Annotated in this window: 44 protein-coding genes and 2 tRNA genes; 26 read left to right on the forward strand and 20 right to left on the reverse strand. The window is 61.2% G+C overall.

The annotated features are described in order from the left end of the window. A partial coding sequence (locus tag ACP5E6_RS04525) for a hypothetical protein (protein WP_427952246.1) occupies positions 1-234 on the forward strand: 234 nt, incomplete at its 5' end. 437 nt (positions 235-671) lie between these two features. Here ACP5E6_RS04525 and ACP5E6_RS04530 read toward each other — a convergent pair. Together ACP5E6_RS04530 and ACP5E6_RS04535 are read right to left on the reverse strand one after the other, a co-directional pair. Then, positions 672-1,397 carry an energy transducer TonB gene (locus tag ACP5E6_RS04530; protein ID WP_427952248.1) on the reverse strand — a complete coding sequence of 242 codons (726 nt, stop codon included), beginning with the start codon at positions 1,395-1,397 and terminating at the stop codon, positions 672-674. A 222-nt stretch (positions 1,398-1,619) separates the two neighbouring features. Continuing rightward, complete coding sequence (locus ACP5E6_RS04535; RefSeq protein ID WP_427952250.1) at positions 1,620-2,486, reverse strand: ATP-binding protein; 867 nt, start codon at positions 2,484-2,486, stop codon at positions 1,620-1,622. Positions 2,487-2,576: 90 nt separating this feature from the next. Between ACP5E6_RS04535 and yajC the strand changes: the two genes are divergently transcribed. After that, a complete protein-coding gene (gene yajC, locus ACP5E6_RS04540; protein ID WP_427952252.1) occupies positions 2,577-2,939 on the forward strand; it encodes a preprotein translocase subunit YajC in 363 nt (120 codons plus the stop codon). Between the two features lie 40 nt (positions 2,940-2,979). Here the strand turns inward: yajC and ACP5E6_RS04545 are convergent, their stop codons facing one another. Then, entirely contained in the window at positions 2,980-3,585 is a 606-nt protein-coding gene (locus ACP5E6_RS04545) for a superoxide dismutase (RefSeq protein ID WP_427952254.1), read from the reverse strand. Positions 3,586-3,721: 136 nt separating this feature from the next. On the opposite strand from ACP5E6_RS04545, the gene ACP5E6_RS04550 reads away from it, so the two are divergent. The 5 genes from ACP5E6_RS04550 (at position 3,722) to ACP5E6_RS04570 (ending at position 8,486) form a co-directional block, all read left to right on the forward strand. Beyond that, positions 3,722-4,471 carry a phytoene/squalene synthase family protein gene (locus ACP5E6_RS04550; protein ID WP_427952256.1) on the forward strand — a complete coding sequence of 250 codons (750 nt, stop codon included), beginning with the start codon at positions 3,722-3,724 and terminating at the stop codon, positions 4,469-4,471. A gap of 7 nt (positions 4,472-4,478) precedes the next feature. Beyond that, the gene (gene gyrA, locus ACP5E6_RS04555) at positions 4,479-7,211 is read left to right on the forward strand and encodes a DNA gyrase subunit A (protein ID WP_427952258.1); all 2,733 of its coding nucleotides are present in this window, start codon (positions 4,479-4,481) and stop codon (positions 7,209-7,211) included. After that, positions 7,204-7,716: a pantetheine-phosphate adenylyltransferase gene (gene coaD / locus ACP5E6_RS04560; protein ID WP_427952260.1), complete on the forward strand. Its 513-nt coding sequence runs from the start codon at positions 7,204-7,206 to the stop codon at positions 7,714-7,716. Before gyrA ends, coaD begins: the two co-directional genes overlap by 8 nt. A 56-nt stretch (positions 7,717-7,772) precedes the next feature. Then, on the forward strand, positions 7,773-8,270 hold the full coding sequence (locus tag ACP5E6_RS04565) for a peptidylprolyl isomerase (protein ID WP_427952332.1): 498 nt from the start codon (positions 7,773-7,775) through the stop codon (positions 8,268-8,270). Between the two features lie 140 nt (positions 8,271-8,410). Then, positions 8,411-8,486 (forward strand) — tRNA-Lys (locus ACP5E6_RS04570). A gap of 387 nt (positions 8,487-8,873) precedes the next feature. Here ACP5E6_RS04570 and ACP5E6_RS04575 read toward each other — a convergent pair. Further along, a complete protein-coding gene (locus ACP5E6_RS04575) occupies positions 8,874-9,401 on the reverse strand; it encodes a DUF1045 domain-containing protein (RefSeq protein WP_427952262.1) in 528 nt (175 codons plus the stop codon). 351 nt (positions 9,402-9,752) lie between these two features. Between ACP5E6_RS04575 and ACP5E6_RS04580 the strand changes: the two genes are divergently transcribed. The 3 genes from ACP5E6_RS04580 to ACP5E6_RS04590 all read left to right on the forward strand — a co-directional run bounded on the left by ACP5E6_RS04580 (position 9,753) and on the right by ACP5E6_RS04590 (position 12,403). Continuing rightward, positions 9,753-9,950, forward strand: coding sequence for a hypothetical protein (locus tag ACP5E6_RS04580; protein ID WP_427952264.1), 198 nt, complete (start codon positions 9,753-9,755; stop codon positions 9,948-9,950). 143 nt (positions 9,951-10,093) lie between these two features. Continuing rightward, positions 10,094-11,599 (forward strand): glycosyltransferase family 39 protein, encoded by a 1,506-nt coding sequence (locus ACP5E6_RS04585; protein ID WP_427952266.1) that lies wholly within the window; start codon positions 10,094-10,096, stop codon positions 11,597-11,599. A gap of 120 nt (positions 11,600-11,719) precedes the next feature. Then, a complete protein-coding gene (locus ACP5E6_RS04590; protein WP_427952268.1) occupies positions 11,720-12,403 on the forward strand; it encodes a Crp/Fnr family transcriptional regulator in 684 nt (227 codons plus the stop codon). Between the two features lie 92 nt (positions 12,404-12,495). On the opposite strand, the gene ACP5E6_RS04595 is transcribed toward ACP5E6_RS04590, so the two are convergent. Both ACP5E6_RS04595 and ACP5E6_RS04600 read right to left on the reverse strand, forming a co-directional pair. Beyond that, the gene (locus ACP5E6_RS04595) at positions 12,496-12,786 is read right to left on the reverse strand and encodes a hypothetical protein (RefSeq protein ID WP_427952270.1); all 291 of its coding nucleotides are present in this window, start codon (positions 12,784-12,786) and stop codon (positions 12,496-12,498) included. 128 nt (positions 12,787-12,914) lie between these two features. After that, entirely contained in the window at positions 12,915-13,328 is a 414-nt protein-coding gene (locus ACP5E6_RS04600; protein ID WP_427952272.1) for a ferritin-like domain-containing protein, read from the reverse strand. A gap of 422 nt (positions 13,329-13,750) precedes the next feature. On the opposite strand from ACP5E6_RS04600, the gene ACP5E6_RS04605 reads away from it, so the two are divergent. The 14 genes from ACP5E6_RS04605 to ACP5E6_RS04670 all read left to right on the forward strand — a co-directional run bounded on the left by ACP5E6_RS04605 (position 13,751) and on the right by ACP5E6_RS04670 (position 25,201). After that, positions 13,751-13,918 (forward strand): hypothetical protein, encoded by a 168-nt coding sequence (locus ACP5E6_RS04605; protein WP_427952274.1) that lies wholly within the window; start codon positions 13,751-13,753, stop codon positions 13,916-13,918. Continuing rightward, the gene (gene dcd, locus ACP5E6_RS04610; RefSeq protein ID WP_427952276.1) at positions 13,909-14,463 is read left to right on the forward strand and encodes a dCTP deaminase; all 555 of its coding nucleotides are present in this window, start codon (positions 13,909-13,911) and stop codon (positions 14,461-14,463) included. Before ACP5E6_RS04605 ends, dcd begins: the two co-directional genes overlap by 10 nt. 14 nt (positions 14,464-14,477) lie before the next feature. Then, the gene (gene murA, locus ACP5E6_RS04615; RefSeq protein ID WP_427952278.1) at positions 14,478-15,734 is read left to right on the forward strand and encodes a UDP-N-acetylglucosamine 1-carboxyvinyltransferase; all 1,257 of its coding nucleotides are present in this window, start codon (positions 14,478-14,480) and stop codon (positions 15,732-15,734) included. Positions 15,735-16,047: 313 nt separating this feature from the next. After that, a complete protein-coding gene (shc, locus tag ACP5E6_RS04620; protein WP_427952280.1) occupies positions 16,048-17,991 on the forward strand; it encodes a squalene--hopene cyclase in 1,944 nt (647 codons plus the stop codon). 46 nt (positions 17,992-18,037) lie between these two features. Then, positions 18,038-18,123, forward strand: a tRNA-Leu gene (locus ACP5E6_RS04625). A gap of 221 nt (positions 18,124-18,344) precedes the next feature. Then, a complete protein-coding gene (gene soxC / locus ACP5E6_RS04630) occupies positions 18,345-19,598 on the forward strand; it encodes a sulfite dehydrogenase (RefSeq protein WP_427952282.1) in 1,254 nt (417 codons plus the stop codon). After that, a complete protein-coding gene (locus tag ACP5E6_RS04635; protein WP_427952284.1) occupies positions 19,582-20,400 on the forward strand; it encodes a c-type cytochrome in 819 nt (272 codons plus the stop codon). The genes soxC and ACP5E6_RS04635 overlap by 17 nt, the downstream gene beginning before the upstream one ends. Before the next feature lie 10 nt (positions 20,401-20,410). Then, the gene (gene soxX, locus ACP5E6_RS04640; RefSeq protein WP_427952286.1) at positions 20,411-20,764 is read left to right on the forward strand and encodes a sulfur oxidation c-type cytochrome SoxX; all 354 of its coding nucleotides are present in this window, start codon (positions 20,411-20,413) and stop codon (positions 20,762-20,764) included. A 10-nt stretch (positions 20,765-20,774) separates the two neighbouring features. Continuing rightward, a complete protein-coding gene (gene soxY, locus ACP5E6_RS04645) occupies positions 20,775-21,281 on the forward strand; it encodes a thiosulfate oxidation carrier protein SoxY (RefSeq protein ID WP_427952288.1) in 507 nt (168 codons plus the stop codon). A 12-nt stretch (positions 21,282-21,293) separates the two neighbouring features. Further along, complete coding sequence (gene soxZ / locus ACP5E6_RS04650) at positions 21,294-21,605, forward strand: thiosulfate oxidation carrier complex protein SoxZ (protein WP_427952290.1); 312 nt, start codon at positions 21,294-21,296, stop codon at positions 21,603-21,605. 168 nt (positions 21,606-21,773) lie between these two features. Further along, a complete protein-coding gene (gene soxA / locus ACP5E6_RS04655) occupies positions 21,774-22,622 on the forward strand; it encodes a sulfur oxidation c-type cytochrome SoxA (protein ID WP_427952292.1) in 849 nt (282 codons plus the stop codon). An 11-nt stretch (positions 22,623-22,633) separates the two neighbouring features. Then, positions 22,634-22,948, forward strand: a complete 315-nt coding sequence (locus ACP5E6_RS04660) for a hypothetical protein (RefSeq protein WP_427952294.1) — start codon at positions 22,634-22,636, stop codon at positions 22,946-22,948. Between the two features lie 67 nt (positions 22,949-23,015). Continuing rightward, positions 23,016-24,752: a thiosulfohydrolase SoxB gene (gene soxB, locus ACP5E6_RS04665; protein ID WP_427952296.1), complete on the forward strand. Its 1,737-nt coding sequence runs from the start codon at positions 23,016-23,018 to the stop codon at positions 24,750-24,752. 32 nt (positions 24,753-24,784) lie between these two features. Continuing rightward, positions 24,785-25,201 (forward strand): hypothetical protein, encoded by a 417-nt coding sequence (locus ACP5E6_RS04670; protein ID WP_427952298.1) that lies wholly within the window; start codon positions 24,785-24,787, stop codon positions 25,199-25,201. Between the two features lie 42 nt (positions 25,202-25,243). On the opposite strand, the gene ACP5E6_RS04675 is transcribed toward ACP5E6_RS04670, so the two are convergent. From ACP5E6_RS04675 to ACP5E6_RS04695, 5 genes are all read right to left on the reverse strand, one after another. Further along, positions 25,244-26,593: a PQQ-binding-like beta-propeller repeat protein gene (locus tag ACP5E6_RS04675; protein WP_427952300.1), complete on the reverse strand. Its 1,350-nt coding sequence runs from the start codon at positions 26,591-26,593 to the stop codon at positions 25,244-25,246. A gap of 73 nt (positions 26,594-26,666) precedes the next feature. Beyond that, a complete protein-coding gene (locus ACP5E6_RS04680) occupies positions 26,667-27,497 on the reverse strand; it encodes a transcriptional initiation protein Tat (RefSeq protein WP_427952302.1) in 831 nt (276 codons plus the stop codon). A 67-nt stretch (positions 27,498-27,564) separates the two neighbouring features. Beyond that, positions 27,565-28,434, reverse strand: coding sequence for a c-type cytochrome (locus ACP5E6_RS04685; protein WP_427952304.1), 870 nt, complete (start codon positions 28,432-28,434; stop codon positions 27,565-27,567). After that, positions 28,434-29,090, reverse strand: a complete 657-nt coding sequence (locus ACP5E6_RS04690; RefSeq protein WP_427952306.1) for a c-type cytochrome — start codon at positions 29,088-29,090, stop codon at positions 28,434-28,436. The genes ACP5E6_RS04685 and ACP5E6_RS04690 overlap by 1 nt, the downstream gene beginning before the upstream one ends. 130 nt (positions 29,091-29,220) lie before the next feature. Beyond that, on the reverse strand, positions 29,221-30,501 hold the full coding sequence (locus tag ACP5E6_RS04695) for an NAD(P)/FAD-dependent oxidoreductase (protein ID WP_427952308.1): 1,281 nt from the start codon (positions 30,499-30,501) through the stop codon (positions 29,221-29,223). Between the two features lie 328 nt (positions 30,502-30,829). Between ACP5E6_RS04695 and ACP5E6_RS04700 the strand changes: the two genes are divergently transcribed. Together ACP5E6_RS04700 and ACP5E6_RS04705 are read left to right on the forward strand one after the other, a co-directional pair. Beyond that, entirely contained in the window at positions 30,830-32,062 is a 1,233-nt protein-coding gene (locus ACP5E6_RS04700) for an OmpP1/FadL family transporter (RefSeq protein WP_427952310.1), read from the forward strand. 190 nt (positions 32,063-32,252) lie between these two features. After that, the gene (locus ACP5E6_RS04705; protein ID WP_427952312.1) at positions 32,253-33,050 is read left to right on the forward strand and encodes a sulfite exporter TauE/SafE family protein; all 798 of its coding nucleotides are present in this window, start codon (positions 32,253-32,255) and stop codon (positions 33,048-33,050) included. A 117-nt stretch (positions 33,051-33,167) separates the two neighbouring features. On the opposite strand, the gene atpC is transcribed toward ACP5E6_RS04705, so the two are convergent. From atpC to ACP5E6_RS04750, 9 genes are all read right to left on the reverse strand, one after another. Next, a complete protein-coding gene (atpC, locus tag ACP5E6_RS04710) occupies positions 33,168-33,581 on the reverse strand; it encodes an ATP synthase F1 subunit epsilon (RefSeq protein ID WP_427952314.1) in 414 nt (137 codons plus the stop codon). Between the two features lie 4 nt (positions 33,582-33,585). Beyond that, a complete protein-coding gene (gene atpD / locus ACP5E6_RS04715) occupies positions 33,586-35,016 on the reverse strand; it encodes a F0F1 ATP synthase subunit beta (RefSeq protein WP_427952316.1) in 1,431 nt (476 codons plus the stop codon). A gap of 23 nt (positions 35,017-35,039) precedes the next feature. Further along, positions 35,040-35,948 carry a F0F1 ATP synthase subunit gamma gene (locus ACP5E6_RS04720; RefSeq protein WP_427952318.1) on the reverse strand — a complete coding sequence of 303 codons (909 nt, stop codon included), beginning with the start codon at positions 35,946-35,948 and terminating at the stop codon, positions 35,040-35,042. A 16-nt stretch (positions 35,949-35,964) separates the two neighbouring features. Next, the gene (gene atpA / locus ACP5E6_RS04725) at positions 35,965-37,497 is read right to left on the reverse strand and encodes a F0F1 ATP synthase subunit alpha (protein WP_427952320.1); all 1,533 of its coding nucleotides are present in this window, start codon (positions 37,495-37,497) and stop codon (positions 35,965-35,967) included. A gap of 1 nt (position 37,498) precedes the next feature. Continuing rightward, on the reverse strand, positions 37,499-38,077 hold the full coding sequence (locus ACP5E6_RS04730) for a F0F1 ATP synthase subunit delta (RefSeq protein ID WP_427952322.1): 579 nt from the start codon (positions 38,075-38,077) through the stop codon (positions 37,499-37,501). Positions 38,078-38,253: 176 nt separating this feature from the next. After that, positions 38,254-40,401: a primosomal protein N' gene (locus tag ACP5E6_RS04735; protein ID WP_427952324.1), complete on the reverse strand. Its 2,148-nt coding sequence runs from the start codon at positions 40,399-40,401 to the stop codon at positions 38,254-38,256. A 9-nt stretch (positions 40,402-40,410) separates the two neighbouring features. Next, positions 40,411-41,505, reverse strand: a complete 1,095-nt coding sequence (ychF, locus tag ACP5E6_RS04740; RefSeq protein ID WP_427952326.1) for a redox-regulated ATPase YchF — start codon at positions 41,503-41,505, stop codon at positions 40,411-40,413. A gap of 153 nt (positions 41,506-41,658) precedes the next feature. After that, entirely contained in the window at positions 41,659-42,237 is a 579-nt protein-coding gene (gene pth, locus ACP5E6_RS04745) for an aminoacyl-tRNA hydrolase (RefSeq protein ID WP_427952328.1), read from the reverse strand. A 6-nt stretch (positions 42,238-42,243) separates the two neighbouring features. After that, on the reverse strand, positions 42,244-42,966 hold the full coding sequence (locus ACP5E6_RS04750) for a 50S ribosomal protein L25/general stress protein Ctc (protein WP_427952330.1): 723 nt from the start codon (positions 42,964-42,966) through the stop codon (positions 42,244-42,246). Positions 42,967-43,143: the final 177 nt, after the last annotated feature.

The following is a 43,143-nucleotide window of genomic DNA, read 5'->3' on the forward strand; positions in this document are numbered from 1 at the left end:
CCCGGAATGATCGGTCCGCCGCCGGTGGCGGGCATGACGGGCACGATCACCGGTGCCGGAGCGCTTTGCGCCCATACTCGCGCTGAAAACACCATGCCACTCGCCACCGAGCAGGCAGTGAGGAGCAAAATTCGCTTACGCGTCGATCCGATTTGCATAGACAACTCCCAAGGCTCCTCAGAGCAAATGAAACCGATCCCTGTGCGGCATCATGCCGCGATGCACAAAATGTGACCGCCACCCGTTAGGTGAACGGTGTATTACAGACCTGTGTATGTCGCATATCGGCGTTTTCGCTGCCAAGGGTGTTTTTGCCACAGTGGTTAAATTTCAGTGTTTCAAAATAGGAGGCGCGTTCGACATTGCCGGATTTTCTAATGAAACCGCCGCTTTCTGTCGTATGGATCGGAATCTTGCTAACATTAATGCGGTCAAGGGCAACAACGTGATTTATTGTTACTAAACTGTTAAATCACGAAAATTATCACGAAAGCGTGATAACGGCAGCGGGTTTTGTCCCATCGCGCGGCCCTGCCAGATACTGAATTAAATTGCCCGATACGGCAAGGTTTCATGACGCAAAAAGCATCAGATGCTCACATTATAAGCGGGTGTCGAATCGGCAAAAAAAACCCCGCCGGATGGCGGGGCGTTTCGGCGTGGCAGGTCGATTACTCCGCGCCATACGGCAGAATTTCGATCGGCAGGGCGAACACCTTGTTCACGGCGCCGGGAAATCCTGGAAAATGCATGCGCTGCACCGCTTGCAGCGCCGCTTTGTCGATCAGCGGGTTGCCGCTGCTCTTGTAGATACTGGCTGAGACAAGCGTACCCGCCGGAGTCAGGGTGAATTCGATATAGGCGGTGCCCTGCAACTTCAGCATCCGCATCGCCCGGCTGACATGGACGAGCCGTTCGATCGGCGCGCGTAACCCGGCGGCGTAATTTTGGAAATTATACGCCGGCGCCGGCGGCGGGGCCGGCGGCGGCGGTGGTTTTTTCAGCGGCGGTGGCGGCTTCACATGATGGATCACGACATGCTTGACCGGCACCGGGATTTTGGTGGGCCGCGGCGAGACGTGCTGAATGATCGGGTGAACGATCGGTTTCGGCACCGGCACCGGAACCGGAGGTGGTGGAATAGGCAGTGGCGGTGGCGGTTTCGGCCGCGGCAAGGTGACCATGTGAACATAGGTGGTCGGCACCACCGGCTTCTTGACGTGCGGCATATGCAGAGCCGCATAGAAAATGCCGCCGAACACCACCGCCATGACCGCGATGCTGATCAGGCCCGCACGGGGCAGGCCGAGTTCATCGGGTTCCCAGGGCGGCAGGCCGCCATTAACGGTTGCACCATCCAGCATCAGCAGACACTCCAGCCACGTTGTCGGTTGCACAGGGGCCGCATTATGCGTGCCGTAACCTACTCATCGAACGTCTGTAATCCGTTTGCCACAGGGCCTGTCAAGCAATGCTTGTGCCGCAGCCGCGCCGATCTCCCGCGTCAAACGCAGGCTTGCCGTGTTCGCAGCGGGTGGATTGCGCGCATCGCGGTTCCATCATGTCGAGACTTGCTTTGCACGGCATGGATGCGCAATTTTTGCAAAAGATAATTTTTTTTATGATTCAGTGTTGGTGATCATCCGGCCCAGTCGCCCGGCGAGATCGTTGATGAACTGCCAGGCCACCCGCCCCGATCGCGCGCCGCGCGTGACCGACCATTCGATGGCTTGCGCATGGAGTGTCGTCTGGTCGATGTTCAGGCCGAAATGCGCGGCATACGCCTCGATCATCGTGAAAAAAACGGTCTGGTCGCAATTATGAAACCCAATCCAGATGCCGAACCGATCCGAGAGCGAGACTTTTTCCTCGGTCGCCTCGGAGGGGTTGATGGCGGTGCTACGCTCGTTCTCGATCATGTCGCGCGGCATCAGGTGCCGCCGGTTCGACGTGGCATAGAACAACACATTATCAGGCCGCCCCTTGATCCCGCCGTCGAGCACCGATTTCAGCGCCTTATAATCCGCATCCTCGCGTTCGAAGGACAGATCGTCGCACAACACGAGGCTTCGGCGCGATTGGGGCCGAACCAAATCGAGCAGGTCGGGTAAGGTGGCAATGTCTTCGCGGTGAATTTCGATCAGCGCCAGACTGTGCGGCAATGCCGCGTTGGCCGCCGCGTGCGCCGCCTTGACCAGGGAGGATTTGCCCATGCCGCGCGCCCCCCAGAGCATGGCGTTGTTCGCCGGCAGTCCGCGCGCGAAGCGCAGCGTGTTGTCCAGCAGGATCTGCTTCTGCCGCTCGACGCCCTGAAGCAGATCGATCCCGACGCGAGAAACGCGCCCGACCGGTTCAAGCGCCCGGCGTGCCGGTTGCCAGACGAACGCATCATGCCCCTCGAGCGACGCCGGCTCAGGCGGTTCGGGGGCGATCCGCTCAAGGGCGGCGGCGATGCGGGCCAGCAGATCGATCGCGGTTTGGTCCATTGCAACTCCTGACTTGACGCGGCGGGTCGGCAAACTATGGTCCCGCGCGACCAACGACAACCACCGCCGCTTCACATCAGGGTATCATTCATGTTCATCGCCACCGCCTACGCCGCCGACGCTCCCGCCGCTTCGAGCAGCATGTCGGCCATTTTCAGCTTCGCGCCGCTGGTACTGATCGTCATCGTTTTCTATTTCATCCTGATCCGCCCGCAGCAGCAGCAGGCGAAGGCGCTGAAGTTGAAGCTGTCCGCAATCCGCCGGGGCGACAAAGTCGTGACCGGCGGCGGGTTCATCGGTCAGGTCGCCAAAGCGGTCGATGGCGCCGAGGAAATCGAGGTCGATATCGCGCCCAACGTGCGGGTGACGGTGTTGCGCAGCACGATCAGCACGGTTTTGAGCGAGACCAAGCCGGATACGAAGATCGCCGAGGTCAAGAAGGCGGCGAAGTAAGGAAGCGCTTCCTTCAAAAGAAACCGCTTCCTTAAGGGTCTTACGCCATGAGATGTTCAGCGTAGGCGTAATGCGCGAGTTTATCGAGCCAGTTGGAGACGTAATCGGGGCGGCGGTTGCGGAAATCGAGGTAGTAGGAATGTTCCCACACATCGATGCCGAGCAGCGCCGTCCCCTCCTTGGTGGCGAGCGGGTTGGAACCGTTCGGCGTTTTCGTGACCGCGAGTTTCCCCGCAGGCGTCAGGATCAGCCACGCCCAGCCCGAGCCGAATTGGGTGGTCGCGGCGGTTTTGAACGCGTCCTTGAACTGGGCGACCGAGCCGAAATCCTCGATCAGCTTGGCTTCGAGCTTCGCGGGGATTTTGCCGCCATCGGTGGGGGACATCGCCGGCCAGAAGAGTGTATGGTTCCAATGCTGGCCAGCATTATTGAACACCGGCGCCATGTCTGCCTTGCCGTGCGTGTGGTGAATGATCTCCTCAAGGGTCTTGCCCTGAAGATCGGCGGATTTCTCGACGAAACCGTTCAACGCCGTCACATAGGCCTGATGATGCTTGTCGTGATGCAGCTCCATGGTTTCCTGGCACATGCCGTGGCCGGCAAGGGCGCTGTAGGGATAGGGTAATGCGGGGAGTTCGAATGCCATTGCGGCACCTCCGATCCTGTTTGGGATTCTGTCAGCGTTCCGGCGCGCGAACCGCTCCGGCCGCATTCACTTTAGCTATGGTTCATGGGGGGCTGCGTCAAGCTTCGATCGGTGCAGACAATGATGGCCTCGCGCAATGAACGACCGCGACCTTGCCGATCTGGTTCGCCGTGCCGACCCCGATCGGTTCATAGGTGCCATTTTTGCCCCAGCCGAAGCGCGACGCCGGTTGCTCGCGCTCTACGCCTTCAATCACGAACTCGCCCGGGCGCGCGAAGTCGCCAGTACGCCGCCGCTGGCGCTGATCCGGCTGCACTGGTGGCGCGAGGTGGTGGAAGGCGCCGCGCGGGATCATCCGGTGGCCAATCTGCTGCCCGAACTGCGGGCGCGTGACGGGATCGTGCAACGTGACCTGGTTGCATTGATCGACGCGCGGGAGGCGGAGTGTGAGCCGATCGCCGATCGGGCTGCGTTTCTTGCCTATGCGCGCGGAACCGCGGGCCGGCTGATGGCTGTGGCCGGACGGATCCTGGGGGTACAGGACCAGATCGCGCTTGCGTCCCTCGAGGATCTCGGGACCGGCTACGCCATTGCCTCGATTTTGCGCGCCTCCGATTCACTGCGGGCCACGGGCCGCGATCTGTTGCCCAGCGATGGCACCCCCAGGCGGGCACTGATCGAACACGCTCAGGATTTGTTGGCGCGCGATCCGCCACGCGCCGCCCTGGCCGCAACATTGCCGTCGGTTCTGGCGCGGCGCGATCTGGCGCGGTTGCGGCGGGGGGAAAGTTATCATCCGCGCGGTTTGGGCGATCGGATCGCGGTGATCGCTGCCGGACTGCGCGCCATGGGTGGCTCTCGCCCGCTCTCACGACAAATGATATGACACGGATATGACCGATCAATCTGAAACCACCGAGGGCCCACGCGGCCTGATGCCCGTAAACATCGAGCAGGAGATGCGCCGCTCCTACCTCGATTATGCCATGTCGGTGATTGTTTCGCGCGCGTTGCCGGACGCACGAGACGGGTTGAAACCCGTCCATCGCCGCATTCTTTATGCCATGGCCGAATCGGGCAACACGCCCGACAAGCCCTATCGCAAATCCGCCCGAATGGTCGGTGAGGTCATGGGCAAATACCATCCTCATGGCGACTCAGCGATCTATGACGCCGCCGTGCGGATGGCGCAGGGGTTTTCGATGCGTGTTCCCCTGATCGACGGTCAGGGCAATTTTGGTTCCGTCGATGGCGATCCGCCGGCGGCGATGCGCTACACTGAGGCTCGTCTGGCCGATGCCGCAATGGCCCTTCTGACCGACATTGATCGTGATACGGTCGATTTCCAGCCAACCTATGACGAATCAGACACCGAACCCCGCGTATTGCCGGCATCCTATCCCAATCTTTTGGTCAATGGCGCCAACGGCATCGCAGTCGGCATGGCCACTAATATTCCGCCGCACAACCCGACCGAGATCATCGATGCCACGCTGCATCTGCTCGAACACCCCGAGGCGACCCTCGATGACCTGATGAAAATTGTTCCCGGGCCGGATTTTCCGACCGGGGCGATGATCCTCGGGCGATCGGGCATTCGCAATGCGTTCGAAACCGGGCGCGGTTCGATCGTGGTGCGGGCGCGGGCCGCGATCGAGGAGATCCGCAAGGACCGTCTCGCTATCGTGGTCAGCGAATTGCCGTATCAGGTGAACAAGGCGACGCTGCTCGAACGCATCGCCGATCTGGTCCGCAACAAGGAAATCGAAGGCATTTCCGACCTGCGCGACGAGAGCGACCGCGATGGCATGCGCATGGTGGTCGAGCTCAAGCGTGACGCCACCCCCGAGGTCGTGCTGAACCAGCTTTACCGCTTCACCCAGTTGCAGACCGGGTTCGCGATCAACATGCTAGCACTGGATTCCGGCAGGCCGCGTCAGCTTGGGCTGCGCGATGCGCTCGACTGCTTCATCGCCTTTCGCGAGGACGTGATTCTCCGCCGCGCGAGGTTCGACTTGAACAAGGCGCGCGACCGGGCGCATCTTTTGGTCGGTCTCGGCATCGCTGTTGCCAATATCGATGCGGTGATCGCCCTGATCCGTGCTGCCCCCGACGCCGCGGCGGCGCGCGTGGGCCTGATGGCGCGGGACTGGCCAGCCGGGGACGTGCTGCCGCTGCTTGCGCTGATCGACGATCACGGCAATCAGGTGACCGATTCCGGGACCGTGCGTCTCACCGAGGCGCAGGCCCGCGGCATTCTGGAGTTGCGGCTGCAACGCCTGACCGGGCTGGAACGTGACAAGATCCAGGCCGAATTGCGCGAGGTCGGCGAAAAGATCGGCGAATTGCTCGCGATCATCGGCTCTCGGCCGCGCCGGCTTGAGGTGATGCGCGAGGAATTGGTTGCGGTGCGGGCGCGGATCGGGTCGCCCCGGCGAACCAGCATCGAGGACAGTGTTGCCGATCAGGACGATGAGAGCCTGATCGAGCCCGGCCAGATGGTCGTGACCATGACACGCGACGGGTTCATCAAGCGCACGCCGCTTGAATCATTTCGGGCGCAGAATCGCGGCGGGCGGGGCAGGGCGGCGGCTTCGATGCGCGGGGATGATGTGATCACCCGCAGTTTTAATGCCCATACCCATCAGTTCGTGCTGTTCTTCAGCCAGGGCGGCAAGGTGTTCCGCGAGAAGGTCTGGCGTCTGCCGGAATCCGCCCCTGCGGCCAAGGGCCGCGCGATCGTCAATATCCTGCCCGAACTCAACGGCGATGCCGTGACCACAGTGCTGCCGTTGCCGCAGGATGAGAGCTTGTGGAACGATCTTCACCTGGTGTTTGCCACCGCTTCGGGAAATGTGCGGCGTAACCGGCTGGCGGATTTCCGGAACGTTCGCTCGACCGGATTGATTGCGATGAAACTGGATGAAGGCGATCACCTGGTCGGGGTCGCCACCTGCCGCGAGGGTGACGACGTGTTTTTGGCCACCCGTCTCGCGCGCTGCATCAGGTTCCAGATCACCGATGACACGCTACGGGTGTTTGCCGGGCGGGATTCCAACGGTGTGCGCGGCATCCGGCTGGGTAAGGACGACGAGGTCATCTCGCTCTCGGTGCTCCGCCATGTCGAGGCGACGGTGGAAGAACGCGCCGCCTATCTCAAACTGGCCGCCGCCCAGCGCCGGAACGGGGGCGAGGAGGAGATTGAAACGGTCGAGAGTGACGAGGTCGCGGCGGATATCACGCTGAGCGCCGAACGCGCGGGCCAACTCGCTGAGCAGGAGGATATGTTGCTGACGGTTACCACGGGTGGTTTTGGCAAACGCTCATCGGCCTATGAATACCGCGTTACCGGCAGGGGCGGGCAGGGGATCACAAATATCGCGCTCGCCGCCCGCAATGGCCGCGCCGTCGTTGCGAGTTTCCCGGTGCGCGCCGGCGACGACATCATGCTCGTCACCGACCAGGGCAAACTGATCCGGGCGCCAGTCGATCAGGTTCGGATTACCGGGCGCCAGGCCATGGGAGTCACGCTGGTGCGGGTTGAGAAGGATGAACAGGTCACCAGCGTGTTTCCCGTGATCGACAACGGCGAGGACGCCGCCACGGAGATCGAAGCCGGTGTCTGAGCGGGGGCTGACCGGACTGTATCCTGGCACATTCGACCCGATCACCAACGGTCATATTGACATCATAACGCGGGCTGCCGCGCTGTGCGCGCGGCTTGTGGTCGGAGTGGCGCGCAACGCTGGCAAGGGACCGCTATTTCCGAGCGATGAACGGGTAGAGTTGGTCCGTTCGGAGATCGAGCCGATTGCGACGCGCACCGGTACCGTCATCGAGGTCCGGCCATTTGATTCGCTGCTGATCGGGTTTGCTAATGAAATTGGCGCGCATGTGATCGTCCGTGGGTTGCGTGCAGTCTCCGATTTCGACTACGAATTCCAGATGGCCGGTATGAACGCCCGTCTCGACCCGAAAATCGAGACAATCTTCCTGATGGCAGGCGAGCGCCAGCAATTCATCTCCTCGCGATTTGTCAAGGAAATTGCTCAGCTGGGCGGCGACATATCGAGTTTCGTCCCGAAACTGACTTTGGAGAGAACCCTGCGAAGGGTTGGCAGAACACCATGATCACACGACGCACAATCCTCGCCGCCGCGGCGGCTTCCCCCCTCGCTGGAGTTCTCATGTCCGATACCGCAATCGCCGCCACGGCCGATCTGGCCAACACGATCTATCTCACGCTGCCCTTCGGCAAAGTGACCATCATGCTCCGCCCGGATCTTGCACCGAAAACCTGCGCGCAGATCAAAACCCTGACCGGGCGCGGGTTTTACAATGGCTGCGAGTTTTTCCGCGTCATTGCCGGTTTCATGGCGCAGACCGGTGACCCGACCAACACCGGTACCGGCGGAAGCGATCTTCCGAACGTGCCCGCCGAATTCACGACCAAGGCGAGTTTCCTAACGGGCGCGCTCGGCATGGCCCGCGCCAACGACCCCAATAGCGGCAACAGCCAGTTCTTCATCTGCTTCGCCCCCGCAACCTTCCTCGATGACAAATACACTTTGTTCGGCCAGGTGACCGAGGGGATGGAATTCGTTGATCAGATCAAAAAGGGCCAGGGCCAAAGCGGCCGCGTGACCGACCCGACCAAGATCATCAAGATGGAACTCGCGGCTTAATCTGATTTGAAAATCGTAAAGCCCCGCGGGTTTCATGGCCGCCTTGCATGGATAAAGCGTGCAAGGCGGCGGCCGGTGCACAGGCCGGGGTTGACGAACGGCCCGCGATCTAGTCATAGCGGGGCATCCTGTTTTGGTGAGAGCCTGTAGCTCAGCTGGTAGAGCACGAGACTTTTAATCTTGGGGTCGAGGGTTCGATTCCCTCCGGGCTCACCAAAATTTCCCAGGGGTTAGACGGGCTTTGGTCCGGTTCGGTTTTACGTGTTCTGTCCGGTGTTCCATGGGCCTTGTATTGCGGAAAGAGGCTTTTGTAGCACTATAGCTGACTTCGCCCGAAACTTCGTGTTGTTCCCTTGAAGCTTCGGCAGGCTGCAGCACTCATTTGAAGCGCGGTGATCGCCCCGATTTCGTTCGCTGTGACCCCACGTTCGGCCAGCGGTGACGCCTCCGTCTTATCGCTTGCCGAATTAGGCTGAAATTTATGGACAAGCAGACTTCACTAAGACCGTTCAAAGCCCGTGGTGGCGTGGAGCAGCTAAATCCCACCATGTTCAGCCGTTTCCGACCGTTCTCGCTCAGGAAATGTCCTTGAAGCGGTTGCCGTCAGCTGCCGAAATCGAGCCGCGTCACAAGGTCGAACGCAGCCCCCGGCGTAGGTTCGAGGTAGATCGCCACGCCGGTGATCGACCGTGACATTGCCAGAGACGCAGCGAAGTGCGCCCGTGCTGCCGCATCCAGCCGGTCCGGGTCCGCGATTCTCTGGCTCAGCGTCATGTGAAACCGCCAACGGTCGAGCACGTAGGGGTATCCATACTGTGCCAGATAAGCTCGTCCGATCGCGTCGAGTCCCTCTTGCCGTTTCGTCACACGTTCCGCCGATTCCCTGACCCGATGATGATCGAGCCGGACCACGCATTCGTCGGCGAGCCGACGCAGGGCAGGTGATGGTTCGGCCTCGACGATAGCGAGAAATCCATCGATCCTTGAGACCCTGAGAGCAGGAGCGACAAAGCTGCGCATCATCCGCACCAGCGTTCGCGTGTCATCGATCAATCGATCCAGACCATGCGCCAACGCCATCGGTGGTTTTAGAGTGGCATGAAAGCCGTAGCGCCGGGGCGCAGCCGTCATGGCGTCAATATTCGGCTCATTGGGTTGGTCATGAATCACGCCGGTCTCAGGATCGCGCCCCAGCCATGTGTTGCCTGCGTGCCAAAGCGGATCGTCAGACTTCGGAGCATAATAAATGGCGGCGCGCATCGATTGAGGCTTTCAGTGCGTTTTCATCGCCCCGTCTAACTCACATCGGATCCGTCTTACTACACAGCGGTGGTAAGCGCCGTCTCGGATTTTTATGTTACGACAGTTGCGTCGCGCGCAATCCTGATCGGATGTACTGCGGCGGTTGCCACGCCGACTATGCCCGCGTTCCGCCACGATTGCGGCGCTTACGATTGCACGTAACCCAGTGGATACATTGCCATGCATCACCGCTCGCTGTTCGATCTTGCCGTCGCCGCTGTCGGGTTCACCCCTGCAATGTCCCGCGGCGCGATCGCGATCACTCGACAGTCGCCGCTCATGGTCGAACCGGCGCTGTCCGATCGCGATGATGATTGGCTCCATGACCATTGGATTGCGATGCCGGAGGCCCAATTTGGCGATGAGGCGGTCTCCTGAGTTGATTTCAGCCTGTTCGATGTGGCGACGTCGTGATCTGGTTACAATTTGATGGTGAAGCTGCTGCAATGATCAATCCACCCATCGCATCGAGGGCCGCATCGCCACCACACCGCCTGGCGCGGATCGGTGCGACAGTGGGAATGGTATCGATTCTCGTGATCGCTCTGATCGCGCGAGTTTATGCGCTGGGGGCCAAGCCGTTCTGGCTCGATGAGGTATTCACGGTCGATCGCTCGGCGCGACCGATTCCCGGCGTCATCGCCAACGCACTGCGCCACCACCACATACCGAGCTTCTTCCTGCTCGAACACGCCGTAATCGCGCTGGGTGTCGGTGACGGGACATTCGCGCTGCGCCTGGTTCCCGCTGTGGCGGGAGCGCTTTCCGCCGTCCTGGTGTTTGCCATCGCCTGGAGCATGGGTGGCCGCGCCGCCGCCTGGCTGGCTGGATTGCTGATGGCGTTGGCTCCGCTTCAGGTCGGGTTCGGGCAGGAAGCGCGTTCTTATACCATGATGATGGCATTCATTCTGTTGGCGTTATGGGGTTTGATTGGTCTGACCCAGCATCCTGAGACTGCGGCTCGTCGTCTGACCGATCCACGGGCGCCGCGAGCGTCCTGGCTGTTCTATGGCGTTGGTACGCTTGGAGCGCTCTGGACATTGGGCGATGCGATCCCCTGGCTAATCGCTGCGACCGTGGCAATGACGCTGGCAATTCTGCCGCGTGTCGCGGCGAAGGGGCGGCTTCTGGCGAACTGGAGTATTGTTCAACTCGCGATCATCGCGGCGGCCGCGCCCGGTTACATCGCAATGCTACGAGCGGTGCATGATCACGTCATGCGCAGTTTTGGCTGGATACCTCCGTTAACGTTGCGCGCCGGCTGGGCTGATGCAGCGAGCCTGTACGGTTTGCGCGACGCGACCATGGTGACCATGCGCTTGTTGCCGACGCATTTTGCCGCGATCGCTGCGATCGTCGTCGTGCTCGCGGGATTCGGAGCCTGGCATCTGCGTCGCCAGCCGGCGCCACTGATCACTCTGGTGGTGGCCTTTCTCGGCTTGCCGGTCACGCTGGCACTGGTGTCGTTGATCCATCCGGTATTGCTGCCACGCTATCTGTTGTGGAGTGCCGCGCCGTTCTTCATCCTCGCCGGCTTTGGAGTGGAGGCGGTCAATCGGCGGTTCCAGGCACCGGTTCTGGCGCTTGCGGCCCTGCTCCTGATGCTCAACCTGTTGCCCTACTATCGCGCCGAAACCAAGCCCCGCTGGGATGAGGCGGCCGCGATCCTTGATGGCAGGATGGCCCCCGGCGATGTCATTCTGGTAAGCGACGGCGCCGCTCCGGCCATGCTCGCTTTCGAGCGGCAGACCCGCAATCTGGATCGGGTTCCGTGGCAAACCACGACGCATGTGCGGCGTGCTGGCAAGGTTCTGGCGGGTGGCCACAAGGTATTCGCGGTGTATGGACCGGCAGGTCAAGGCAAAGCGCCGAACCAAGCCGATTTCTTCGCCAAAGTCGCCGCGCTGGGCGGCACCTCGGCGCCGATCATGGCCGGTTCAGAAATCATGATCGAACAGATCGATCCTGGTTCCCCAGGCGTTATCGCCTGCTCGGATGACGCGGGTGATCCAGGAGCCTGCCCATAGAGCCAGTGATTTTGCACGCGGTATCGGTTCTCTCATGTCGCCGCCACGGTTGCCTGGCCGCGGTGGCTTCGTTACTGTTCAGCTATGATCGTTTGTGCTCGTTCGATGACGTCCTGACCGATGATTCGCGATGGCCGACAGTTACTGGCGCGGATACCTCTTTTCGCCCCCTTTTCGCCGGCTGATCTGGATGCGTTGTTCAGCTGTGCATATGAGCGGTCGATGCGTGCTGGCGAGACGCTGTTTCAGCGCGGTGATCCTGGCGTATCGATGATGGCAATTCTGGCCGGAGAAGTGCGCATTGTTCTCCCCAACGAGGATGGTCAGGATCAGGTCCTGAATGTACTGACACAGGGCGCTGTGTTCGGCGAGATAGCCTTGTTCGACGGCAAGCCCCGCAGTGCCGACGCCGTGGCAGTCACCAACGGTCGGCTGCTGGTCATCGAGCGGGCGGCCACAATGCGATTGATGGAACGGGATCCAGGATTTGCCCATCGCGTTGTCGAGATCATCTGCGCCCGCCTCCGAGCAACAATCGCGCAACTCGACTCAATGGTATTTCAGGATGTCGCACAGCGGCTGGCAACATTTTTGCTGCAACATTGCGATGATCGCGGCATTAGCCGGATCGATATTACCCAAAGCGCGCTTGGGCGGGTCGTGGGGTCGGCGCGTGAAACGGTCAACCGGCGCCTTCGTGAGTTGGAGACCCAAGGCCTGATCGCATTGTCACCAGGGCGTATCACAATCATTGACAGAGCTCGCCTTGCCGCCTTGGTTCCAATGACGTCGCCGACCGCCTGATGTGGCGGCGGTCGTTTATTCCCGACCGTCAGTCGGTGGCGCGTCAGACAAAATGCCTACCGCCTGTCCATCGTGATGATCGTGGGTTCCGGTCAGGCGACAGTGCCGGTTGCCAGATGCAGGTTCAACGCCAGAGCGCTCTGATGCAGAAACAGCGGCAAGCCATGAACGACCAGAGGATAGATCGCAAGACCGAATCCGCCGATCATCAGCAGCGAGACCATGAACGGCAATGCGGCGAGAAGGCCGGACGCGATGCCGCGCCATCTGACACCGCGCTCCGGTGCGGGGCACTTGGCGCGGCCGACCTCACCGCCCGAAATAGGCGGGACCGGTGTCGCCTGCGGCGTTGGGATGAAAATATGGCGATATTGGCTATACATATCGGATGTCCCTTCATGACCAAAGTGAAAGTGTCGTCGTTATGACATCCATAGCAATTTTATTCCGACAGTGATGTGATCGTTGTCACATCGCGCCCCTCGTTGCGTAAACCCGCTCCACGACCGCTCTATGACGTCAGCAGATCCTGCATATCGGTTGCGTGATCTTCCTCATCCTGCAGAATAGTCTCCAGCATCGCGGTGGTCAGCGGATCGCTCATTCTAAAGTGATTGATCAAATCGTTGTAATATTCCACGACCGATCGCTCCGCCGCGAGATTTTCCGCAATCATATCATCGAAATCAAGGCTGCTGACATGCTCCACCGCCAGAGGCGACATCAGCCCATGCGGCCGAAAATTCGGTGTGCCGCCGAGTTGCTCGATCCGCTCGGCGACCATGCGGGTATGCCGCCGCTCGTCATTAGCCTGTTCCTGGAACTCGAACCCAACCCGCTCATCGCGCAGTCCCCGATCCGAAACGGACATCATGGTATAGCGCCAGACGCAGACGATTTCGATGGTGAGTGCGGTCTGCAGCATTTCAATCGCCGCATCATCCGCACAAACATCTGCCCCTCGGCCCAGGTAAGCCTGCGTACCAGAGCGCAACGAGACGACATCCTGAAGGAAAAAATTATCTGCGGCATGCAACGCTTCAGCCATGACGGGAGACTTTCAAACCAAATCAAACGTGGGATGATGTGAGATATCGAGATATAATCTTTTCGCCGCAATGAGCAACGGGACCTCGCGGTGAACCGTGGGTTTGATCATCCAAGCATGTGGCCGATGGCACGACGGTCTCTCAAGCGAGAGGTCAACGACGCCAAGGGGTTGCAGCGATTGCGCCCGTGTCGAGCTGGCGTCCGCTCACCGCCCAGGCAAATGTCAAATGCGAATCCCTGCCGGTGTCGGCTCGAGGCCTCTTGACGCCAGGGTAGCAAAGACGCTTTGTCCCGGCCATGAACGGACCAGCCGACAAACCAACCACCCATTCCAATACCCTGGCCGACGCGCGCAAACGGCGCGAAGCCGAGGCGTTGCGGGCCAATCTGGCGCGGCGTAAAATGCAGAGCCGCGAACGCGAACAATCAAAGAAAACCGCGTCGGAGCCAATTTCATGCCGGTGATGCCGGATCGGTGGATCCGCGAGCAGGCCCAAGCCCGTGCCATGATCGAACCGTTCGTCGAAACCCAGAAGCGCGATGGGGTGATTTCCTACGGCCTGTCGTCCTATGGCTACGATGCGCGCGTTTCCGATGATTTCAAGATTTTTACGAATGTCGATTCGGCGGTTGTCGATCCGAAAGATTTTGCGCCCTCCAGCTTTGTCGATCGAAAAGGGCCGGTCTGCATCATCCCGCCGAATTCTTTCGCGTTGGCGCATACCGTGGAATATTTTCGGATCCCCCGCGATATCCTTGTGATTTGTCTTGGGAAATCGACTTACGCACGCTGCGGTATCATCGTGAATGTCACGCCGCTGGAACCTGAATGGGAGGGGCAGGTAACGATCGAGATTTCCAACACCACGCCGCTGCCGGCCAAAATTTATGCCAACGAAGGCATCTGCCAGTTCCTATTTTTGCAGGGGGCCGGCCCATGCGATGTGAGTTACGCCGATAAATCCGGCAAATACATGCGTCAGACCGGCGTATCACTGCCGAAATTGTAAGGTTCTGAGGCGTCATGGATAGAATACGAATACGCGGCGGTAAGCCGCTCGAAGGCACGATCGAGATTTCGGGGGCCAAGAATGCGGCGCTGATCCTGATGACGGCTGGATTGCTGACCGATGAGCGCCTGGTATTGCGGAATGTCCCCGATCTCGCTGACGTCGGCACCATGAGCCAGTTGCTGGCGCAGCATGGCATCGCCGTGGAACCAACCGCCGCGCGCACGCTTTCGCTCGGCGGCGCCATTACCAACACCGAGGCACCCTACGACATCGTGCGCAAGATGCGTGCGTCCATTCTCGTGCTCGGGCCATTGCTTACCCGCACACGCGAGGCACGGGTTTCACTCCCCGGTGGCTGCGCAATCGGCACACGACCGGTCGACCTGCATCTCAAGGGGTTGGAGGCGATGGGGGCCGAAATCCGGCTCGATGGCGGCTATATCGACGCGACGGCGCCGCACGGGCTGCATGGTGCGACCATCACTTTCCCGTTCATCTCGGTCGGAGCGACGGAAAATCTGATGCTCGCGGCCAGTCTCGCCGATGGCGAGACCGTTTTGATCAACGCGGCGCGAGAACCCGAAATCAGCGATCTCGCGACGTGCCTGATCGCAATGGGGGCCTCGATTACCGGCATCGGCACGGATCGGCTGACGATCCTCGGCGTGAAATCACTGCACGGCGCCGAACACAGTATCATTCCCGACCGGATCGAAGCCGGAACCTATGCCTGCGCGGCGGCGATCACCGGCGGGGCGGTGCTGCTGCGGGGGGCGCGACCGGACGACCTGGGCGCCGTGCTCGCAACGCTGGGTCAAGCAGGGGTCGATATCACCACCACGTCCGAGGGTTTGCACGTCAGCCGACGCAACGGGTTGCACGGTACCGACGCAATGACTGAGCCTTTTCCTGGCTTTGCGACCGATATGCAGGCGCAATTCATGACGCTGATGGCGGTGGCCGAAGGGGCGTCGATGATCACTGAATCGATTTTCGAGAACCGGTTCATGCATGTGCCGGAGCTGAACCGGATGGGCGCGAGGATCAATGTCCACGGTTCATCGGCGATCGTCCGCGGCGTGCCTAGCCTGTCCGGCGCTCCGGTCATGGCCACTGATTTGCGCGCGTCCTTCTCGCTCGTTCTCGCCGGGCTTGCCGCGCGCGGCGAGACCATTGTCAACCGGGTCTATCACCTCGATCGCGGCTATGAGGCGGTCGAGCGCAAGCTTGCGGCGTGCGGCGCGGATATTGAGCGGCTGGCCGCCTAGAGCGATAAGCGATTAAGTTGACGCGGCAGCGGCAACATAATCGCATGAAATCGCTCGAAAAAACACTGAGCTAGAGCGTTACGCCGAAAGCATGACGCCCTAGCGCAACCGTCGATCTGGCTAAACCGCCCCGGTTCAGTCAGATCGACCATAAATTACGCCCGTTGCCTTAATCTCAGGGTATGGTTGCGCCGTACGCGGGGTTGCCGATCGCAATCATTGCGGATCGGACTGTTGTCAACATGCAACATGGGTGACAGGTTCAATCGCGACGCTATAGGCGAGATGTAACAAATCCGCCTATATGATTCCTATGCTGAGCAGTCTGCCATTCGATCTTCACGACCTCGATGAGTCTATCGCCCGCGCGCACGCCACGCTTGCGGCAGAACAGCGCGACGACGGACATTACGTCTTCGAACTTGAAGCCGACGCGACGATTCCGGCCGAGTATGTGTTGCTGGAACATTTTCTGGATCGGATCGATGCCGACCTGCAGGCGCGGATTGGCGTGTTCCTGCGCGCGATCCAGGGTAACTCACCGCAGAATCCCGGCGGTTGGCCGTTATTTCACGATGGGGCAATGGATCTGTCGGCCAGCGTCAAGGCCTATTTCGCCCTTAAAGCCATCGGCGATGATCCTGAGGCGCCACATATGCGCCGGGCGCGCGCGGCAATTCTGGCGCGCGGCGGGGCGGCGCGGACCAATGTGTTCACCCGGATTCAATTGGCGTTGTTCGGAGCCCTGCCATGGCATGCCTGTCCGGTCATGCCGGTCGAGATCATGCTGCTGCCAGACTGGTTCCCGATCACGATCTGGAAGATCAGCTACTGGTCGCGTACCGTGATTGCACCGCTTCTGGTGCTGATGACCGAACGGCCGGTAGCGCGCAATCCGCATAATGTCCGGATCGATGAATTGTTCGTCATACCCGCTGACCAGGTGCGCGATTATATCCGGGGACCTTATCGATCGCTCTGGGGTCACGCGTTCAAGGCGCTCGACAGCATGTTACGACCGCTGGAACGGTTTCTGCCCGGCCGACAGCGCGCGATTCAAGCCGCAATCGATTTCATCACACCGCGACTGAACGGTGAGGATGGATTGGGGGCGATTTACCCCGCGATGGCCAATACCGTGATGATGTATCACACCCTTGGCTACGCGCCCGATCACCCCGACTATGCAACCGCGTGGCGTGCGGTACGCAAACTGGTCACTGACGCCTCGGATCGATTCGCCGGAGCAAGCTACGTGCAGCCGTGCCTATCGCCGATCTGGGATACGTCGCTGGCGGCGCATGCGCTCGCTGAAGCGTCCGGCGCCGGTGATCCGGCGGTCGCCGCGGCGTGCGATTGGCTGATCCCGCGTCAGATCCTGGATGTGAAAGGTGACTGGGCACACCGCCAACCCGATGCCCCGCCGGGCGGCTGGGCATTCCAGTATAACAACGCGCATTATCCCGACGTCGATGACACCGCCGTGGTCGGGATGATTCTCGATCGCAATGGCGATCCCGCCCACCGTGCCGCCGTCGAGCGGGCGCGAATGTGGGTCCTTGGCATGCAGAGCAAGTCGGGCGGGTGGGGCGCGTTCGATTCGGATAACGAGTTTACCTATCTCAACCATATCCCGTTTGCCGATCACGGCGCTCTCCTCGATCCACCGACCGCCGATGTAACGGCACGCTGCGTGTCGTTCCTCGGTCAGTTGAACAACCCGGCCGATCGGGCGGCGATTGCGCGGGGCGTCGATTATCTGCGGCGCGACCAGGAGGCGGATGGTTCCTGGTTCGGCCGCTGGGGAACCAATTATATCTATGGCACTTGGTCGGTACTGTGTGCGCTGAACGCAGCCGGACTTGCGCATGACGATCCAACAATCAGCCGCGCGGCCGATTGGCTGATCGCAAAGCAGCGGGCTGACGGGGGCTGGGGCGAGGATTGCGAGAGCTATGCCGACGCGCCGCATGGCGAATATCACCAGAGCCTGCCATCGCAGACCGCCTGGGCGCTTCTCGGCCTGATGGCGGCAGGGCGGGCGGATCATCCGGCGGTGTTGCGGGGAATCGCCTGGTTACAATCGGTGCAGGAGGCGGATGGATCGTGGACCGAAGCGCCCTATAATGCGGTTGGATTTCCGCGGGTGTTCTATCTGCGCTACCACGGCTACCCGCGGTTTTTCCCCCTGCTCGCCATGGCACGGTTCCGCAATATCACGCTCGGCAATTCCGGCCGGGTCAGCTATGGCTTCTAACCACGGCTTGCCCTGTACGATGATGCCGTGGCAGTGACGTTCGGGAGTGGATGTGGCGGAATGGTAGACGCTGCAGACTTAAAATCTGTTGCCCGTCAGGGCGTGCGGGTTCGAGTCCCGCCATCCGCACCAGAGCCTCGACACTTCATATTTAAGTGATATTTCATGAATTTGGCGGCTTCATTTCATTATCCGGCCCCAAATGACCAAACTGGCTGTTTGTTTCCCGCTTCCGGCTTGACATATATCATAAAAACAATACAACGAAACACATAAGTGTTGCTATCGATCACATGATAGACGATCGAGCGGTAACGGTGTCCGAGTGAAACAGCAAAATCCGCCGAGGGGAAATGACCAAACCAAATCGCCGTGATATGTTCAAAATGGGTGCCGCCGCTGGCGCGACCATGATCGCAGCCTCGGCGCGCGCCGCGGGCACCGCCCCGACCGCGCCGCCAGCCGATAATTCCTGGTCCAATTCGCTGGGTCGCCCGGTCGATGCTCGGCCGTATGGCCGGCCGTCAAAATACGAAAGCAGTGTTGTTCGGCGCTATATCCCGTGGTTGTCGCCGACGCGTCTTGCGGATGCGAGCTTCACGCCGCTGCAGGATCAACCGGGGATCATCACCTCGAACGGTTTGTTCTTCGAGCGTTATCACGCAGGTGTGCCGTCGGTCGACCCGAAGGAATTCCGTCTGATGATCAGCGGCCGGGTCAAGAAACCGCTGCTGCTCACGCTCGATCAAATCATGCGCTACCCTTCAGTGTCGCGTATCCATTTCATCGAATGTCCGGCGAACGGCGCCACCGAATGGCCGGCGGCACAGCTCAACTCATTGCAGTTGACGCATGGCATGATCGGGTGTGCCGAATGGACCGGCGTGCTCCTGAAAACCATTCTCGACGAGGCCGGGATTTATCCCGATAGTCGCTGGGTTCTGCCAACCGGCTCAGACGGTGCCCACATGGACCGCAGCCTGCCGATGGTGAAATGTCTCGACGATTGCATTCTCGCCTGGGGCCAGAACGGCGAGGCCATCAGGCCGGAGCAAGGTTATCCGCTGCGCTTGGTCGTGCCGGGGTGGCAGGGCAATGTGAACGTGAAGTGGCTGCGCCAGTTGCAGGTCGGTCGCGAACCATGGATCACCCGCGAAGAAACCAGCGAATACAGCGAATTGCTGGGTGACGGTAAGTCGCTCGGCTTCACCTGGGTGATGGATGCGAAATCGGTTATCACATTTCCATGCCCGGAAAAGCCGCTAACGCAGGGGCCTGGTTTTTATGAAATTCGTGGTCTGGCCTGGAGTGGTCGCGGCAAGGTCAAATATGTCGATGTGTCGCTTGACGGCGGCGTGAATTTCGTGCGCGCCAAGCTCGACAATCCCGTGCTGAACAAATGCATGACCCGATTTACCCTGCCATGGTGGTGGGATGGTAAGCCGGCGTTGATCCAGTCGCGGGTGACCGATGAGACCGGCTATGTGCAGCCGACCATCGTGCAGAAGCATAAATTCTGGGGTCATGACCCCGTCTATGAAAACAATTCGATCCAGACATGGCAGATTCTGGCAAATGGGGCGGTGAACAATGTCCAGCTCTCGTAATCTGATCGCCGTCCTGCTGGGCGGCGCGGTCCTGGCGACCGCAACGGCCTGGGCCGGTGATACCACCACGGCGGTGCCGCCGGGTCACAATGGCGATCATAATTCGACCAAATACTACAAGGGGATCGTTTCGGCGAAGGATTTGAAGGTCTGGCGCGAGGAAGGTACCGGCAACGGTAAGCTTGCGCATTACAAGCCTGCGACAAAGATCGATTATTACAAGATCGGCACAACGCCGACGGCGGCACAGATCACCGGCTGGACCATCGCGGTGCCGCCAAGCGGGCAAAATCTGCCGGTTGGCTCAGGGACCGCGGACAAGGGTGCAACGATCTACGCCAGTAATTGCGCGATGTGCCACGGCGGTTTTGGTGAGGGTAAAAACAACTATCCGGCGCTCGTTGGCGGGGTTGGTTCGCTGGGATCGCCAAGTCCCGAAAAAACAGTTGGGAGCTATTGGCCTTACGCAACGACGGTGTGGGATTATATCAATAGGGCGATGCCGTTTTATGCCCCCCACACGCTCAAGCCGGATGAGGTCTATGCGCTCACCGCGTATATCCTCAACATGAACGGCATCACCAAGAGCGCCTGGGTCGCCGATGCCAAATCGGTTCCCCTGGTCAAGATGCCCAACCGCAATGCGTTCAACTGGAAAGACCCGCGTCCGGTTACGCATAATGTCGCTTGCATGAAAAACTGCGTCAGCCCATCCTCGATCAAGATTACATCGAACGCCGTGACGATGAATCTGACTCCGCGGATGACGGGTCCGGTCGATCATATGAAAAACGGCAAATGATGGAGAGGTCATGAAGATTATCGCGACTGCCGTTGCGTTGGGTGTGATCACCAGCATGATATCGCTGGGGATCGCGTCAGCCGCCACCCCGGCCGAGATCGCTGCCGGTGAAAAACTCGCGACGACGACCAATGAAGGCAATTGTGACGCCTGTCACATGTTTAAAGGCGCGGTTGAGGCCGGCAACATTGGCCCTCAACTCAACGACGTGAAATCCATGGTGCCAAACCGTGCCGAGTTCTATAAGATCATCTACGACGAAGAGGCCCGTAATCCGTCGACGATCATGCCGGCTTTCGGCAAGAACCAAATACTGACGCCTAAGCAGATCAACGAAGTCATCGACTTCATGTACACAAAGTAAGCGAGGAAATATGACCGATATCAATGGATTGACCCGGGTCTCGGCCAAGCGCCGGACCATTTTGACTGCGGTTGCCGCCGGTGCGGCTGCCAGCATCGTATTGCCGCGCTTCGCCCGCGCGGCTGACGCTGCCGCTGCGCCGAGTGCCAAGGATTATCCGATGAAGGCCTTCACCCAGAAGACCGAAGCGGCAACCTTGCAGGCAATGTACGGCACCTCGACCGTGACTCACTCGGCCGACGTGTCGATGGACGCACCAGATATCGCTGAAAACGGTGCGGTTGTTCCAATCTCGTTCGATTCCAAGGCGAAGGACGTCACCGGAGCCGCTATTCTCGCGATCGACAATCCTTTCGTGATGGCCTGCGCCTATAAAATCCCGGCCGGCACCGATCCCGCGATTTCAAGTCGCGTCAAGCTCGGTAAAACCACCAAGGTCGTGTCGGTCATCCAGGCCGGCGGCAAGCTGATGAGCACGTCAAAGCAAGTCAAGGTCACCCTTGGCGGTTGCGGTTAAGGGAGAAGCACAATGGCACATCAAATTCTGGTCCACGCAATGACGTCGGGCGACACCACAACGGTCGAAGCCTTGGTCAAGCATCCGATGGATTCCGGCTTCGTCAAGGATGCCGCCGGAAAAATCATCCCGGCACACTACATCGAGGTCATCGAATTTACGCATATGGGTAAAGTCGTGCTCACCGGCTATTGGGGTCCGGCGGTTTCAAAAAACCCGTTCATCAAGTTCTCCTTCAAGGGGGGCAAATCGGGTGATCCGATCGGCGTATCCTGGGTCGATAACAAAGGTGAGACGGCCACGACATCGTCGAATATCATGTAATGCAACCCGGGCGGCGATGTCATCGCCGCCCGGTCTCGTTGTGTCACTATCCAAGCGCCTTCGTCATCAACCAATCAACCGCTTGGTTCGACGGAAACGCTGCGTCACCGTCGTTCCAGCCGCAACGAAACGATCGACGGCGTCTCATTCATCGGGGAGGATGAATTCATGAAATTTCCGCTTCTGGGCTTGGCTATTACAGCGTCGCTGGCGGCCTCGACCGTCATCGCCGCTGCCGCCACGCAGCCCGATCCATCTGCCGATACCAAGGCCTTTCAAGCCTATTATCAGCAGCGTTTTCCGAAGCTGCCGCTGAAGGATTACGTCAACGGATCGTATAATTTCAGTGCCTCGTTGCGCAAACAGTGGAAGCAAATTCTTGAATTTCCGCCGTATTCCTTTGCGGTCGATAACGGCAAGACCTTGTTCAACACCAAATTCCCCGATGGTAAAACCTACGCCTCCTGCTTTCCCAACGGGGGCATCGGCATTGCGCAGAACTATCCGATGTTCGATGAAAAGACCGGCAAGGTCATGACGATCGGCCTCGCGATCAATCAGTGCCGGGTCGAAAACGGCCTCAAGCCGCTGAAGCTGACCAAAGGGCCGCTCGCCGATATTGACGCCTACATGACCTCGACCTCGGATGGCAAACCGATTGATGTCGTCGTGCCGCACACCAAGGCCGCGCTCGCCGCCTATACGGTGGGGAAGGAATATTTCTATTCGCGGCGGGGACAGTTGAATTTCTCCTGTGCCAGCTGCCATCTCCAGGCCGCCGGAATGCATCTGCGCGGTGATCTTCTGGCGCCGGCGTTGGGTATGACCGCCTCGTTCCCGCTCTATCGGTCGAAATGGGGCGATATGGGCACGCTGGTGCGCCGCTTCATTGGCTGCAATGAAAAGGTCAAAGGGGCCCCGTTGAAGCCGAACTCGCCGGTTTACGCCGACCTCGCCTATTTCTTGACCACCATGAGCAACGGCTTGCCGGTCGCCGGCCCTGGATCACGGCCATGAGGATCGTGAAGATGAAAAATCTGGCCCTGTCCCTGTTTATTCCCGCCGTGTTTCTCGCCGGGGCTTCAGCCCAGGCCGCAACGGCATCAAAAGCCGATGCCGCGAAAGCGATTTCCACTGCGGCGGCGACCATGAAGACCGCTGCCTCCTATGACAATCAGTGGCTCGAAACCGTCGCCGATTTCAAAGCCGCCAAAGCCGCCGATGCCAAGGGTGACTACAGCACCGCGGTGAAGAAGGCCGATCGCGCCGACACGCTGGCCAAACTCTCGATCAACCAGTCCAAGGCGCAAAAGAAACTCTGGCAGAACGAAGTGCCGAAATAGCGCTCCATGCCGGGCTGGCTTCTGCCGGTCCGGCGCTGCCGCGCCCCGACTTGAGGAAAGGATTGCCATGAAAGCGACACGACGCGCGGTACTCACCGCGGCGGCAAGCACGGCGTTAATGCCACGCTTCGCCTTTTCCGCCACCGACCCCTACGATGTGCCGATGCAAGGGGACGTTCGGATTATTCACGAAACCGACACCCATGCCAATGCCCTTCCGGTCCAATTTCGCGAACCGAACCAGAATATCGGCGTCGGCTCGATGGATGGCCAACCGCCGCATTTCGTCGGTCATAATTTCCTCAAACATTATGGCATGCACACCGGCACGCGCGATGCCCACGCCTTTACCTTCCTCGATTTCGAGGCGCTCGCGCATCGTTACGGCAAGCTTGGCGGTTTCGCCTACCTGAAACCGGTGATCGACAAATTGCGCGCCGGCGCCGGTAACGGACGCTCCCTCCTTGTCGACGGCGGCGATCTCTGTCAGGGCACCGGTCCGGCCAACATGTCCGGCGGGCTCAACATGGTTGCGCTCGGCAATATGCTCGGCATCGACGCGATGACCGGCCATTGGGAATTCACCTATGGCCAGGACGGCATCGAAAAGATCATCAAGGCGCTGAACGGCAAATTCATCGCCCAGAATGTGTTTCTCTCCGCGGAAGCCGGCATGATGGGCGCGCCCGCGTTCGATCAGAAAACCGGTTCGGTGTTCGAACCCTATATCATTCGTGAACTCGGTGGCTATCAGGTCGCAATCATCGGCCAGGCCTTCCCCTATGTGCCGATCGCCCATCCCCGCCGCTTCGTGCCCGACTGGCGCTTCGGCATCCGACCGGACAACATGCAGAAGGTCGTCGATCATCTGCGTACCGTCAAGAAGGTCGATACCGTGCTGGTGCTCTCGCACAACGGGATGGAGGTCGATCTTAAAATGGCCGCCAACGTCACGGGCATCGACATCATCCTCGGTGGCCACACCCATGACGCCGTACCGGTTCCGGTCATCATCAAGAACGCGAGCGGCAAAACGATCGTGACCAACGCCGGCACCGCCGGCAAGTTTATCGGCGTGCTCGATCTTGAACTCGCCAAGGGCAAGCTCAAGGATCTGCACTACAAATTGCTGCCGATCTACACCGACATGATCAAGCCGGACGCCGCCGTCGCCGCCGAGATCACCAAGGGCTACGCGCCATACCAGAAGATGCTCGACGAAAAAATCGCCGACGTCGATACCCTGCTCTATCGTCGCAATAATTTCTACGGCTCGGTCGATCAGGTGATCATGGATTCCTGCATGGAAGAGATGGACGCCGAAATCGCCTTCTCGCCCGGCTTCCGTTGGGGCAATTCCTTCCTGCCCGGCAGCGAATTCACCATGGGCGACCTGTTGACCGAAACCGCCATCACCTACCCGATGGCCTACACCCAGATGATGACCGGCGCCGCGATCAAGTCGATGATGGAGGATGTCTGCGATAATCTGTTCAACCGCAACCCGTATTACGAACAGGGTGGCGACATGATCAGGGTTGGTGGCATGAACTACGCCTGCGCCCCGCGCAAACTGATCGGCCACCGTATCTCGGAAATGACCCTGCCGAACGGCAAGCCGGTTGAACCCAACAAGACCTATAAGACCGTCAGCTGGGCCTCGGTCTCGCTGCCCCAGACGGGCAAGCCGGTTTGGGAAGTGGTGGCGACCAATCTCAAGCGCAAAAAGACCATCAAGGTCACCAAACCAAACCAGGTGAAATTGATTGGCGTCGAAGGGAATCCTGGTCTAGAACCGGCCTAATGGTCACTCGGCGGTTTCTAACCGGAATAGCATTGGCGGGGCTGCCGTTTGGCGGCCTTGCCAGCACACGTATCGCACGCGCAGCGAGCAACCCGTTCGCGACCCATAAGCTGGTGCTGCAACTCTCGGACGATTCGATGGAGAAGCAGAAGGCAATCATCAGCGGGGCCAACTCCGTCCTCAAAGACTACCCAGACACCGTTTCGATCGTCGTGGTCGCCTTTGGCCCCGGCGTTCAGATCCTCTACGCCAATTCCCCACTGCGTCAGGCGGTGGACAGTCTTGTGGCCCAGGGCGTCGAGTTCGACGTCTGCATGAACACGATCGACACGATCAAACGCCGCACCGGCCATGCGCCGAAGCTCAATCCACACGCGATTCCAGTGGCTTACGGCATTCCGCGCATTATGGAGCTGGTGACAAAGGGTTATATCCTGGTTCGTCCCTGAAGCGGGCGGCCATGATAACGGCCGGCCGCTCCAGGGCGTGGATCAGGGCTTGGCGTCCAGCATCGTCAGCGGTATCGCCTGCATGAACCCGTCATTGGTGCCGATGAAATAGGTGCCACCGACCGCAACACCGTTCTGCGGGCCGTAGCCACCCTGCTTCTGGTTATAGACATGCAGCACCTTGCCGGTCGCCTTGTCGAGCGTGACGATCTCGCCTGAACCGGTCGGCTGGATCACATAATGGCCGACAATGGTCGGCGCCGCCTTCATCCCGACCTTCAACGGTGTCGACCAGATAATTTTGCCTGATTTTGCGTCGATCGCATATTCGTCATGGGTCACCGGACTTCCGGTATAAACGACGTCGCCAGCAATCGCGGGAACGGCATCCTTGTTACGGGGCGGGGTCTTGCCGGTCCCGAGGGTTTTCGACCACAGGATTTTGCCGCTGGCGATATCGATCGCGATTTCCTCAGAGCCGGATGTCGCGGTCTGCGCCTTGGTGCGGGTTTCGATCTGGCCAATCGTTTCATGACCAACCACCGCCCAGGTGCCATCACCGCCGCTGCTCGAAAAAATATTCTTCGGATGCACCGTCCACACCCGTTTCCCGGTCGCGGCATCGAGGGCGTAGATGTTGCTCGGATGCGTGCCGCCCATGATGACGATATTTTGTTTGGGGTCGAAACTGGCCGATGACATGCTGACAAAGGATTTGATCGGCGTCTTCCATTTGAGTGCGCCGGTCGCGGCATCGAGCGCATAAACATGACCATCGCCATTGCCGAACAGCAGCATCCCATGATCGAACACTGCGGTCGGCATGTCCTCGCCCTTGGTCGGGAACGACCATACCAATTGACCGGTCGCGGCATCGACCGCGTCGATTGCCGAAACATCGGTGCCACGGATCACGGCGGCGCCCTTGGTGCCGAATTTCTTGGCGTGGCTGAACGCGAACACCGAATTCCCGGCGCCGATGAACACCAACTGCTTACCACCCGCATCGGCGACGACCGGTGTGGTCATCAACTGGTTATAGGCGTTGAACGACCACTGCAGCTTGCCGGTTTTGGCGTCGAGTTTGTAGAGATAGCCATTGTCGTTCGGCGCATACACCGATCCATCGACCACGGCGACGCCGATCGGGAACCCGACCAGATCGCGGATGATCGTGTTGTTCTTGACCGCTTTGCGTGCGTCAGCCGCACCGGGCACCTGATAAGTCCAGGTGACACCGGGAAAGGCCGAGGCCAGCATCGCGTTATGGCCAGGTTGCAGGGCATACATCGGCCACGAAGACGGCGTGTCGGCGGCATGCGCGGCCATTGTCAGACCGGCGATCGTGGCGATCGCGGCGATGCCGGACCATGCGGATAATGTGCGTTTCATGATGGGTCGATTCCTTGGGCGGTATCAAAAACCCCGGCCACAGGGGCCGGGGAGGATCGGGAACGAAGGTCGCTTACTTGGCGTATTGATAGCCCGCGAGCTGCAATTCCGGCAGGGTGCCGACCACGCCGGGCGTGAGCACCGCTCCGGGGATGAGGTGATTGGTGAATTCCGCCGCCATCGCCGGATGGGAGAGCTTGTCCGGGTTGATGCCTTTTTTCATCATGCCCATCGTGAGCTCCCACACCTCGTTGTGGCAGGCACAGAATACCACGCCGCGGCGCTGCAACACAGCGATGCTGTTGTCGGCCGGCGAGAACACCCCCATCGGATTATTGTAGTCGGCCGGGTTGGCCTTCGCCGCCGGCGGGGTTTCAAGCCAGGTGTTGGATTTGATCTTGCCGCCAGTGAATTTGGTGAAATACTTGTCCCAAATATACGCGTCGTACAACGCCATATGAGCGCTGCCATGGGTGGCCGACACCGCGATGAAATCCGGATGCTTAAACGACCAGATCTGCGCGTTCATCGAATTGCGCATCAGGTTGAGCCAGGGGCTCGCCAGAACCGTGTTGTCCCATACCTGCTTCGGTCCGCCGGAATAGGTGAGCAGCAGGTGCAACGCCTCGCTGTCGTACTCATCGGAATTGGTCAGGATCATCGGCACGGTCTTGAAATTGCGCCGGCGCGGCGCCTTGGCCAGCGCGTCGGCCAGGGCCTTCATCTTGGTCGCATTCGCTGGAATGAACGAACTACCCATCGACATCGCGGCCTCGGCAACGCCGATCGGCGACAGGGCGGCGCCAATCGCGGCGAGGCCGATGCCGGCCGCTGGCATCGCGAGAGTCGTGCGGCGGCTGAAATTACGGTGATCCTGTTCCGGTTGGTCGATACTGTCGGTCATTGTGTCGCTCCTCTATGATGCGCCGCCGGCATGATGCCGGTTTTGCGGTGAACTACAGACGATCCGGCTATTTCGTGGCGCCGAGCACCTGCCCATTGACGGTTTCGCCGTACATCGAAAATTTATTGTTGTGGAACTTCGCGCGCGTCGCCGCGACCGTGCCGAGAAACCGCGGGTCCTGCGGACGGTCCTGGCTGTCGATATAGGTGGCAACATCCCAGGCCTGCTGCACGCTCAGCGTGCCGACAGCGCCATAGGGCATATTGGCATGAACAAATTCGGCGGCGTTCTTGATGCTGCCCATGCCCGCGCCCCAATTGAACGACTGGTTCCCCCAGAGCGCCGGAAACACGGTTTGATCATGGGAGTACTGACCTTGCCCGTCAGCGCCGTGGCAGATCGAGCACTTGGCCTTGTAAACCGCCAGACCGGCGGCGTAGGTCGCCGGCTTGGGCGGGGCGGCGAGCTTGGGGTAGCCGCGCCCCGCGAGGACAGCGCCGGTCGGAGCGCCGGTCGCCAGCCAGTAGGAATAGGCTTCGAGCGCAATGATGGTCTGACTGCCGAGCGCCGGCACCTTGCCATTTTCGCTGAACCGGAAGCAGCCCTGCAGCCGCATGCCGAAATTATTCACCTTCTTGTTCTTCGTTCGATAGGCCGGATACGCGGTATAGGCCGCCCACATCGGCGCCGAACCGGCCAGCCGCCCGGCATCCAGATGGCAATTGCTGCAATTGAGCGCGTTGCCGATGATGCCATGGGCATAGACCGTGGTATGGCGGAAAATATTCTCGCCCAGCTTCACTTCGGCGCCGAATTGCTTGCCCGGCATCGCGGTATCCGGCGGTGGCGTGAAGGCGATCGGTTTGGCAGGGGCCGGCGCGGCCTGTGCCATGGCGATCGTGCCGATGAGGCCGAGGGACATGATGGAATAACGCATCACGGCGCTCCTTTCGCGTCGCCCGGCTTGGGCAGATCGGTCGGGTTGGCCGACAAGGCGGCATAATAGCCGGCGACCGCGTCGATCTGCGCGGCGCTCATCTCGCTGGCGACATTGCGCATCATATGCAGCGGATCATTTTTGCGGCTACCCTTCTGCCAATCGACCAGCTGCGCCGCCAGATACGCTTTCGGCTGCCCCGCCAGGCGCGGAAATGCTGCCCCGACCCCAACACCATAGGGGCCGTGGCACGAGTTGCAGGACGGCACCCCGGTCAATTGATGCCCCCAGTCACCGTTCATCGCCAGAGTGGCGCCCGACCCGCCGGGCAGCGGTGTCGGCTCCTTCTCTGCCGGCACCGGCAGGGCCGCATAATAAGCCGCAATCGCGGCGCGGTCGGCGGCGGTCAGCGGGGCCGCGATCTCGGCCATGATCGCATTGTAGCGTGTGCCGGTTTTGAAACTATGCAGCTGCCGGCTCAGATAGATTGGCGTCAGCCCCGCAAGGGCAGGAATGCCATCGGCCGCGTTGCCGAGTCCGGCGGCGCCGTGACAGGCCGCACAGGAAGCAATCTGCGGCGGCGTTGCGGCATCGGCGCTTGCGATCGCGGCAATGGCCACGGCGGCCAGCACCCACCGCACTGAAACGAAGTTCATTCTTGGAAACTCCTACCACAGGGTTGTTAGGATGCTTTGTCTGTCATGACCAAGCGACCCCCGCCGATCAATCCGATCTCGCGTGGCGATCGATCACGATCAGGCGATATACCATGGGATTCGCCCGGCGTCAGACGACGTCGGCAAAAACCCGCTCCTTATGCGCGATTTTGACGTCGATGCCCCGCAGCATCACCTGCCAGTACAAAAACGGCAGGAAGTCTTTTTTCAGCCGCCACGACGAATAGCGCGGCACCCGCGGGTCGAGCGGAAAACTCGGCGTCACCTTGCCGCCATAGGTGAATTCCGCGAGCACGATCCGGCCGTAATCGGTGGTCAGCGGGCATGATCCGTAGCCGTCATACTGGGCGGTGCCGACCTCGGACTTCATTGCCGCGATGAGGTTCTGCACCACCACCGGCGCCTGGATGCGCAGGGCCGCCAGCGTTTTGCTGTTCGGGCTGTTGGCGGCATCGCCGAGCGAGAAAATATTGGGATAGCGAACATGCTGCATGCTGTGCTTGTCGACATCGACAAACCCGGTCGCATCCGCGATCGGGCTGCCCTTGAGAAAATCCGGCGCGCTTTGCGGCGGCGTCACATGGATCATGTCGTAGTCGCGCACCACCTCGCGCGTCGTCTCATCGGCGGCGGTCACGGTGAAGATCGCCTTCTTGGCCTTGCCGTCGATCGCGGTCAGATTGGTCCGATAATTTTCCTCGATACCATGACGCTTCATCGCCGCCTTCAGCGGCGGCACGAAGGACTGCACGCCGAACAGCCCGGGCAGTGCCGTGCAGAACGCGATATCGGCGCTCCCGCGCGTGCCGGTCCGGCGCAGATGGTCGGCGGCGAGATAGGCGATTTTCTGTGGCGCGCCCGCGCATTTGATCGGGCTCGGCGGCTGGGTGAAGATCATCTTGCCGCCCTTGAACGATTTGATGCACGCCCAGGTGTAGGCAGCGAGATCGCCGCGATAATTGCTGCACACGCCACCGGAGCCGATCGCCTCGGCCAGGCCATCCACCCTGTCCCAGTCGAGTTGCAAGCCGGGACACACGATGAGGAACCGATAGCCGAGCATCGTGCCGTCGGCCAGGCCGACCCGGTCATGCTCCGGATCGAAACGCGCCGCTGCCTGCTTGACCCACTCGACCCCCCGGGGAATGAGCGCCGCTTCCGGCTTGATGGTCTGCTCCAGCGTGAACACCCCGCCCCCCACCAACGTCCAGCCCGGCTGGTAGGCGTTGGTGTCGGTCGGATCGACGATGGCCATTCGTCCCTGGATCTTGCCACGCAGCATCGCCGCGACCGTCAATCCGGCGGAGCCACCGCCGATGATCAGAACCTCGTAGAAAGCCGCCGCCGCGCGTGCGGCATCGTCGGTCCGATTGCTGGTGGAATCGAGCATCCTGGTTTCCTCCTTCATCCTATAATTTCAGGGCGTCCATTGACTCAGGCACGATGGTTATGTGTCGATACATATACACATATTCTAAAAATGTAATAGATACCCCGCTCACGCGCCTGAGAACCCAGCGCCAAGGGTGGCTGACGGGCAACAATGCGATTAATCGTCGGGATTCGATATATTCAACTTGATTTATATAAGCACCATGGGCTAACCCCGGCATCACAAAGAGCGGAGTTTCAAAGTTCCGTATCGAGTTTCGTAAATTAAGAACGGGGAGTTAACGATGCGGACAATCAAGATCACTTGCGTTACAATTGCGACTCTGTTGGCCACTCCGTCGGCCGGTTGGGCGACGGCGGGATATTTCCAGACCGGCTATGGCCAGAAGGTCATCGCCATGGGCGGCGCGTCGGATGGCGAAGCTACGGGTGCCATGGGCGGGGCCAACAACCCGGCGAGCATTTCGTTCTCCGGTGAAAGTTTCTCGATCGGCGGCACCTATTTCGATCCGAGCCGCAGCGCCAGCCGCACGGGCAATCTCTACGGGTTGAACGGGTCATCCACCAGCAAGGATGACAACTTCCTGATCCCCGAAATGGGCTTCAACGCCCCGATCAACCAGCGTCTGGCCTTCGGGATCACGATTTATGGCAACGGCGGGTTGAACACCGATTATCCCGGCTCCGCCATCTCCTGCCCGAATCCGCAAACCGGTAAGCTCGCGCCGGGCAATATGCTGTGCGGACCCGGACATCTCGGCGTCAATCTCGAACAGCTCATCGTCGCGCCCTCGCTGTCCTACAAGCTGACGCCGAATTTCGCGGTCGCGGTATCACCACAACTGGTCTATCAGGTCTTCTCGGCTGAAGGGATTCAGCCCTTCGAGCAGGTTTCAAGCAATCCGGGCGCCGTGACCAACCGTGGCGGCGATGGCTCATTCGGCATCGGCGTCAAGATCGGCTTCTTCTGGCAACTCTCACCGCAGGTCTCGCTCGGCGGCACCTATTCGCCACAGGCGGATATGGAACAGTTCAAGAAATATGCGGGATTGTTCGCCGGCAGTGGCGCCTTCAACGTGCCGGCCAGTTTTTCGGTCGGCATCGGCTATCGCCCGATTCCAACCCTGCTGTTTGCGGCCGATTTCGAGCGTATCCTCTACAGTGCCGTCCCCGCGATCGGCAATTCCAGCTCCAACCGGGCAGCGCTCGGTTCCGGCAATGGTCCCGGATTCGGCTGGCAGAATATCAACGTCTTCAAATTCGGCGTGGCTGACAAAATCAACCCCAACTTCACCCTCCGCCTCGGCTTCACCCACTCCGGCAACCCGGTGACGCCCGCAAACGTCACTTTCAACATCCTCGCCCCCGGCGTGGTGCAGAACGAGCTTGCCGGCGGCCTGACCTATCATCTCAGCCCGCAGAACGACATCACGCTCACCTATCAGCACGCGTTCAACAACACCGTCTCCGGCCCGACCAGCGTGCTTCCCGGCGGCGGTACCGACACCGTCTCGCTGCTGGAAAACGCCGTTGGCATCGGCTTCCTGCACAAAATGTGATCGGATTTTGTATAACAAACGAATTCGTGATCTCCTGATCGTCATATCAATCATTGAACTAACCGCCTAGTCTATTGATTTGTCATCGCAAGATGAATATTCGATGGGCTGAATAAAATACTGAAACGACGCACTGAAAATCCTTCAGCGCGTCGTTTTGGGTTAAATTGGCTTTTGTTGGAGTGTCACGATGATTGAATTGATACTGGCGGTGATTTCCGGCAGCACCGTCGGTTTTGTTCTCGGCCTGATCGGTGGCGGCGGCTCAATTCTGGCAACCCCTCTGATGCTCTATGTCGTCGGATTGAAACCCCATGAAGCGATCGGCACCGGGGCGCTTGCGGTCTCCGCCAATGCCTTCGCCAATTTCGCCGGCCACGCCCGCCGGGGCAATGTGCGCTGGCGCAGCGCGATCATCTTTGCGATCCTCGGCATCGCCGGCGCCATGGCCGGGTCGAGCCTCGGCAAGATCGTGGATGGCAAGAAGCTGATCTTCCTGTTCGCGGTGTTGATGATCGTGGTCGGCATCCTGATGCTGCGACGCAAGGCGCCCACCGCAGCCCAGCTCGCCAAGTCGCACGAACCCGAACATCTGACCCCGAAATCGATCGTGCTGGTCTGTCTTGCCGCCCTCGTCGTCGGCGCCCTCTCGGGATTTTTCGGCATCGGCGGCGGTTTCCTGATCGTGCCCGGCCTGCTGTTCTCGACCGGCATGCCAATGATCTTCGCGATTGGCTCATCCCTGCTCTCGGTCGGCACCTTCGGCCTCACCACGGCCGTCAACTACTCGATCTCTGGTCTGGTCGACTGGCGGGTCGCGATCGAGTTCATCCTCGGCGGCATCATCGGCGGCCTGATCGGTACCCGCCTCGCCGTTGCCCTGGCACCACGCCGCGCCGCGCTCAACCGCATCTTCGCGGGTCTCGTGTTCGTCGTCGCGATTTACATGATCTATCGCAACGCCGCATCGGTCGGTGTTCATTTCTGAACCCGAAGGATCATCACCCGGCGCGGTCACACCGCGCCTCGGAGACAAGAAAGGCCAGGGTGGCATGCCCTGGCCTTTCTTGTATCCATGTCTCAAATCACCGATGTCGGCGGGGGATCACCGATGTTCGGGTGCCAGCGCGTCGACCCTTGCCTGGGCGGTGATCAATTGATCGGAGGCCCGGCGCCAGGCGACGCCATCGCTTTCATCGACATCCCGATAATCGGTCTCGGCCTGCGCCAGCTGACGGGCGGCTTCATCGGGGTTGATTTCCGAGAGTTTCATGATCTGGTCGGCGAGCACAGTGCAGCGCTCGCCGGTAACCTCGGCAAAGCCGCCCGAGACGAAGAAGCGATCGATGATCTCGTCGTCCTCATAGATGTCGATCATGCCGCCACGCAGCGAGGTGATCAGCTTCGCATGGTCGGGCAGGATGCCGAGGTCGCCTTCGGTGCCGGGAATGACCACCATGGAAACCTGCCGCGCGAGCAGCAGGCGTTCCGGGCTGATGATTTCGAGCGCGATGGTCATTGGATCACACCGTGGCGTTCAGGGACTCGGCTTTCTTTACCGCGTCCTCGATGGTGCCGACCATGTAGAAGGCGGATTCCGGCAGATGATCGTATTCGCCGGCACAAATCGCCTTGAAGCTGCGCACGGTGTCTTCGACCGCGACGAACAGGCCCGGCGAGCCGGTGAAAACCTCGGCGACGTGGAACGGCTGCGAGAGGAAGCGTTCGAGTTTACGGGCGCGGGCGACGGTGACTTTATCGTCCTCGGACAACTCGTCCATGCCCAGAATCGCGATGATGTCCTGTAGCGATTTGTAGCTTTGCAGAATGCGCTGCACTTCGCGGGCGGTATTGTAATGCTCGTCGCCGACGATGCGCGGGTCGAGCGCGCGTGAGGTGGAGTCGAGCGGATCGACCGCCGGGTAGATACCTTTTTCCGAGATGGCGCGGTTGAGTGTTGTGGTGGCGTCGAGATGCGCGAAGGAAGCGGCGGGGGCGGGATCGGTCAAATCGTCGGCGGGGACGTAAATCGCCTGGACCGAGGTAATCGAGCCCTTCTTGGTCGAGGTGATGCGCTCCTGCAGCGCGCCCATGTCGGTCGCCAGCGTCGGCTGATAGCCGACGGCGGAGGGGATGCGGCCGAGCAACGCCGAAACTTCGGCGCCGGCCTGGGTAAAGCGGAAAATGTTATCGACGAAGAACAGCACGTCCTGCCCTTCCTCGTCGCGGAAATATTCAGCCATGGTCAGCCCCGAAAGACCCACGCGCATGCGCGCGCCCGGCGGCTCGTTCATCTGGCCATAGACCAGCGCCACCTTGGAGCCTGCGGTGGTGTTCTCGCCGAGCTTGATGACGCCGGCATCGATCATTTCATGATAGAGGTCGTTGCCTTCGCGGGTGCGCTCGCCGACACCGGCGAACACCGAGACGCCGCCGTGACCCTTGGCGATGTTGTTGATCAGTTCCTGGATCAGCACGGTCTTGCCGACGCCGGCGCCGCCGAACAACCCGATCTTGCCGCCCTTCAGGTAGGGGGCGAGCAGATCGATCACCTTGATGCCGGTGACCAGGATTTCCGATGAGGTCGCCTGCTCCTCGAAACTCGGCGCGTCGCGATGGATCGGCATCGTCTTCGCCTCGCCGATCGGGCCGCGCTCATCGATCGGCTCGCCGATCACGTTCAGGATGCGCCCGAGCACTTCCGGCCCGACCGGAACGGCGATGGCATTACCCGTGTCGGTGACCTCGGCGCCGCGGGCCAACCCGTCGGTACTATCCATCGCGATGCAGCGAACCGTGCGTTCCCCGATTTCCTGCGCCACCTCGAGCACCAGGCGGCGATCGCCGACCTTGGTTTCAAGCGCGTTGAGAATGAAGGGGAGCTCGCCTTCGAACTGCACGTCGATCACGGGACCCATGATCTGGGTGATGCGGCCGGTGTTGTTGCTTGCCATGATTCTGCTTTCCTAACCCAAACTCACAGCGCTTCGGCGCCGGAGATGATCTCGATCAATTCGCGTGTAATATTGGCCTGACGGGTACGGTTATAGTTCATGGTCAGGCGGTTGATCATATCCCCGGCATTGCGGGTCGCCCCGTCCATCGCGGTCATCTGGCTGGCGTAGAACCCGGCGCTGCTTTCGAGCAGGGCGCGGTAGATCTGAACCGCCAGATTGCGCGGCAGCAGTCGCTCGAGCAGCGAGCCGTCGTCGGGTTCGATCTCATAATCGGCGCTCGCCGAGGGCACCTGATCCCGTCCGCTCTCGGCGCGATGATTGTCGTTCGCCGGGCCGCCCGCCGCCGGGATCAGCGGCGTTTCCGCGACGGTCTGCACCATGATCGAGACGAAGCGGTTGAACATCAATGTGCACACATCGAAGTCGCCGGCATCGAAGGCCGCGATGATCCGTGCGGCGATGGCCTCGGCATCCTTGAATTCAACCGCTTTTTTGCCAACGAAATTGACATCGCCCATCATGATATCGGCCATGTCGCGCCGGAAACTGTCACGCCCCTTGCGCCCGACCGCGAAAATCCGCACCGATTTGCCCTCGGCGATCAACGCCCGCGCCTTGGCCTTCGCCGCGCGGCTGATCGAGGCATTGAACGGACCGGCGAGGCCGCGATCGGCGGTCACCACGACGATCAGGTGGCGCTGGGTCGAACCGGTGCCGACCAGCAGTTTCGGCGCGTTCGGATTATCCGCCGCCCCCTGCGCGAGCGCCGCCATCATCGCCGCCATCCGCGTCGCATAGGGCTGCGCCGACTCGGCCTGGCTCTGGGCGCGGCGCAGCTTGGCGGCGGCGACCATTTTCATCGCCTTGGTGATCTTCTGGGTCGATTTGACCGAGGCGATTCGGTTGCGAAGCGATTTCAGGCTGGGCATGGGAAGATTCCGCCGATCACGCGAAGCTGTTGGTGAAGGATTTGATGAAGTCGATCAGCTTGGCCTCGGTATCTTTTTTGATCTCACGATCGTCGCGGATCGCGTTCATGATTTCCGGAGCCTGGGCCTTGAGTTCGGACAGCAGCTGAGCCTCGAAATCACCGATCCGGCCGATCGCGATGTCGTCGAGATAGCCGCGGGTCCCCACGAAAATCGACACCACCTGCTCCTCGACGGGCAGCGGATGATACTGCGGCTGCTTCAACAACTCGGTCAACCGCGCGCCGCGGGCGAGCATTTTCTGGGTCGCGGCATCGAGGTCGGAGGCGAATTGCGCGAAGGCCGCCATCTCGCGGTACTGCGCGAGTTCGAGCTTGATCTTGCCGGCGACCTGCTTCATCGCCTTGATCTGGGCGGCCGAGCCGACGCGCGAAACCGAGGCCCCGACATTGACGGCGGGCCGGATGCCCTTGAAAAACAATTCGGTTTCAAGGAAAATCTGGCCATCGGTGATCGAGATCACATTGGTCGGAATATAACCGCCGATGTCGCCGGCCTGGGTCTCGATGATCGGCAGCGCGGTGAGGCTGCCACCGCCGAATTCGGCGGACATTTTCGCGGCCCGTTCGAGCAGGCGCGAGTGCAGATAGAACACATCGCCCGGATACGCCTCGCGCCCCGGCGGACGGCGCAGCAGCAACGACATCTGACGATAGGCGACGGCCTGTTTCGACAGATCGTCATACACGATGAGCGCATGCATGGCATTGTCGCGGAAATATTCGCCCATCGCGCAGCCGGTATAGGGGGCGAGAAACTGCATCGGCGCCGGCTCGGAGGCGGTGGCGGCGACCACGATGGAATATTCCATCGCGCCGTTTTCCTCGAGGGTGCGGACGAGCTGGGCGACGGTGGAGCGCTTCTGGCCGATCGCGACATAGATGCAGTAGAGTTTCTTGTTCTCGTCGTCCTGCGCGTTGAGCGGCTTCTGGTTCAATATCGTGTCGATGATGACGGCGGTCTTGCCGGTCTGACGATCGCCGATGATCAATTCGCGCTGACCGCGTCCAATCGGGACCAGGGCGTCGATCGATTTAATGCCGGTTTGCATCGGTTCGAACACCGACTGGCGCGGCATGATGCCGGGGGCTTTGACCTCGACGCGGCGGCGTTCGGTCGTCACGATCGGGCCTTTGCCGTCGATCGGGTTGCCGAGCGCATCAACGACGCGGCCGAGCAGACCCTTGCCGACCGGCACATCGACGATCTCGCCGGTGCGGATGACGGTGTCGCCCTCGCGAATTGCGCGATCCTCACCGAAAATCACGATGCCGACATTATCGTTTTCGAGGTTGAGCGCCATGCCCTTGACGCCGGCGTTCGGGAATTCGACCATCTCGCCGGCCATCACATTGGCGAGGCCGAAGACGCGGGCGATGCCGTCGCCGACGGACAGGACCTGTCCGGTTTCAGCGACATCGGTTTCGGTGTCGAAACTCGCGATCTGCTTTTTCAGGATCTCGGAGATTTCAGCGGGGCGGATTTCCATATCAGGCGGCTCCCTTCATTACATGGCGCAGCCGTTGCAGGCGCGATTTCAGGCTTGTGTCGTAGAGTTTCGAACCGATTTTCACGATCAGTCCGCCGAGCAATGTCGCATCGATCGATTCACGGATCGTCACCCGCCCGTAACCCGCCTCGGCGAGGCGGGCGGCGAGTTGGGCGCGCTGGGTATCGGTGAGCGGATGGGCGGACGCCACGTCCGCGGTCATGATGCCGCGCTTCTGCGCGACATAGGCGGCGAATCCGGCAATCAGATCCGGCAGATCATGCAGCCGTCGATTGGCGATGGCGACGCTGATGAAATGGCGCACCAGATCGGAAAACCCCTGAGCGGCCAGCACCGCCTCCATCGCCCGCGTACCCTCGGCGGCATCGATGCCGCGGCTTGCGATCAGTCGCTGCAAGTCTTTGGAGTCGCCGATCAGAGCGCCGAGCGCGGCCATCTCCGAAACGATCTGATCGAGTTGCTTGCGCTCGTCGGCCAGATCATACAACGCGCGCGCATATCGCGCGGACAAACCTGAGGCCCGTTCGGGCGTCGACGATGCAGCTATGGTGGACGACACAGATGTGACCCTGCTCTCGGTTCATTATGACGTTTCTATCCCAGATCGACCCGAACACGACATCCATCGGATGAACATGGGCGCGTTTACCCGCTCACGCTTTCACCAACCGCCACGGTCGATGAACGTGATGAGGGCGCACTAGCATAGCCCCCCCGCGCACGCAACATATGCAATCACAAGAATGAGATAGGATCGATGTCAATATCGACCCGCGCGGCGCGGGGCAGCTCCGTCCGGGCGAGCCAGTCGCGCAGGATCGGTTGCAGGGCGACGCGGCGCGGGCCTCGTACCAGAAGGCGGCGGCGATGGCGGCCGCGCAGCATGGCAAAGGGCGCGGGCGCCGGACCGAGCACGATGATGTCGCGCTGTGGTGCGGTGCGGGCAAGGGCGGCCGCGGCCTGATCGGCGAGGCCCGCGTCCATCGCGCTGACGATGATCGCCGCGAGGCGGCCGAACGGCGGCCAGTGGCCGGGTTCGCGGATGGCGGCCTCGGCGGCGCGAAATCCGGCGAGATCGCCCGAACACAGGGCGCGCATCACCGGATGATCCGGCGTGTAGCTCTGCAACAGAACCCGGCCGGGCAGGGACGCGCGACCGGCGCGGCCGGCAACCTGGTGAAGCAGCTGGGCGCTGCGTTCGCCGGCGCGCAGATCGCCGCCGGCAAGCCCGAGATCGGCATCGACCACGCCGACCAGAACCAGATCGGGGAAGTGCCAGGCTTTCGCGATCATCTGGGTGCCGATGATGATGTCGATCTCATGCGCGACGATGGCGCGGATGGCGGCTGCGGTCTGCTCGGGGCTGGTGATGACATCGCTCGCCATCACGATGCGGCGCGCGTCGGGGAAGCGTTCGGCGACTTCCTCGGCGATGCGTTCCACGCCGGGGCCGATCGGGACGAAACTGTGTTCGGCCTGGCAGGACGGGCAGATCGTGGGCGCGCGCTCGGTATGGCCGCAATGATGGCAGAGCAGGCTGGTATGGCTGCGGTGTTCGACCAGCCAGGCGGTGCAGTTGGGGCAGTTCAGCCGATGGCCGCAGGCACGGCAAAGGGTGAGCGGGGCGTAGCCGCGGCGGTTGAGGAACAGCATGGACTGGCCGCCGCCGGCCAGCGTGGTGGTGAGGGCCTCGATCAGCGGGGGGGCGAGAAATTTGCCGCGGGCGGGTGGGGTGGCGCGCAGGTCGAGCGTTTCGATGCGCGGCATGGTGGCCCCGCCATGGCGGGCGGCGAGGATAATGTGGCGGTAGCGGCCGGCTTCGGCGTTGATGCTGGATTCGAGGCTGGGGGTGGCGGAGGCGAGGATGCAGCCGGCCTGCGAGAGGCGGGCGCGGACCACCGCCATGTCGCGGGCGTGGTAGATCACGCCGTCTTCCTGTTTGTAGGCGGCTTCGTGCTCTTCATCGACGATGATGGCGCCGAGATCGGTGAAGGGAAGGAACAGGGCGGAGCGGGCGCCGAGCACGAGTTGGGCGGTGCCATTGGCCACATCGTGCCAATTGGCGCGGCGGATGGCCGGGGTGAGGTTGGAATGCCAGAGCGTCGGCATGGCTCCGAACCGGGCGGCGAGGCGGGCGGTGAATTGGGCGGAGAGCGCGATTTCCGGCAGCAGGACCAGCGCCTGACGGTGCTGGCGGAGGGCCTCGGCGATGGCTTCGCAGTAAACCTCGGTCTTGCCCGAGCCGGTGACGCCTTCGAGCAGGGTGACGCTGAACGCCTTGGCGGTGATGCCGGCGCGGAGGATTTCGGCGGCGCGCGCCTGTTCAGGCGAGAGTGTCGGTGGGGCGGCATCGGGGTCGAGCCGCGCTGCGGCGGCGTCGCGGCGGGCGGGGATCAGCAGCCCGGCATCGGCCATCGCGCGGATCAGGGATGGCGAGACGCCGGCGGCAGCGGCGAGGGTCGCGGTGTCGGGCCGGTCGAGGGTTGCGATTGCGTTCAGCACGGCCTGACGCCGGGCGGTGGTCGGGGCGGGTGCGGCGACCCAGCCGAAGCGGTCCGGCGGGCGGTCCAGCAGATTCGATTTCAGCGCAAGGGCGAGCACCTCGCCGCGCGGGGCCATGGTGTAGTTCGCCACCCAGTCGATGAACTGGCGCAAGGTGGCGGGCAGGGGTGGGATGTCGATGATCGCGGCGACCGGCTTGAGGCGGTGATCCGGCACCGTGGCGTCGGGCCGGGTGTCCCAGACCACGCCGTGGACCATGCGCTTGCCGAGCGGGATGGAGACGATGGTGCCCGGTGCCGGGATGTCACCCGCCGGCAGCGTGTAGTCGAACGTGTGGTCGAACGGGTAGGGCAGCAATACCGCAACGCGGGTCGCGGTCATGACGCTGGCTCAGACGTTGAAGCGGAACAGAAGGACGTCGCCATCCTGCACGATATAATTGCGTCCTTCGATGCGCAGCTTGCCAATCTCGCGTGCGCCGGCTTCGCCGTTGTTGGCGATGTAGTCGTGATAGGCGATGGTTTCGCAGGCGATGAAGCCGCGCTCGAAATCGCCGTGGATCACGCCGGCGGCGGCGGGGGCGGTGGTGCCCCTGGTGATGGTCCAGGCGCGGGTTTCCTTGGGGCCGACGGTGAAATAGGTGATCAGGCCGAGCAGATCGTAGCCGGCGCGGATGACGCGATCGAGCCCGGAATCGGACAGGCCGAGACCTTCGAGGAATTCGGCGCGTTCGGCGAGCGGCAGTTGGGCGACTTCGGCCTCGATGGCGGCGGAGACGACGACGGATCTGGCCCCCTGGGCGGCGGCCATGGCGGCGACGCGGGCGGATTGGGCGTTGCCGGTGGCGGCGGCGGCTTCTTCGACATTGCAGACGAACAGGACGGGTTTGGCGGTGAGCAGGTTGAGGCGCTTGACCGCCTCCTCCTCGCCCTTGGGGATCGCGGTGCGGGCGGGTTGGCCGGCTTCGAGCGCGGCGAGGATGGGTTCGACCAAGGCGAGTTCGGCGGCGGCGGCGCGGTCGTTGCCGCGGGCTTTTTTCTGCAGGTTGGGGACGCGTTTGAGCAGGGAGTCCAGATCGGCGAGCATGAGTTCGGTTTCGACGGTTTCGGCATCGCGCAGCGGGTCGATACTGCCTTCGACATGGGTGACATCGTCATCGACGAAGCAGCGCAGCACGTGAACGATGGCATCGACCTCGCGGATGTTGGCGAGGAACTGGTTGCCGAGGCCCTCACCTTTCGCCGCGCCGCGAACCAGGCCGGCGATGTCGACGAATTCGAGGCTGGTCGGCACGGTCCTGACCGATTTGCCGATCCGGGCCAGCTCGTCCATGCGCGGATCGGGCACGGCGACGCGGCCGATATTCGGCTCGATGGTGCAGAACGGATAATTCGCCGCCTGCGCCGCGACAGTGGCGGTGAGGGCGTTGAACAGAGTGGATTTGCCGACGTTGGGGAGGCCGACGATGCCGCAGTTGAAGCCCATGATTTTGCCTAAGGTTAGGTGAGTGAAGAAGACTTCTTTTTTGTAAAAAAGAAGCAAAAAACTTTTTTTCGCGGGTTCTGAGGCACGGGGCCGTCAGCGGCTACGCACCAGATTAATAAAAGTTTTTTGGTTCTTTTTTACAAAAAAGAACCCTTACCCCACCCCTTTCGTCTCAAGCGCAACCTTGGTCATGAACGCCTCGGTCTTGTCCGTGGCCAATAGGGTAGCGGCGTCGGACACGGCCTCAAGTGTGGGAACCAGCCAGTCCTCGTCGCCTTTGGCGAAATTGCCGAGCACCCAGCCGTGGACGCGGGATTTGTCGCCGGGATGACCGATGCCGAGGCGGACGCGCCAGTAATCCGGGGTGCCGAGGTGCTGGTCCATGCTGCGCAACCCGTTATGGCCGGCGGCACCACCGCCGCGTTTGACCCGGATTTTGCCGGGGGCGAGGTCGAGTTCGTCGTGGAACACCGTGATCGCCTCCGGAGTGAGCTTGTAGAAGGCGGCGGCGGGTTGAACGGATTGACCGGAATCGTTCATGTAGGTGAGCGGTTTGAGGGCCACGATTTTTTCGCCGCCGATGGCACCTTCCGCGACCAGGCCGGAAAACCGCCGCCGCCACGGGGTGAAACCGTGGCGGTCGGCGATGATGTCGATCGCCATGAAGCCGATGTTGTGCCGGTGCCGCGCCATTCCCGGTTCGGGATTGCCGAGGCCGACCCACAGCTTCACGGCGGGTTACTTCTTGGCGGCGGGCTTGGCGGCGGGCTTGGCGGCGGCCTTGGCCGGTGCGGCCTTCGCGGCGGGGGCGGCGGCCTTGGCCGGACCACCCTTGCCACCCTTGGCCGGTGCGGCTGCCGATGCCGCGCCCGGCTCGGGCGCCGCTTCGGCGATCACGGTCGGGGCGGCAACGGTCGCGACCACGAAATCACGGTCGGTAATGGTTGGCTTGGCGTTTTCGGTGCCGAGCAGATCGTGCCAGCGGATATTGTCGTTGATGTCGAGCGGGCCGAGATCGGCGTCGAAATGATCGGGGATGTTGTCCGGATCGCACAATACCTCGACGGCGTGACGCACGACGTTGAGCACGCCGCCACGCTTCATGCCGACGGAGATACCTTCATTGATGAAGTTCACCACAACGGCGACGCGCACCGGTTCACCGACGGCGAGTCGCTGGAAATCGATATGTTCGGGCTGGTCGGTGACCGGGTGGAGCTGGACGTCGCGCATCAGGGCGCGTGTCCGGCCGGCTCCGGTCTCGATTTCATAGAGGCGCGAGCGCCAGCCGCCGCGCTTGAGTTCACGCATGACGATGCGGGGGTCGAGCGCGATCAGGGTGGGTTCCTGCTTCGCGCCATAGATCACGCCCGGCACCAAGCCGGCTCGCCGTGTCGCCCGCGCCACCCCCTTGCCGGCTCGCGCACGATCCTCGGCCGTGATGGTCTCGAAATTGGCCATGTGTCGCTCCTTTGAAAACACAAAAAACCGGCCTCCAGGGGTGCCGGTTGGCGGTGAGGTAGCGGATGACGGGGGATTAGGCAAGATTGAGAGCGGGAGGCAGGGCGGGGCGATGGGGAGCCGTGCTGATGCGAGCGTATTTGTTTTGGTAACGTAACGATTTGGGCGTGCGAAAGC

It is taken from the genome of Acidiphilium sp. (assembly GCF_049977125.1).
Lineage (GTDB): Bacteria > Pseudomonadota > Alphaproteobacteria > Acetobacterales > Acetobacteraceae > Acidiphilium.

Bases quoted from the DNA above. Each gene is read 5' to 3' on its own strand.
- ACP5E6_RS04600 (WP_427952272.1), bottom strand. From the start codon at position 13,328: ATGCTGCAGACCGCACTCACCATCGAAATCGTCTGCGTCTGGCGCTAT.
- soxZ (WP_427952290.1), top strand. From the start codon at position 21,294: ATGGCACATCAAATTCTGGTCCACGCAATGACGTCGGGCGACACCACA.
- ACP5E6_RS04575 (WP_427952262.1), bottom strand. From the start codon at position 9,401: ATGACGGCTGCGCCCCGGCGCTACGGCTTTCATGCCACTCTAAAACCA.
- ychF (WP_427952326.1), bottom strand. From the start codon at position 41,505: ATGGGCTTCAACTGCGGCATCGTCGGCCTCCCCAACGTCGGCAAATCC.
- ACP5E6_RS04585 (WP_427952266.1), top strand. From the start codon at position 10,094: ATGGTATCGATTCTCGTGATCGCTCTGATCGCGCGAGTTTATGCGCTG.
- ACP5E6_RS04565 (WP_427952332.1), top strand. From the start codon at position 7,773: ATGTCCGATACCGCAATCGCCGCCACGGCCGATCTGGCCAACACGATC.
- ACP5E6_RS04680 (WP_427952302.1), bottom strand. From the start codon at position 27,497: ATGACCGACAGTATCGACCAACCGGAACAGGATCACCGTAATTTCAGC.
- atpA (WP_427952320.1), bottom strand. From the start codon at position 37,497: ATGGAAATCCGCCCCGCTGAAATCTCCGAGATCCTGAAAAAGCAGATC.
- gyrA (WP_427952258.1), top strand. From the start codon at position 4,479: ATGACCGATCAATCTGAAACCACCGAGGGCCCACGCGGCCTGATGCCC.
- ACP5E6_RS04580 (WP_427952264.1), top strand. From the start codon at position 9,753: ATGCATCACCGCTCGCTGTTCGATCTTGCCGTCGCCGCTGTCGGGTTC.
- murA (WP_427952278.1), top strand. From the start codon at position 14,478: ATGGATAGAATACGAATACGCGGCGGTAAGCCGCTCGAAGGCACGATC.
- ACP5E6_RS04635 (WP_427952284.1), top strand. From the start codon at position 19,582: ATGTCCAGCTCTCGTAATCTGATCGCCGTCCTGCTGGGCGGCGCGGTC.
- soxA (WP_427952292.1), top strand. From the start codon at position 21,774: ATGAAATTTCCGCTTCTGGGCTTGGCTATTACAGCGTCGCTGGCGGCC.
- atpD (WP_427952316.1), bottom strand. From the start codon at position 35,016: ATGGCAAGCAACAACACCGGCCGCATCACCCAGATCATGGGTCCCGTG.
- soxC (WP_427952282.1), top strand. From the start codon at position 18,345: ATGACCAAACCAAATCGCCGTGATATGTTCAAAATGGGTGCCGCCGCT.
- ACP5E6_RS04605 (WP_427952274.1), top strand. From the start codon at position 13,751: ATGAACGGACCAGCCGACAAACCAACCACCCATTCCAATACCCTGGCC.
- dcd (WP_427952276.1), top strand. From the start codon at position 13,909: ATGCCGGTGATGCCGGATCGGTGGATCCGCGAGCAGGCCCAAGCCCGT.
- ACP5E6_RS04685 (WP_427952304.1), bottom strand. From the start codon at position 28,434: ATGCGTTATTCCATCATGTCCCTCGGCCTCATCGGCACGATCGCCATG.
- ACP5E6_RS04590 (WP_427952268.1), top strand. From the start codon at position 11,720: ATGATTCGCGATGGCCGACAGTTACTGGCGCGGATACCTCTTTTCGCC.
- ACP5E6_RS04690 (WP_427952306.1), bottom strand. From the start codon at position 29,090: ATGAACTTCGTTTCAGTGCGGTGGGTGCTGGCCGCCGTGGCCATTGCC.
- ACP5E6_RS04535 (WP_427952250.1), bottom strand. From the start codon at position 2,486: ATGGACCAAACCGCGATCGATCTGCTGGCCCGCATCGCCGCCGCCCTT.
- ACP5E6_RS04550 (WP_427952256.1), top strand. From the start codon at position 3,722: ATGAACGACCGCGACCTTGCCGATCTGGTTCGCCGTGCCGACCCCGAT.
- soxX (WP_427952286.1), top strand. From the start codon at position 20,411: ATGAAGATTATCGCGACTGCCGTTGCGTTGGGTGTGATCACCAGCATG.
- ACP5E6_RS04675 (WP_427952300.1), bottom strand. From the start codon at position 26,593: ATGAAACGCACATTATCCGCATGGTCCGGCATCGCCGCGATCGCCACG.
- atpC (WP_427952314.1), bottom strand. From the start codon at position 33,581: ATGACCATCGCGCTCGAAATCATCAGCCCGGAACGCCTGCTGCTCGCG.
- ACP5E6_RS04695 (WP_427952308.1), bottom strand. From the start codon at position 30,501: ATGCTCGATTCCACCAGCAATCGGACCGACGATGCCGCACGCGCGGCG.
- yajC (WP_427952252.1), top strand. From the start codon at position 2,577: ATGTTCATCGCCACCGCCTACGCCGCCGACGCTCCCGCCGCTTCGAGC.
- shc (WP_427952280.1), top strand. From the start codon at position 16,048: ATGCTGAGCAGTCTGCCATTCGATCTTCACGACCTCGATGAGTCTATC.
- ACP5E6_RS04595 (WP_427952270.1), bottom strand. From the start codon at position 12,786: ATGTATAGCCAATATCGCCATATTTTCATCCCAACGCCGCAGGCGACA.
- ACP5E6_RS04735 (WP_427952324.1), bottom strand. From the start codon at position 40,401: ATGACCGCGACCCGCGTTGCGGTATTGCTGCCCTACCCGTTCGACCAC.
- ACP5E6_RS04705 (WP_427952312.1), top strand. From the start codon at position 32,253: ATGATTGAATTGATACTGGCGGTGATTTCCGGCAGCACCGTCGGTTTT.
- ACP5E6_RS04660 (WP_427952294.1), top strand. From the start codon at position 22,634: ATGAAAAATCTGGCCCTGTCCCTGTTTATTCCCGCCGTGTTTCTCGCC.
- ACP5E6_RS04545 (WP_427952254.1), bottom strand. From the start codon at position 3,585: ATGGCATTCGAACTCCCCGCATTACCCTATCCCTACAGCGCCCTTGCC.
- soxY (WP_427952288.1), top strand. From the start codon at position 20,775: ATGACCGATATCAATGGATTGACCCGGGTCTCGGCCAAGCGCCGGACC.
- ACP5E6_RS04720 (WP_427952318.1), bottom strand. From the start codon at position 35,948: ATGCCCAGCCTGAAATCGCTTCGCAACCGAATCGCCTCGGTCAAATCG.
- ACP5E6_RS04750 (WP_427952330.1), bottom strand. From the start codon at position 42,966: ATGGCCAATTTCGAGACCATCACGGCCGAGGATCGTGCGCGAGCCGGC.
- soxB (WP_427952296.1), top strand. From the start codon at position 23,016: ATGAAAGCGACACGACGCGCGGTACTCACCGCGGCGGCAAGCACGGCG.